At 61.3% G+C, this 56,763-nt stretch carries 54 protein-coding genes and 3 pseudogenes (2 of these 57 cut by a window edge); 19 read left to right on the top strand and 38 right to left on the bottom strand.

Annotated features, from left to right (window positions below; translation table 11 throughout):
- Positions 1–597, top strand: partial view of a glutathione S-transferase family protein gene (locus PC358_RS01805; RefSeq protein WP_033697098.1) — the 3' portion only. Its footprint begins 27 nt before the window's first position; the window shows 597 of its 624 coding nt (coding positions 28–624); the start codon falls outside the window, past its left edge; its stop codon occupies positions 595–597.
- A 55-nt stretch (positions 598–652) separates the two neighbouring features.
- Here PC358_RS01805 and PC358_RS01800 read toward each other — a convergent pair whose 3' ends face one another.
- Together PC358_RS01800 and PC358_RS01795 are read right to left on the bottom strand one after the other, a co-directional pair.
- Positions 653–1,417: a hypothetical protein gene (locus PC358_RS01800; protein WP_033697097.1), complete on the bottom strand. Its 765-nt coding sequence runs from the start codon at positions 1,415–1,417 to the stop codon at positions 653–655.
- Between the two features lie 187 nt (positions 1,418–1,604).
- The gene (locus PC358_RS01795) at positions 1,605–2,780 is read right to left on the bottom strand and encodes an MFS transporter (protein WP_033697095.1); all 1,176 of its coding nucleotides are present in this window, start codon (positions 2,778–2,780) and stop codon (positions 1,605–1,607) included.
- 94 nt (positions 2,781–2,874) lie between these two features.
- Here PC358_RS01795 and PC358_RS01790 point away from each other — a divergent pair, with 94 nt between their 5' ends.
- From PC358_RS01790 to PC358_RS01770, 5 genes are all read left to right on the top strand, one after another.
- On the top strand, positions 2,875–3,804 hold the full coding sequence (locus PC358_RS01790) for a LysR family transcriptional regulator (RefSeq protein ID WP_033699968.1): 930 nt from the start codon (positions 2,875–2,877) through the stop codon (positions 3,802–3,804).
- Positions 3,805–3,918: 114 nt separating this feature from the next.
- Positions 3,919–4,650: an AraC family transcriptional regulator gene (locus PC358_RS01785; protein WP_033697094.1), complete on the top strand. Its 732-nt coding sequence runs from the start codon at positions 3,919–3,921 to the stop codon at positions 4,648–4,650.
- Positions 4,651–4,896: 246 nt separating this feature from the next.
- A complete protein-coding gene (locus PC358_RS01780; protein ID WP_081874743.1) occupies positions 4,897–6,252 on the top strand; it encodes an efflux transporter outer membrane subunit in 1,356 nt (451 codons plus the stop codon).
- A complete protein-coding gene (locus PC358_RS01775) occupies positions 6,249–7,403 on the top strand; it encodes an HlyD family secretion protein (RefSeq protein ID WP_033697093.1) in 1,155 nt (384 codons plus the stop codon). The genes PC358_RS01780 and PC358_RS01775 overlap by 4 nt, the downstream gene beginning before the upstream one ends.
- Positions 7,393–8,907 carry a DHA2 family efflux MFS transporter permease subunit gene (locus PC358_RS01770; RefSeq protein ID WP_033697092.1) on the top strand — a complete coding sequence of 505 codons (1,515 nt, stop codon included), beginning with the start codon at positions 7,393–7,395 and terminating at the stop codon, positions 8,905–8,907. Before PC358_RS01775 ends, PC358_RS01770 begins: the two co-directional genes overlap by 11 nt.
- A 61-nt stretch (positions 8,908–8,968) precedes the next feature.
- Here PC358_RS01770 and adhP read toward each other — a convergent pair whose 3' ends face one another.
- From adhP to PC358_RS01730, 7 genes are all read right to left on the bottom strand, one after another.
- The gene (gene adhP / locus PC358_RS01765) at positions 8,969–9,979 is read right to left on the bottom strand and encodes an alcohol dehydrogenase AdhP (protein WP_033697090.1); all 1,011 of its coding nucleotides are present in this window, start codon (positions 9,977–9,979) and stop codon (positions 8,969–8,971) included.
- Positions 9,980–10,334: 355 nt separating this feature from the next.
- Complete coding sequence (locus PC358_RS28350) at positions 10,335–11,330, bottom strand: hypothetical protein (RefSeq protein WP_241380881.1); 996 nt, start codon at positions 11,328–11,330, stop codon at positions 10,335–10,337.
- A gap of 3 nt (positions 11,331–11,333) precedes the next feature.
- Positions 11,334–12,815: a GIY-YIG nuclease family protein gene (locus tag PC358_RS01750; protein WP_033697087.1), complete on the bottom strand. Its 1,482-nt coding sequence runs from the start codon at positions 12,813–12,815 to the stop codon at positions 11,334–11,336.
- Between the two features lie 131 nt (positions 12,816–12,946).
- Positions 12,947–13,276: a hypothetical protein gene (locus PC358_RS01745; RefSeq protein ID WP_033697085.1), complete on the bottom strand. Its 330-nt coding sequence runs from the start codon at positions 13,274–13,276 to the stop codon at positions 12,947–12,949.
- A gap of 85 nt (positions 13,277–13,361) precedes the next feature.
- Positions 13,362–15,032 carry a hypothetical protein gene (locus tag PC358_RS01740; protein ID WP_033697082.1) on the bottom strand — a complete coding sequence of 557 codons (1,671 nt, stop codon included), beginning with the start codon at positions 15,030–15,032 and terminating at the stop codon, positions 13,362–13,364.
- A 274-nt stretch (positions 15,033–15,306) separates the two neighbouring features.
- Complete coding sequence (locus PC358_RS01735; RefSeq protein WP_033697081.1) at positions 15,307–16,794, bottom strand: hypothetical protein; 1,488 nt, start codon at positions 16,792–16,794, stop codon at positions 15,307–15,309.
- A gap of 52 nt (positions 16,795–16,846) precedes the next feature.
- Positions 16,847–17,725, bottom strand: coding sequence for a helix-turn-helix transcriptional regulator (locus tag PC358_RS01730; protein WP_033697079.1), 879 nt, complete (start codon positions 17,723–17,725; stop codon positions 16,847–16,849).
- A gap of 361 nt (positions 17,726–18,086) precedes the next feature.
- Between PC358_RS01730 and PC358_RS01725 the strand changes: the two genes are divergently transcribed.
- A complete protein-coding gene (locus PC358_RS01725) occupies positions 18,087–18,332 on the top strand; it encodes a hypothetical protein (RefSeq protein ID WP_033697075.1) in 246 nt (81 codons plus the stop codon).
- 59 nt (positions 18,333–18,391) lie between these two features.
- Positions 18,392–19,399 (top strand): 5'-nucleotidase, encoded by a 1,008-nt coding sequence (locus tag PC358_RS01720; protein ID WP_033697074.1) that lies wholly within the window; start codon positions 18,392–18,394, stop codon positions 19,397–19,399.
- Here the strand turns inward: PC358_RS01720 and PC358_RS01715 are convergent.
- From PC358_RS01715 to PC358_RS01705, 3 genes are read right to left on the bottom strand one after another with little or no spacing between them, the layout of a single operon-like run.
- The gene (locus tag PC358_RS01715) at positions 19,386–20,429 is read right to left on the bottom strand and encodes a hypothetical protein (protein ID WP_033697072.1); all 1,044 of its coding nucleotides are present in this window, start codon (positions 20,427–20,429) and stop codon (positions 19,386–19,388) included. The two genes, PC358_RS01720 and PC358_RS01715, sit on opposite strands and share 14 nt — an antisense overlap.
- Before the next feature lie 22 nt (positions 20,430–20,451).
- Entirely contained in the window at positions 20,452–21,615 is a 1,164-nt protein-coding gene (locus PC358_RS01710; RefSeq protein WP_033697071.1) for a hypothetical protein, read from the bottom strand.
- 18 nt (positions 21,616–21,633) lie between these two features.
- Positions 21,634–25,149 carry a hypothetical protein gene (locus PC358_RS01705; protein ID WP_156056735.1) on the bottom strand — a complete coding sequence of 1,172 codons (3,516 nt, stop codon included), beginning with the start codon at positions 25,147–25,149 and terminating at the stop codon, positions 21,634–21,636.
- A 241-nt stretch (positions 25,150–25,390) separates the two neighbouring features.
- Here PC358_RS01705 and PC358_RS01700 point away from each other — a divergent pair, with 241 nt between their 5' ends.
- A complete protein-coding gene (locus tag PC358_RS01700) occupies positions 25,391–25,849 on the top strand; it encodes a GNAT family N-acetyltransferase (RefSeq protein ID WP_033697067.1) in 459 nt (152 codons plus the stop codon).
- A gap of 114 nt (positions 25,850–25,963) precedes the next feature.
- Here the strand turns inward: PC358_RS01700 and PC358_RS01695 are convergent, their stop codons facing one another.
- Both PC358_RS01695 and PC358_RS01690 read right to left on the bottom strand, forming a co-directional pair.
- Positions 25,964–26,602, bottom strand: a complete 639-nt coding sequence (locus PC358_RS01695) for a hypothetical protein (RefSeq protein ID WP_152604580.1) — start codon at positions 26,600–26,602, stop codon at positions 25,964–25,966.
- A 79-nt stretch (positions 26,603–26,681) separates the two neighbouring features.
- Positions 26,682–27,155, bottom strand: coding sequence for an anti-virulence regulator CigR family protein (locus PC358_RS01690; RefSeq protein ID WP_033697065.1), 474 nt, complete (start codon positions 27,153–27,155; stop codon positions 26,682–26,684).
- A gap of 110 nt (positions 27,156–27,265) precedes the next feature.
- Between PC358_RS01690 and PC358_RS01685 the strand changes: the two genes are divergently transcribed.
- Complete coding sequence (locus PC358_RS01685; RefSeq protein ID WP_033697062.1) at positions 27,266–27,829, top strand: DUF1003 domain-containing protein; 564 nt, start codon at positions 27,266–27,268, stop codon at positions 27,827–27,829.
- Positions 27,830–27,908: 79 nt separating this feature from the next.
- Here PC358_RS01685 and PC358_RS01680 read toward each other — a convergent pair whose 3' ends face one another.
- The 3 genes from PC358_RS01680 to PC358_RS01670 all read right to left on the bottom strand — a co-directional run bounded on the left by PC358_RS01680 (position 27,909) and on the right by PC358_RS01670 (position 30,721).
- Positions 27,909–28,982, bottom strand: coding sequence for an aldo/keto reductase (locus PC358_RS01680; RefSeq protein ID WP_033697061.1), 1,074 nt, complete (start codon positions 28,980–28,982; stop codon positions 27,909–27,911).
- Positions 28,983–29,311: 329 nt separating this feature from the next.
- Positions 29,312–29,641: a hypothetical protein gene (locus tag PC358_RS01675; protein WP_033697060.1), complete on the bottom strand. Its 330-nt coding sequence runs from the start codon at positions 29,639–29,641 to the stop codon at positions 29,312–29,314.
- A gap of 366 nt (positions 29,642–30,007) precedes the next feature.
- Positions 30,008–30,721, bottom strand: coding sequence for a hypothetical protein (locus PC358_RS01670; RefSeq protein WP_033697059.1), 714 nt, complete (start codon positions 30,719–30,721; stop codon positions 30,008–30,010).
- A gap of 158 nt (positions 30,722–30,879) precedes the next feature.
- Between PC358_RS01670 and PC358_RS27880 the strand changes: the two genes are divergently transcribed.
- The 3 genes and pseudogenes from PC358_RS27880 to PC358_RS01655 all read left to right on the top strand — a co-directional run bounded on the left by PC358_RS27880 (position 30,880) and on the right by PC358_RS01655 (position 33,512).
- Positions 30,880–31,056, top strand: coding sequence for a hypothetical protein (locus PC358_RS27880; protein ID WP_167334455.1), 177 nt, complete (start codon positions 30,880–30,882; stop codon positions 31,054–31,056).
- Positions 31,057–31,063: 7 nt separating this feature from the next.
- A pseudogene (locus PC358_RS28540) lies at positions 31,064–31,198 on the top strand (DUF3077 domain-containing protein); the annotation flags it as partial.
- 268 nt (positions 31,199–31,466) lie between these two features.
- Entirely contained in the window at positions 31,467–33,512 is a 2,046-nt protein-coding gene (locus PC358_RS01655; protein WP_033697054.1) for a TonB-dependent receptor domain-containing protein, read from the top strand.
- A 76-nt stretch (positions 33,513–33,588) separates the two neighbouring features.
- On the opposite strand, the gene PC358_RS28345 is transcribed toward PC358_RS01655, so the two are convergent.
- Positions 33,589–34,239, bottom strand: coding sequence for a methyl-accepting chemotaxis protein (locus tag PC358_RS28345; protein ID WP_371925411.1), 651 nt, complete (start codon positions 34,237–34,239; stop codon positions 33,589–33,591).
- A gap of 2,051 nt (positions 34,240–36,290) precedes the next feature.
- Here PC358_RS28345 and PC358_RS01645 point away from each other — a divergent pair.
- The 5 genes and pseudogenes from PC358_RS01645 to PC358_RS28045 form a co-directional block, all read left to right on the top strand.
- Positions 36,291–37,115: an AraC family transcriptional regulator gene (locus tag PC358_RS01645; protein ID WP_033697051.1), complete on the top strand. Its 825-nt coding sequence runs from the start codon at positions 36,291–36,293 to the stop codon at positions 37,113–37,115.
- 72 nt (positions 37,116–37,187) lie between these two features.
- Positions 37,188–37,572: pseudogene (locus PC358_RS01640) on the top strand (cupin domain-containing protein).
- Between the two features lie 138 nt (positions 37,573–37,710).
- Positions 37,711–37,947 (top strand): hypothetical protein, encoded by a 237-nt coding sequence (locus PC358_RS28050; RefSeq protein WP_033697049.1) that lies wholly within the window; start codon positions 37,711–37,713, stop codon positions 37,945–37,947.
- Positions 37,948–38,177: 230 nt separating this feature from the next.
- Complete coding sequence (locus tag PC358_RS01630) at positions 38,178–38,615, top strand: GNAT family N-acetyltransferase (RefSeq protein ID WP_033697046.1); 438 nt, start codon at positions 38,178–38,180, stop codon at positions 38,613–38,615.
- Between the two features lie 35 nt (positions 38,616–38,650).
- Positions 38,651–38,848, top strand: a pseudogene (locus tag PC358_RS28045) (tyrosine-type recombinase/integrase); the annotation flags it as partial.
- Between the two features lie 317 nt (positions 38,849–39,165).
- Here the strand turns inward: PC358_RS28045 and PC358_RS01625 are convergent.
- From PC358_RS01625 to PC358_RS01615, 3 genes are all read right to left on the bottom strand, one after another.
- Positions 39,166–39,441, bottom strand: coding sequence for a hypothetical protein (locus PC358_RS01625; protein WP_033697044.1), 276 nt, complete (start codon positions 39,439–39,441; stop codon positions 39,166–39,168).
- Positions 39,438–39,731, bottom strand: a complete 294-nt coding sequence (locus PC358_RS01620) for a hypothetical protein (RefSeq protein ID WP_033697042.1) — start codon at positions 39,729–39,731, stop codon at positions 39,438–39,440. Before PC358_RS01620 ends, PC358_RS01625 begins: the two co-directional genes overlap by 4 nt.
- A gap of 73 nt (positions 39,732–39,804) precedes the next feature.
- Positions 39,805–40,029 carry a hypothetical protein gene (locus PC358_RS01615; protein WP_033699963.1) on the bottom strand — a complete coding sequence of 75 codons (225 nt, stop codon included), beginning with the start codon at positions 40,027–40,029 and terminating at the stop codon, positions 39,805–39,807.
- Positions 40,030–40,363: 334 nt separating this feature from the next.
- On the opposite strand from PC358_RS01615, the gene PC358_RS01610 reads away from it, so the two are divergent.
- On the top strand, positions 40,364–41,146 hold the full coding sequence (locus PC358_RS01610) for a tetratricopeptide repeat protein (protein ID WP_033697037.1): 783 nt from the start codon (positions 40,364–40,366) through the stop codon (positions 41,144–41,146).
- A gap of 564 nt (positions 41,147–41,710) precedes the next feature.
- Here the strand turns inward: PC358_RS01610 and PC358_RS01605 are convergent.
- The 17 genes from PC358_RS01605 to PC358_RS01525 form a co-directional block, all read right to left on the bottom strand.
- Entirely contained in the window at positions 41,711–42,220 is a 510-nt protein-coding gene (locus tag PC358_RS01605; protein ID WP_277604243.1) for a DUF2514 family protein, read from the bottom strand.
- 14 nt (positions 42,221–42,234) lie between these two features.
- Positions 42,235–42,666 (bottom strand): lysozyme, encoded by a 432-nt coding sequence (locus PC358_RS01600; protein ID WP_033697035.1) that lies wholly within the window; start codon positions 42,664–42,666, stop codon positions 42,235–42,237.
- Between the two features lie 59 nt (positions 42,667–42,725).
- Positions 42,726–44,969, bottom strand: a complete 2,244-nt coding sequence (locus PC358_RS01595) for a hypothetical protein (RefSeq protein WP_033697034.1) — start codon at positions 44,967–44,969, stop codon at positions 42,726–42,728.
- A 41-nt stretch (positions 44,970–45,010) separates the two neighbouring features.
- Positions 45,011–48,064, bottom strand: coding sequence for a host specificity factor TipJ family phage tail protein (locus tag PC358_RS01590; protein ID WP_033697033.1), 3,054 nt, complete (start codon positions 48,062–48,064; stop codon positions 45,011–45,013).
- Positions 48,030–48,437 (bottom strand): hypothetical protein, encoded by a 408-nt coding sequence (locus tag PC358_RS01585; protein WP_033697031.1) that lies wholly within the window; start codon positions 48,435–48,437, stop codon positions 48,030–48,032. Before PC358_RS01585 ends, PC358_RS01590 begins: the two co-directional genes overlap by 35 nt.
- A gap of 2 nt (positions 48,438–48,439) precedes the next feature.
- Positions 48,440–48,919, bottom strand: a complete 480-nt coding sequence (locus PC358_RS01580) for a DUF1833 family protein (RefSeq protein WP_033697030.1) — start codon at positions 48,917–48,919, stop codon at positions 48,440–48,442.
- Positions 48,916–49,386: a hypothetical protein gene (locus tag PC358_RS01575; RefSeq protein ID WP_033697027.1), complete on the bottom strand. Its 471-nt coding sequence runs from the start codon at positions 49,384–49,386 to the stop codon at positions 48,916–48,918. The genes PC358_RS01580 and PC358_RS01575 overlap by 4 nt, the downstream gene beginning before the upstream one ends.
- A 12-nt stretch (positions 49,387–49,398) precedes the next feature.
- On the bottom strand, positions 49,399–52,305 hold the full coding sequence (locus PC358_RS01570; RefSeq protein ID WP_033697025.1) for a phage tail length tape measure family protein: 2,907 nt from the start codon (positions 52,303–52,305) through the stop codon (positions 49,399–49,401).
- A 56-nt stretch (positions 52,306–52,361) separates the two neighbouring features.
- Positions 52,362–52,697 carry a superinfection immunity protein gene (locus tag PC358_RS01565; RefSeq protein ID WP_033697024.1) on the bottom strand — a complete coding sequence of 112 codons (336 nt, stop codon included), beginning with the start codon at positions 52,695–52,697 and terminating at the stop codon, positions 52,362–52,364.
- Positions 52,698–52,752: 55 nt separating this feature from the next.
- Complete coding sequence (locus PC358_RS01560; protein ID WP_244884616.1) at positions 52,753–53,022, bottom strand: hypothetical protein; 270 nt, start codon at positions 53,020–53,022, stop codon at positions 52,753–52,755.
- A gap of 74 nt (positions 53,023–53,096) precedes the next feature.
- Entirely contained in the window at positions 53,097–53,582 is a 486-nt protein-coding gene (locus PC358_RS01555) for a hypothetical protein (RefSeq protein ID WP_033697022.1), read from the bottom strand.
- Positions 53,583–53,639: 57 nt separating this feature from the next.
- Positions 53,640–54,809: a phage tail tube protein gene (locus tag PC358_RS01550; RefSeq protein ID WP_033697021.1), complete on the bottom strand. Its 1,170-nt coding sequence runs from the start codon at positions 54,807–54,809 to the stop codon at positions 53,640–53,642.
- A 66-nt stretch (positions 54,810–54,875) separates the two neighbouring features.
- Positions 54,876–55,397, bottom strand: a complete 522-nt coding sequence (locus PC358_RS01545) for a KilA-N domain-containing protein (RefSeq protein ID WP_033697019.1) — start codon at positions 55,395–55,397, stop codon at positions 54,876–54,878.
- A gap of 126 nt (positions 55,398–55,523) precedes the next feature.
- Positions 55,524–55,931: a phage tail terminator-like protein gene (locus PC358_RS01540; protein WP_033697018.1), complete on the bottom strand. Its 408-nt coding sequence runs from the start codon at positions 55,929–55,931 to the stop codon at positions 55,524–55,526.
- Positions 55,928–56,314: an HK97 gp10 family phage protein gene (locus PC358_RS01535; protein WP_033697017.1), complete on the bottom strand. Its 387-nt coding sequence runs from the start codon at positions 56,312–56,314 to the stop codon at positions 55,928–55,930. The genes PC358_RS01540 and PC358_RS01535 overlap by 4 nt, the downstream gene beginning before the upstream one ends.
- Positions 56,315–56,316: 2 nt before the next feature.
- Positions 56,317–56,697: a hypothetical protein gene (locus PC358_RS01530; RefSeq protein WP_033697016.1), complete on the bottom strand. Its 381-nt coding sequence runs from the start codon at positions 56,695–56,697 to the stop codon at positions 56,317–56,319.
- A gap of 2 nt (positions 56,698–56,699) precedes the next feature.
- A protein-coding gene (locus tag PC358_RS01525; protein WP_033697014.1) for a hypothetical protein crosses the window boundary here: on the bottom strand, positions 56,700–56,763 show its 3' end. The gene runs 329 nt beyond the window's last position; 64 of the gene's 393 nt are visible here — the last part of the coding sequence; its start codon lies off the right edge, out of view; it ends in the stop codon at positions 56,700–56,702.

Raw genomic sequence — 56,763 nt, 5'->3', positions numbered from 1 at the left:
TCCATCAATGTGCGAAAAGTCCTTTGGGCCTGTGCCGAGTTCGATATCCCCTTCGAGCGGGAAGACTGGGGTTCGGGCTTCCAACCCACCAACACGCCCGAATTTCTGGCACTGAACCCCAACGCCATGATCCCGGTGATCCAGGACGGCGATTTCACCCTATGGGAATCCAACACCATCATCCGCTACCTGGCAACGCGCCATGACCAGGGCGCCATCTACCCCACCGAGGCACAAGCGCGGGCGCGCATCGATCAATGGATCGACTGGCAAGCATCGGACCTCAACCGGTCGTGGAGCTACGCGTTCATGTCGCTGGTCAGGCACTCCCCTGCCCACCAGGACCCTCAAGCACTGGCCGCCGGTTGCGCAGAATGGGGCCGCCACATGCAGATTCTGGAGCGCCAGCTCGCCGCCACCGGCGCTTATGTGGCCGGTAGCCGGTTCACGCTGGCCGACATCCCTATCGGCCTGTCGGTCAACCGCTGGTTCGAGACCCCGTTCGAGCACCCTCACCTGCCGGCAGTCAGGGCCTACTACGAGCGGCTGAGCCAGCGCCGCGCGTTTTGCCTGCATGGCAGAAACGGCACGCCTTAAACACAGGCCTTTAACGCTGGGGCGGCCGGAGGCACTGACTGAAGCCGCCCCCTGCTCAGCGTGCCTCCAGCACCTTCGCCAATACGAAGGTCACCACCACTGCCAGCAACACGCCAATGGCGATCGACATGACCGCGCCCCACTGCAACAGCGTGTGTTGCAAGGTCAGGTAAAAGCCGACCACGCCCACGGCGCCAATGCCGTTGCCGCGTATGATCGCAGCCAGCTCCTGGCGCCCGCCCTGGACGTGGGCGAACACCGCCAGCGGCCAGGCGATGACTGGGACCGGCGCCAGCATCCCGCTGACCACAGGGCCGAGCAAGGTCGCGCTGGCCGTGATCACCAGCAGCAGCAAGGTGGCGGTCATCATGCGCATCGGGATGACCCAGCGAGGCGTCGGCACGTAGCGTGCGGCACTGGCGTCTGCCGGTTTGGCGGTGGCCACGACGATGACGATGACCAGTAGCAGCGTGGCAATGACCGACAACGCCACCCCGCCCAGGTGGCTGGTTGCCAACGCCGCCAACACAAAGAACGCCAGCGCTGCGATGCAGCCGACCAAGGCGCCTACACGTTGGGTCACCCCGTAGTAGAACAAGCAGGTTGCCTGCACGGCAGCCACCCCGGCCAATGCCCCTGGTACGGCCAATGAGGCGAACGCCTCGCCTTGTTCAAGGCTGAGAAACAGCATGACCAGCGCCGAGGTAACGGGTAGCCCTGAAAGCAGCCCGCCAATTTGCGTGCCCCAGCGTTTGCCAGCCAGCGAAATGGCCAGCATCAGGGTGGGGGTCATGAAGAGTTTGAGGTAGAAGACAGTCATGCAGAGGTTCAGGTCTGAGGCGGGGGATAGCGCATGCTAGCTGAAGCGCGCTCCGGGGCACAGTGACGATGGCCGTTGCGGGCAAGCGCCATCCGCCTATCCAGGTTCAGACCAGGGTTTGGAACGCCTGAGCTGCGCCCCAAATGATGGGCGGGTGTCCAACATCTGGGGCGCAATTCAGGCTGTGTTATACCAAGGCGGCCTTCGACGCTGCCACGCCCCGCGCGCGCCAGGCAAACGCCAGCACCATCAGCAACCCCAAACCCGCCATCAACGCACCTGCCAGGGAAATCGCCGGGTAACCCAGCCCCGCATTGATCACCGCCCCACCCAGCGCAGCGCCTATTGCGTTGCCAAGGTTGAACGCGCCGATATTCACCGCAGACGCCAGGTTAGGCGCGTCCTTGGCCGCTTCCATCACGCGCATCTGCAGCGGCGGCACCAAGGCAAAACTGGCCGCCCCCCACACCAGCACCGCCAGTGCCGTGGGCAGCGACCAGGGCATCAGCAGCGGAAACACCAGCAGCACAGCGATCAACACCGCCAGCGAGACGATCAGCGTACGATCGACCGAGCGGTCCGCCGCCTTGCCGCCCCACACGTTGCCCAAGGTCAGGCCGATACCGAACAACACCAGCATGACCGTGATGAACGTGGTGGAGGCCTGGGCCTCGCTGTGCAGAATGGGCGCAATGTAGGTGAACACGGTAAACATCGCGCTGGAGCCGACCACGGTCAGCGCCAATGCCGCCAGTACCGGCCCACGGCCGAGCACGCGGATTTCGGCCATTACCCCATCACTTTTGGGCAGCGGCACATTGGGCAGCGCGTACCACAGCACCGACATGGCCACCAAGCCCAGGCCCGCGATCCCCCAGAACGAAGTGCGCCACCCCAACAACTCACCGAACCAGGTCGCCAACGGCACACCGCCGATGGTCGCCAGCGTCAACCCCATGAACATCGCGGCCACGGCGCCTGCGCGTTTTTCCGGCGGCACCACACTGGCTGCCACGATCGAGCCGATACCAAAGAACGCGCCATGGTTGAGCGAGGTCACCACGCGGGCCACGAGCAGGCTGACGTAATCGCTCGCCAGCGCCGACATCAGGTTACCGAGGGTGAAAATGGCCATCAGCCCAATCAACAGGTAACGCCGCGGCACCTTGCCGGTGGCCAGGGTCATCAACGGGGCACCGATCAGCACCCCCACCGCGTAGGCGCTGACCAGCAGCCCGGCAGCAGGTATCGAGACCCCGAGGTCTGTGGCAATACTGGGCAACATGCCCATGGGGGCGAACTCGGTGACACCGATGCCAAAGGCACCGATGGCGAGTGCGACGAGGGGTGGATTGATGCGCATAACGGGCTCCTTATCTGTGCCGCAAATGCTACGATCCACTCCGTTAATGCACTAGACCGCATTTTTGCCAATCACCTTTGCGCGCGAGGCACAAATGGACTTCAACGGCAGGTCCGGCGAGATGGAAATTTTTGCCAAGGTCGCGCACGCGGGCAGCTTGTCTGCGGCGGCGCGGGCGCTGGGGCTGACGCCATCGGCGGTCAGCCGGATCATCGCGCGCACCGAACAGCGCCTGGGCACCCGCCTGCTGTTGCGCACCACACGGGCCATTTCGCTTACCCCGGAGGGCGAAGCCTACTTGCGTGGCGCCCGGCGCATCCTCGCCGACATGGATGAAGTCGAGGATGCCATCACCGACCAGGGCGTACCGCGCGGGCGCCTGCGGGTGAGCGCCGCGCTGGGGCATGCCCGGCTTACGGTAGTGCCCTTGCTGGCGCAGTTCAGCGCCCTGTACCCGCAGATACTGGTCGACCTGACGCTAGGCGACGAACTGGTCGACATTGCCGGCGGCCAGGCCGATGTCGCGCTGCGTTTCGGCCACCTGCCGGACAGTTCCCTGAGTGCCCGTTACATTGGCGACACCGGCCAGGTGATCGTTGCCTCGCCCGATTACCTGCAACGCTGCGGCACCCCGAACGAACCTGAAGACCTGGCCCGCCATAACTGTTTGCGCTTCAACTTCCGACGTGCCGAGCCCGACTGGCCGTTTCGCCGTGACGGGCAGGCGTTTGCCCTTAAAGTCAGCGGCAACCTGGAGTGCAGCAGCGGCGAGGCGCTGGCGCAATTGGCCAGGCTGGGGGCCGGCATCGCGCGCATCGGTACGTTCACGGTGGGCGATGACCTTGCCAGCGGACAACTGGTGCCGCTGCTGGAGGCCTACAACCCCGGCGACCGGGAGCCGATTCATGCGGTGTTCGTCGGCGGCCCGGCGATGCCGGCACGGGTTCGGGTGTTCGTGGACTTTCTGGTCGAGCATCATCAGGGTTGGCCGCTGCGCCACGCACCGCCAACATCGCAACCCTGAGCGCAATTAAAATGCATAACTCGCCCTCGCCCCTGCGCACTTAGCAACCACAGCCGATTGCCTTGCGATATTATTGGATCCAATCGCGCGCCACACAGGGCTGGGGAGATCGGCATGCAAGCTTTGGGAATGGACTATCGGCACGGTGAGGTGGTTGCCAGCCACTGCCACGCCGAGGATCAGCTGATCTATGCCGCCAACGGTGTGATGCGGGTGTGCAGCGATGGCGGTAACTGGGTGATCCCCCGTGGGCAGGCACTGTGGATACCTGCTGGGGTCGGCCACGAAATCCGCATGCAAGGTGAAGTGTCGATGCGCACCTTGTTGCTGGGTTCGCACGTCACGCGCTGCCATGTCATCGCCGTGTCCGGTTTGCTGCGCGAGCTGATCCTGGCGGGGTCACGGATGTTGCAGCGCGACGAGCCGCTGGGCGAGCACGCCCGGGCGCTGATCCAGCGTGAGCTGGAAACGGCCGAGCGCATCGATGCCTACGTGCCGGTGCCGCAGCATGCACGGCTGCGCGCCTGGTGCGAGGGCTTTCTCGAAGACCCGGCCCAGGACCTGACGCTGGAGCAGTGCGGCGCGCAACTGAACATGAGCGCGCGCACCCTGGCGCGGCTGTTCCAGCGTGAGGTGGGCATGTCGTATGGCGAGTGGCGAGCACGCACGCGCATGGTCCTCAGCCAGCAGTGCCTGGCCGATGGCAAGCCAATCCTGAACGTGGCACTGGACCACGGCTACCAGAGCGCCAGCGCCTTTGCCGCGATGTTCAAGCGCATCCTTGGCTACAACCCCAGCGACTGGCAGGTCAACGTGCTGGGCACGGGCGCCGCGCCAACGCCCTGAGCGCCGAGGCTGAGGTTGTCCCAGTTGCGCGCAGGGTTGTCCCGCTTGCGGCAGCGGGGCTACCCCAGCCCTCGTTAATCTGGCCTCACGACCCCTAATACGGCTTGCGTGATGCCAATTCGATCCCTTTCCAGCACCGCCAGGCGGGCTGCCGCCATCGGCGTGTTCAGCGTGCTGTCGGCGTGCACTGGGCACCCCACAGGCGCCCTCCCCCCAAACCTCTTCCAGGCATTGCCCGGGCTGCGCCTGCCTGCCGACGTCAGCGACCAGGCGCTGCCCGCGCGCTGGTGGGCGTTGTATCACGACCCGCAGCTCAACGCCTGGGTGCAGCAGGCCCTGGAGCACAACCAGGACCTGGCGCAGGCCGAAGCCAATGTGCAGGCCATGCTGGCCGGCATTGGCGAGTTCGACGCCAAGCGCTGGCCCAGCACTTCCCTCGGGTTTGCCGCGAGCTATGGCAAGAGCGCCGATGACCAGACCCTGGCCGAGGCCACCGACAGCCATGCGCCATCGCAATGGGCGTTCAACCCGGCCATCGAGCTGGCCTACCAGGTAGACGTCTGGGGCCAGGTGCGCGCGGCCATCGAACGGGCACGGGTACAGGCCGAGGCCAGCCGCGAGGCCTTGGAGCTGGTGCACCTGCAGGTGGTCAGCCAGACCACCCGCGCCTACATCGACCAATGCGTCTACGGCGCCCGCATCGCGGCAGCCAGCCAGTCCCTGGACACGTTGCAGCGCAGTGTGCAGCTCAGCGAGCGCCAGCGTCAGGCTGGCGTCGCCACCGAACTCGATGCTGTGCGCCTGGTGGGTTTACGCGAACAGGTACAGGCGCAACTGCCGATGCTGGAGGCACGCCGGCGCATGGCCCTGTACGAACTAAGCATGCTCAGTGGCCAGGAACCGGCGGCGCTGATCGACAACGGCGCCCCCTGCCAGACCATCCCGACCCTCGCCGCGCCGTTGCCTGCTGGCGACGCCTGGCGCCTGCTCGAACGCCGGCCAGACGTGCGCAAGGCCGAACGCGAGCTGCAGGCTGCCGCTTTGGAAGTCGACATCGTCAAGGCTGACCTGTATCCGAAGGTCAGCTTCGGCGCCTCGTTGACCTCGTCGGATCACCACCTGGCCAACCTGGGCGACAGCCGTGCGCTGATGTTTGCCATCGGCCCGTTGATTCGCTGGGAGTTCCCCAATATCAAGGCCAACCGCGCACGGGTGAGCAAGGCCCAGGCCTTGCAACAGGCGCAAATCGCTCATTACCGCGGGGTGGCGTTGGCGGCACTCAAGGATGTACGCCAGGCCCTGGCCCGTTTTGACGGTGAACGGCAACGTACCCAGGCCCTGGCAGCAGCCCTGGTGCAGGGCCAACGCGGCTTTGCCCTGGCGCAAAGCAGCTACCGCGCCGGCACCCTCGACGCACTGGCGCTGCTGGACAGCGAGCGCGACCTGATCGCAGTCAGGGCCAGCCATGTCGAGGCCCAAGGCCGCCTGGCACGTGCCCAGATCAACCTGTTCCGCGCCCTGGGCGGGCGCTGGCAATCATCACCGGCACCGGCCCCAAGCCGGGTGCGTCGCTCCACTCCCGCTACTGGAAGCCAATCATGAATGTTGCCGTTACAAAGAACACGCTGGCGGGTGACCAGCCCCAGGCGGCTGTCACTGCCCGCAGGCCCCGTCGCCGCCTGGCACTGTACGCCGGTGGTGGCCTGACGCTGCTGGCAGCGCTGGCCTTCGGCGGGTACTGGTTCACTACCGGGCGCTACCTGGAGACCACCGATGATGCCTATGTACGCGCCGACTGGGTGGCCCTGAGCGCGCGCGTGGCCGGCTATGTGGCCAAGGTTGAAGTGGAGGACGACCAGCCCGTCAAGGCAGGCGATGTGCTGGTGCGCCTGCACAACCGCGACTACCGTGCACGCCTCGACCAGGCCACTGCCGGGGTGGCCGAAGCACAGGCCGCGCTGGCGGCGGCGCAGGCCAGCCAGCAAGTGGCTGGCGAGCGTATCAACCAGCAACAGCAGGCCATCTTCCAGGCCGAATCGGCCGTGCACAGTGCCAGCGCCGAGCGCCAGCGCAGCGAGCTGGACATGCAGCGCTACCGTGGCCTGGTGCGTGACAACGCAGCCACCGTGCAGCGCCTGGAAGCGGCCAATGCCAGTGCCGTACAAGCGGGTGCCGCGCTGCAGGGCGCGCAGGCACGCTTACGAGAACAGCGTTCGCAACTGACGATGGCCAAGGCCCTGGCGCTGGCGGCCGATGCCGACATCAAGCAACGCACGGCGGCCTTGAGCCGTGCCCAGGCCCGCCAGGCGCTGGCCGAACAGGATGAACAGGACACCGTCATCCGCGCGCCCATCGATGGCGTAGTCGGTCAGCGCCGCGTTCGCGCCGGGCAGTATGTGGTGCCAGGCCAGCCGTTGCTGGCGGTGGTGCCGTTGCAGCAGACTTACGTGGTCGCCAACTACAAGGAAACCCAGCTGGCCCACATGCGCCCGGGGCAACCGGTGCAGGTGCGTATCGACAGCTTCGCCAGCCAGCCTGTGCAAGGCCGCGTGGCGAGCTTCTCGCCGGCGTCCGGCAATGTTTTTGCGCTGCTGCCTTCGGACAACGCCACCGGCAACTTCACCAAGATCGTCCAGCGTTTTCCGGTGCGCATCGTGCTCGACCAACCCGTAGACGGCGTGCAGATACTGCCCGGCATGTCGGTGGTGACCACGGTCGACACGCGCCCCGTGGAGCCGGCCGATGAGCACTGAGCAAAGGGTACCGTTGCGGGCCTGGGTGGCGGTGTTCGGCGGCTTGCTTGGGTGCTTCATGGCCGGCATGAACGTGCACGTCACCAGCGCGGCGCTGCCTGAAATCCGCGGTTCGCTGGGTGCCAGCTTCGAAGAGGGCTCGTGGATTTCCACCGCGTACCTGGTGGCAGAGATTGTCATGATTCCGCTGACGGCCTGGCTGGTCGAGGTGTTTTCCATGCGCCGGGTGATGTGGACGGGGTCGTTCATCTTCCTACTGGCATCGATCGCCTGCTCGTGGGCGCCCAATCTGGAGGCAATGATCACCCTCAGGGTGATCCAGGGCGCAGCCGGCGCAGTGCTCATCCCCCTCTCCTTTCAGTTGATCATCACCGAACTGCCCGCCAGCAAGATGGCCATGGGCATGGCGCTGTTCAGCCTGGCCAACAGCGTGGCCCAGGCGGCGGGGCCTTCCATTGGCGGCTGGTTGACCGATGTCTATTCGTGGCGCTGGATTTTCTACCTGCAGCTGTTTCCCGGCGTCGCACTGCTGCTCGCCATCGCCTGGTCGATCGAAGCCAAACCCATGCAACTGGCCCTGTTGCGTCGGGGCGACTGGGTGGGCATAGCGGCCATGGTCCTGGGCTTGGGCGGCTTGCAGATCGTGCTGGAGGAAGGCGGCCGGCTGGACTGGTTCGGCTCGACGTACATCGTCGGCATGTCGATCATCGCAGGCTTGGCGTTGGCGGTATTCGTGTTCACCCAGTTGTACGGCCAGCGCGCATTCATCAACTTACGCTTGCTGGGGCGCTACAACTTCGGGGTCGCCAGCATCGCCATGTTCATCTTTGGCGCCGCCACCTTTGGCCTGGTGTTCCTGGTGCCCAACTACCTCTCCCAGCTGCAGGGCTACAGCGCCCGGGATGTGGGGGTCGCGTTGATCGCTTATGGCGTGGTGCAACTGCTGCTGGCGCCGTTGATGCCAAAATTGATGGCCTGGACCAGCGCCAAGTTCATGGTGGCCAGTGGTTTTCTGATCATGGCTGCAGGCTGCTGGCTGGGCGCGAGCCTGAACATCGACAGCGCCGATAACGTCATCATCCCGTCCACGGTGGTGCGCGGCATTGGCCAGCCGTTCATCATGGTCGCGCTGTCGGTACTGGCGGTGGCAGGGTTGGAAAAACGTGAAGCGGGCTCGGCCTCGGCGGTGTTTTCGATGCTGCGCAACCTGGGTGGCGCCATCGGCACCGCCACGCTGACGCAGATCGTGGCAACACGCGAGCGCTATCACAGTGAGCGCATTCACGAACATGTCACGGTGTTCGCACCCAGTGTGCAGGAGCGCATCAGCCAGACCGTGCAGAGCTGGCTGCCGGCCCAGCAACAGGCGCTGGAAGGGTTGGCCGCGACCATCAGGCGCGAGGCTTACTTGATGGCCTACAGTGATGCCTTCTACCTGGCGTGCCTGGCATTGATCGGCTGCGCAGTAGCGGCACTGTTACTGCGCTCCCGGCAACCGGCATGAGCATGTTTGTAACCCGCTGCGCACGTGTAAAAACGGCCCGCGAACGCGGGCCGGCTTTGGGCTAATCGGCGAAGTGGATCACCATGCGGCCTTTGATCTTGCCTTCCTGCATCTCTTCGAAAATGTCATTGATGTCTTCGATCGGGCGCAGCGTTACCTTCGGCACCACCTTGCCTTGCGCGGCAAATTCGAAGGCTTCTTGCAGGTCCTGACGGGTACCGACCAGCGAACCCACCACCTCGATACCGTCGAGCACAAGGCGTGGAATGTCCAGGCTCATGGCTTCAGGTGGCAGCCCAACCGCGACCAGCCGACCGCCAGCACGCAGCGCATCGACCGCCGAGTTGAAGGCGCTTTTGGCCACGGCCGTGACCACCGCCGCATGGGCGCCGCCGGTCTTGGCCTGGATGACTTTGGCTGCGTCCTCATCGCGCGGGTTGACCACCAGGTCGGCGCCCATTTCGCGGGCGAAGGCCAGTTGTTCATCATTGACGTCGATGGCGATGACCCGGGCATTGAAGACGTTCTTGGCGTACTGCAGGGCGAGGTTGCCCAGGCCACCGAGGCCGTAGATGGCAAGCCATTGCCCAGGGCGGATATTCGACGACTTCACCGCCTTGTAGGTGGTCACACCGGCGCAGGTGATGCTGCTGGCGGCCGCCGAGTCCAGCCCGTCCGGCACTTTTACCGCATAGTCCGCCACCACGATGCACGCCTCGGCCATGCCGCCATCGACCGTGTAACCGGAGTTCTTCACCGCGCGGCACAGTGTCTCGTTGCCGCTGTTGCAGTATTCGCAATGCCCGCAGCCCTGGAAGAACCAAGCAACGCTGGCCCGGTCACCTGGCTTGAGCGAGGTCACACCCGGCCCCACTTCCACGACCACGCCAATCCCTTCGTGGCCCAGGATCACACCGGTCTTGTCGCCGAAATCGCCATTCTTGACATGCAGGTCGGTATGGCAAACGCCACAACACTGCATCTTCAGCAACGCTTCCCCGTGCGCCAGCGGCCGCAGTGTTTTTTCCACCACGTCCACGCGACGCCCTTTGGCAACAACAGCAGCTTTCATAAATACCTCCGTGTCTGGCTGAGTGAGCTTGAGAGAGTGCCCGGGTCAGCATAGTGGCGGATTGATGAAGAGGCGTTGCTGCAGGTCAGGTTTTGAACAGTGGGTCAAGGAAGGCCGCGCGGTAGGTTACTTCACGGAATGTCAGGAAGTTGGGCTGCTATGTGCTAGTCGGGAGATAGGGTGATGGCGGCTAGGTGCCTGTCGTGGGATTGGAGGTGGGGCGGCGCTCGATCTGATAGGCGCTGTAAATGCCAAGCCAGGCACCTGGTGGCCCCAAATGCCGCAACGCGGCAGCAGAGCCTGAATTCGAGGCGTCTTTGACACTATTTGATATCGGATACAGGAGCGCTTCGCCTCACCCCCGCAGATTCAGCCCCAAGGCAAACACCGCCGCAGCCAGTGCAACCAGCGACACGGCATTGCGGCCTAGGTAGGCAACCCAACCCGGTGCGGCCAGTTGCGCCAGCTGGGCCTGGCATTGGCGCTGGTTGTCCAGCAGCGTGGCCAGCTGCGCCTCCATGCGGTCCACGCGTTGGGCCTGGGTGCTGGTGGCCAGGGCGAGTTTCTTCAATGCCGTGGTCACGGTGGTCGACAGGCTTTCCCGGGCCAGGTTGCTGGCGTTCAGGTTTTTCTTCAGCTCCTCAAGTTGCCCTTCCTGGGCGGCGATCTTGTGCTGATGGTGCTCCAGGTTCTTCCTGATCACGGCCTCTTTCTGCACCCGGGCCAGGGTGCTGGTCACCAGCTTCTGGTGTTGCGCATCGATCTTGGCATCCAGGGCCGTCAGTTCGGTCTCCTGCTTGCCTTGGGCCCAGGCCAGCCGCTCCACCTCCTGGGTGCAATAGGCGTAGCCATCGGCCATCGCCAGCAGGTCGTCGATCTGCTGCTTGAATTCGCACAGCACCACCAGGGCCCCTTCCTGGTTGCCCTCCAGCGTCACCGCGTCGGCCTGCAGGCGTTCGATCTCACGCACCAGGGCGTCATTGAAGCCGCGCAGTACCTTGTTGTTGGCCGTGTGCAACTGGGTCAACAACTGCACCACGCTCTGGGTCACGGCCAGGCTCTCACCCACCTGCCTGACCATGTCGGCCAGGTCTTTGTCGTTTTTGCCCGTCAGGCCGCCCCAGAACGAATCCCAGGTGCCTTGCTGCTTGAACGCCTCGAGCTGCTCGCGCGCCCCCTTGTTGTTGACGATGGCCTCGTGCAGCTTGCGCAGCCCGTGCTCGAAGTCCTTGAGCTGGTCGTGCTCCTCGCGGGGCGCCGGCAGCGACGCAGGGGCGGGTACGGGCAGCGACTCGGCCAGCCTGACTTGGCCAAAGAGCTTGGCGGCGAGGTCGGTTGTAGTGTTGAACACCTGTCAGGACTCCTGGGTAATACGGTTTTTGTTCGATTGCAGCAGTGCCGAGTAGTCGATCGCCCGCACTGCCCGATGCTGCGCCAGGCGCTCGCGGTGGGCGCCGGCCTCACGGGCCAGGGGGTCGACCGACTGGGCGTATTCCATCAGGCCCTCGGCCATCAGCCATTCGTTCTCTTGTACCTGGATCAGTTGCAACGCCGCCGCGCGCTTGGCCTCCAGCGCTTCGTGCCAGCCGCTCTTGAAGTCCACCAGGAAGGCCACGATGGGTGGCACGACCTTTTGCAGGTGGTAACTGCACAGCCCGAAACCGATGGCCGCGATCACGCAGGAAATGTACGGCGCAGCCACGCCAACCAAGGGCAGCAACTGCGCCTCGATGACCGGCTCGATGCCGTCCCAGAAAATCAGCGTGCCACTGACCACCACGGTTTCGACGATCTTCTGGATGAGCTCTTCCCTTGGCATGGACTGGGCCCCCTTGTAGAGCTGCCAGGCGCCATGGGCGAGGTCGAACAGGTTGCGGCTCAGGTTGTAGACCTGGCGGACCGCCTTGGACAGGGCGTTGACGATGAACTCGACCACGCCGTTGAGCAGCTTCAGGGGCGCGGCGACGATACGCTCGACCACGGCCCAGATCTTCTGCAGAAAGCGCTCGACTCGGGCCTTGAGGCGCGCAGTGCCGCCCATGAACAGGTCGACCAGTTCATCCTTGATGGCGATGATCGCGGCAGCGGTCAGTTGCTCGAATACCTGCCACCCCGAGTTTTTCAGCGCCTCCTTGCCAGCGCCCATGGCCACCTCGCCGGCACTGCCCATCGCGTCCTTCATTTTCTTGGCTTCGATGTTGCTGCGGATGCCCTGCTCTTCCTTCAGCTCTTGCTTGCGGTTGACCGGCGGCTTTTCGTTCTTGATCAGGAAGGCTTCCAGGGCGGCGGCGGTTTCGGCCGAATCCATGACCACGAACTTGACGGTGCACCCGCCCTCAAGCTGGTCCGCCAGCTTGTAGGGCTTGCGGGTTTCGCTGTTGGCCCGGCCGCGGTATTCGTTCATGTGCCCGTCCTGCCAGCGCTGACGCATGTTGGTGCTGTCACCGATGTAGGCCAGCTGGCCGCTGGCGTCGTACACCACGTACACGCCGGGCTTGTCGGGCAAGTCGTTGAGGCTGGAGGCGTCGTTGGCGCTTACCGAGAGCGCGCCGTCGAATTGCAGCGTGGCCAGCGAACCGATACCGGCCGACAGGCTTTTGAAGAGGATTTCTTTCCAGGCGACACCCCGGTTGGCAACCTGCATGGCGCTTTGCGCCGAGGTGGCAGCGAGGGTGTCCTTGCCGGCCTGTAGCGGGTCCGGTGACTTGGCGTTGGGCTGGGAATTCTTTTTGTTGCGAAAACCGGCCACGAGCTTGCGGTTGGTGTTCTCGATCGCACGGTCGACAATCAGGTTGGCGAGCGGCGACAGCGTCCTGTGTTGGTATGGCTGGTTCATCATCCCTATCCGGATAGCTCGATCATGGGCGGAAAGCTATCAAAATGACATCATCGGATCCACTGCCGGGATGCTTGAAATGTGGAAAACTGGCGTTTTGGAGCTGCATGGCAGCCCCAAGACGCGGGCGATCAATCCACCCGCACGAACACCTGCTTGGCCATGTTGTTGCCGCCAATCGACTCCAGCCGCTTGCCGCCGTCCAGCACGCGCACGTTGATCAGCGCAACGCCGTTGGCATCACGGGCCACGACCACATCGTCCTTGCGCTCCCACTCGTCGACCTTGATCTTGTTGCCCGCAGAGACGATGTAGTCACTGGAGAACTCGACAGTCTGCTTGCCAGCGCTGAAGCCCATCACGGTGGTCTCGGCCTCGTAGGTGCCATCCAGCGCATCGTTGCCGCAGCCAGCCAGTACACAGAATGGCAATGCTGCCAGCACGTATTTGAAGCGACGCATAGGTATTCCTTGTCAGTCATTCATCTAAAGAGGCGGCGGCACGCCTCGCGCCCTAGGCGAAAGCCGGGTGCCGCCAGAACGGCAATCAACCCTTGGCGGTACCCACCAGGGAGTCGATCAACATCGCCGAGGCGGTATCGCCGTTTTCCAGCACCAGCTGGCGAATGGACTTGCCGAACCCTGCCAGCGGCGTGTCGAAGGTGAAGTCGGACTTGCCCTGGTAGCTGGCAGCGAAGCGAATCACGTTGTCCGACCAGCTCACGCGGTGCCCGCCTGCAGCCAGGTTGTAACCGTCGAAGAAGGCTGCGGCCACGGGCGTGGTGCCATCGACATCCGCCGCATTCAAGTTCGCGCCAGCCGCGATCAACGCCTCGGCGTAGCTATGGTCGCGCTGGGCCATGCAGGCGTGCAGGGCCGTCTCGCCACCGTAGGCCTTGGCGTTCACGTCACTGCCCTTGAGCAGTGCCTGGAACAGCGCTTCAGGTTGCTGACCCGCGCCACGGCGACGTTGCAGCTCGCCGGCTTTTTTGCAGAAGGTCGACAGCGCGGTGTCGCCATAGACGTTGTGGGCCTTGAGGTCTTCCTTGCCGGCCAGGGTGATCATGTGGGCGAAGCTGCAGCTGTTGTAGTCGCTACCTGCCAGGCAGTCGATCAGGCGAGTGTTGCCGTTGACATCCCGGCCCATCGGGTCGGCGCCAATCGATACCAGGTAGTCATAGGCGTTGTCGGCGGCGCCGACGATCAGCGGCTTGTTCTCATGATGGATACGTTGGTTGACGTTGATGCCGGAGCTTTTGAGCAGGTAGGCAAAGGCGTCCAGGTCCTTGATCTCTTTCGCCCAGTCCGAATTGCGCGCCTGGCCTTGTGCGGCATCCCATACGCGCATGGCCATGGGCGAGGTGTCTGGCGGGCTGTCGATATCACGCACCTGGGCATACCCAGGCTGATAACTGACCCACACGCCCACTTGCTTGTCGTCCTTGTAGCTGCCCTTCTCCGCCACCGTGCCGGCCGGCCAGCCGCGGACAAAGTACATCTCGGACAGGCCGTTCCTGTTGCCTGCGCTGTAGGTGACCTTGCTGGCCGGTACCGACGTGCCATCGGTGAACGCCGTCCAGGTCTCACGCACGCCTTCGAGCTCGCCGGCCTTGTAGGTGGCGCGGTCTTTCAGGTTGCCCTTGTAGTCATAGTGCTCCACCGGGCCATCGAGTTTGCCGGTACCGTCACTGGCAAAGGTTTCCAGCAGGGTGAGCTTCTGCTCGCCGTCGATGACCCGCCACTCGCGCTGGGTGCCCACACGGATGGAGGGCTTGCGGAAATCAACGGTCGGAAGCACCGTGCTGTCAGCGACCTGCAGGCCGGTGGCGCAGTCGTAGCTTTGCTCGCTGCGGCGGCCGCCTTCGAGGGTCAGAACGTTTTCCAGATGGTCGGCGAATTCACCCTTGCACCAGGTTTTCTTGGGGCCGACGAAGGCACCGTCCTGCAACTGGCCTTCGACCAGCAGCTTGCCATCCTGGTCGAACTCCTTCCATTCCCCGACCGCCTTGCCGTCTTCCACCTTGAACGACTGCAGTACCCGGTCACCTACCTTGTGCACCACGGTGCCATTGAGCCGCTCGCCGGACTTGCGCTCCAGGTACAGCGCATGTGGCGAACCGACAGTGCCGGTGTAGCTGGTGACTTCGTCGAAGTTGTATTCGGAGTTGCAGCCTGCCAAGGCGGACGCCAGGGCACAGAGAACGAAACGCTTTTTCATGAATATCCTTGTAGAAATGCGTGCGGGCTGGTGCTGGGCATGGCTTCGCCAACGCTCAGTACTGGCCTGGGTGTAACGGGGTTATGCAGTGGCGGGCAGTGCGGCTGGAGGGGCCTCTATTAGAAGCGCATCAAGAAGCTGACCATCCATGTAAAAACGCTCTGGGATGCGGGTTTTGGCGGGATTATACATAGCGGCCTAATAATGGCAAAGCTAATGGTCTGTTTGCTGCTGGCTTTGAAACCTGTGGGGCCACTTCGCGGCCCCAGCTGGCTCAGACAGCCATCAACTGATTGTCCAGATCCGTCAAGGCTTCGCCAAAAAAGGCCTTGAACAAGTCCGTCGGCCGCTGGTTTTCCAGTAACCCAAAATGCTCTCCCAGTGCACGGCCCGTGCGCAGAATCAGCTTCGCGGTTTCAGGCTTCGCAGTATCAGGGTTGCCTGCTAACCCTGAGCGCACCAGCAACTCGGCAGGCGATACCGAATGCTCAAGCGCCAGCTCGGCAACCTTGCCACTCAGGTACACGTTGGTCAGATAGACCTGCTCGTACTCGTCACCTGCAATGAACTGCGCAACGCCGCCACTGAGCACTTCCAACCCTGGCGCGCCCCCCTGCGCGATGCACGCGAGTTGCTCGAGGTTGAAACTGACCAGGTCGAACTCGCGTGGCTGCAAAGGTGCACAGTACGCTTGTGCAGTGTTGGCCGTGCGGCCCTTGACCTCGACCTGCCACTGCCGGAAGTCCTTCAGGCTTACGCTGTGCCCGGCAGCCTGGCTGCAGTGCAGATAGTCGATGAACACCTGCGGGAAGGTTACGCTGGTCGGCACCCAGGTCGAGCGGGTGCTGCCGCCCCCGGCGCCTTCACTGGACGCGGGCGCATAGGCAGCCTCTGGAAGCAGGCAGCGCAGGTCATAACCCAGCATGAACAACGCCGCTTCGAAGCTGTGGCTACGCGCCTGCAGCGAACCTTCGAACAGCTGCCCAGCGCCCGTCAGCGTAGCCTGGATGATCCACCCCAGCTCGACCTGGCTGCGCGCCCACGCATACCCCGGCACCGCCTTGGTGAAGAACTGCGGTGCTTTTGCAAAGCCTAGCGCCCCCGGGTCACGCACTTGGTCACCGCGTGCCCCGCCAGACGGGAAACGCAATTGCGCAGGGGTGGTTTTGCCTTGGCGGTACAGCGCATAGAGCATGGCAATGGCGGCGCCGACCCGGCTGTCGTAGATGGGCGAGCCGGTGGTGTCGATCAGCGAGTGGATCTTGGTCAGCCCCGCATCGAAGCGCTGGATGCTGCCGGCATTCAGCGCAGAGAGCGTTTGGCCTGCGCCCAGGTCGAACAACGGTATGCACGCCTTGAGGTAACTCACCAGTTGCTGTTGCTGGCGTAGCGCCCCCAGGAACGGGATGGCCCCGCGTACACCGCCCCACTTCAGTACGGCGCAGCAGGCGTTGTAGGCCGCATCATCGCAGCCTGACGCCAACGCTGCCGCCAACCGGCTGCGCAAAAGCTGCAACGAAGCGGTGGTGCTGGCCCAGTCCATGGACGTGACCCACTGCCCGGTTTGTGCATCCTGCCAGGCACTGCCCCAGCGATACAGCGCGAGCACCTGTTCGATACCCACCACCCGCTGATTCAGGCCACCCTTGACCTGATGGCTGGGCTTGAAGCGCAGGTGCACATCCAGTGTCGGCAAGTTGACCTGAAGCCATTCGATGAAGCCACGCACATCCGGCTGCGCAAGAAACGTGTTTCGATCCATCTGTTCACTACACCCTACAAGAAGATTTTCTGCTGTCTGCGGCACTGTGCATTCAGTCCAGGTTCAACCACGGCTTGAGCTCCGCCCTGTTCGCCAGCACCAACTGCTGCGCCTCGGGCCTTGCATCATGCACGTTGGGGTTCACCTGGAAGCGCTTGACCACATACTTCACCAGAGCCTGCGAGCTGCGCACCAGCAACTGGCCGTCGGCCATGCCAAAGTCCACCTCGATGATGGCCCGCTGCGCCTGTGTCAGGCGCTCGTCCGGCTTGAAGATCACATCGACCGGGGTGTTCCACTCAAGGTCATGCTCGATGCCGTTTTCCGTTTCAGCGTCGTGCAGCTCTGGTACACCGCGCAAACGGCTGAGGACGAAGTCGCGGTACATGCGGTTTTTTTCGCAATAGGCCCGCACATGCCAGCGCATCCCGGTGTACACCAGGGTATGCGGCGCGATGGTACGGCCTTCGGGCTCCGGGCTTTTGAACGACACGTACTCGATATCCAGGCGCCGCTTCTCGCGGCAGGCCTTGAGCAGCGGCCGCAGCACCTCGGGCTTGACCGAGCGGTCCGGAACCTTGAGCACCTCGGTGTGGGCGTAGGCCAACGCCAGGCCTTCGATGTGTGGTGCGCGCTCGTTGTTCTGGTTGAGCAGGTCGAGGTAGGCGCTGGCACTGTCGTCGATGAACAAAGGTTTGAACTGCCGCGTCGGCACGTAGCCTTTGATCTGCTTGTCGTACACCAGGTTCTTCGACGCGTAGTCGTTGATGTAGGTGTTGATGTCCTTCGAGGCCTGCTGACGACTGATGCCGAAGCTCTGCATCAGATGATTGGTGGTCAGGCGGCCTTCCCACCAGACCACCGTTTCAATCAGACGGTAGCGCAGGGCCAGGTCCCAACGGGTTTGCTCCATGCGTTGCGTGCGTTTCATACGGGTTCCTGCGTGAGGAGCAGCAGTGCATGCTCAGCCAATTGACGTGTCGCTTAATATTACGTGTCCACCCAGTTTTAATGCAAGGCTGGCTGGATATGTAAACTAACCAGGCATATGCAGCCCTGGCCCCCCCTGGCGACTCGCACACCCCCTGGTACCGCGCCCACGCCCCGCAAGCTGCGCCCATGCGCGCAGAACACGCTGCCATGTCGCCTGTCATCCCCCCTTCAACTGCCGTGAATAAACCAGCAAAACCTGCACCATTCCTTTACCTGTACAAGTCTCCAATATAGACATGTAGCCAAACTAGACATATCTTTCCGCTACAGGCAAACCGCCACTACTCAAGGAAGCAACCATGGACGCCCTCGAAATCACCCTGCTTGGCACAACCGGCATCACCCTGCTGATTGCCTGCCTGACACATGCCCGCCAGGGTGAAATGTGGAACCTGCTGCAGGGCGATCGCGAACTGGAGCGAACCGCGCGCATTCACAAGCAGGAGAACAACGAGTTGCGGTCTGCCCTGCGCGCGGAGCGCGAGCATGTGAGCCAGTTGCGCCGCCAGGTGCAACTGCTGCTGGGGCTGGTGCCGGAAGGTTGAGGCCTGCCCCGCCTGCATGCCCGTATACTCGTTACCAGCACCCTTCACGGAGCACGTTCATGCCCTACCCCATCGAACACAAACTGGTCATCGGCGTGGCCTCCAGCGCACTCTTCGACCTCACCGTGTCTGACGACATCTACAAGACCGAAGGCGTCGAGGCTTACCGCCAGCACCAGGAGCAGAACCTGGATGAACCGTTCCCGAAAGGGGTCGCCTTCCCTTTCATCCGCCGCTTCCTCAGCATCAACCAGGCATTCCCCGATCAACTGCCGGTGGAAGTGGTGCTGCTCTCGCGCAATTCGCCAGAGACCGGCTTGCGGGTGTTTCGCTCCATCAGCCACTACGCACTGGACATCACCCGCGCCGCGTTCATGTCCGGCCGCTCGCCCCACGAGTACATCCCGGCGTTCAACGCCTCATTGTTTCTCAGCGCCAACGAGGACGATGTGCAGCGCGCCATCGACGCCAGCTACCCGGCCGGCCTGGTGCTGCCGACGCGAATCTATGACGACGAGATCGATACCGAACTGCGCGTGGCGTTCGACTTTGACGGGGTAATTGCCGATGACGAGGCAGAGAGCGTGTACAAGCAGAATGACAACCTGGACGACTTCCAGGCCCATGAGCGAGCACGCAAAGCCATCCCCCACCAGCCCGGGCCGTTGGCCGACCTTTACCGCAAGCTTTCACACATTCGCACGCTCGAAGACCAGAAGCTGGCACAAGACCCTGACTACACACGCATCCTGCGCATTGCCATCGTCACCGCACGCAACGCACCGTCGCACGAGCGGGTGGTAACCACACTGAAAGATTGGGGGGTGTCGCCGGACGAATGCTTCTTCCTTGGCGGGATGGAAAAACCCCGGGTGCTGTCGATTCTCAAACCCCATGTGTTTTTTGATGACCAGCGCAGCCACCTGCAATCGCCGGCGGGGGATTTGCCGATGGTCCACGTGCCTTTTGGGGTGGCGAACAGGGCGCCTGGCAAGACCAGTGGTGTCCGCTTGGTGGAAACACGGGCACCACTGGCTGAACGCTTAACGACACCTAAACAAAGGTGAACGTCAGTTGGCTCACAATCGCCATGGCCTTGGGCTGGATCGACGCACTGACCTTGTCATCCAGCGCACCGTGAAGGTGAAGGTTGACCAGGTTGTCGGCAATCGCCCGCTCCAGTTCCGCACCTGGGTTGATCGGGTAGCCAAAGGTCACCGACAAGCTCGCGCCCGGCTCGACCTTCTGCTTGTCCGGGTTCCAGAACTGCACGGCCAGGTTGGCCGAATAGCCGGCTGGCAGAATGAACACCGCACCGGTTTGCGTGCCATCGCTGCCAAGCGTCAGTGGCCCCAGCAGCACTGGGGTCTGTAGCGCAGTCACGGTGTCACACAACACGCTAACCCGGGTACCGGCCAGCCCCCTTGCGGACAGGGTGATGGTAATTGGCGCGGTGGTGAAGTTCGCCGGCACGTTCAGTTGCTGACGGCGTACCCACGGGTCGTCACTGACCAGCGCCTGGGAGCGAATGCCGAAGGTCGGGGTCTGGCCAATGAACTTGGCCAGGTCGAGCCAGTCCCGCACCTGCGGGAGCGGGTCAGGATGAGCACCCGCGCTCACCTGGGCAATCAGGTTGAAGTAGCTGTCAGCCGGCAAGGCCGGCGGCTTCCAGAGGAAGGCCTGCTCACCTACACCGATATGCCCTGGTGGTGCACTGGCCTGCGTGCAGTCCAGGCCATCGACCGTGGTCAGCGCGTTGCCCCTGAACGTTGCCGGTAGCAACAACACCTGGGCCGGCGCGAAGTACAGGGAAAGCGCATTGCTCTCAGTCTCGCTGCCGCCGTTCATGCCACGCAGGTAGTAGTAGTTGCGCGCGGCGGCGACCGGCTGCACGTTGTAGGTCTGCTCCCAACTGCTGACCGTGCTGAACACGCTTTGCGCGTTGTCCACCGGCTGGTCGCTCTGGATGATGTCCGGGCACAGGCCCAGCGGCCCCTTGAACGGCACACTGCCGGTGGAAGCCAGGTTGTTGCGCAGGTAGAGCGTCTGGCTGGCGGGCTGGCTGCTGCTGAACAAATTGACGACTGTTTCGCTCATGACGTTTAACTCCCTGTAATCATCAAATGACGTGCAAGCCGTCAGCACCCAGCGGCACCACCGGGCGTGGACGAATATCGGCGACCTCGGTGCCGGCATAGGCCCGGTGCAGGGCATGCGACATGGCGAAGTCCACCAGGCCCCGGTCCAGTGCCTCTTGCAGCTCCTGCGGCGAGCCGTCGGAGAAGTACGTCGGGGTGATGTCGATCGAGGCGCCCGGCTGCGAGTCGGGCCCGTTGTTCTTGTACAGGTTGAGGGTGAGCAGCGCGCTGAAGCCCGGCACTAGTGTGCAGCGCACGCCAACGAACTGCCCCAGGGCAGGCATGGCGACGTTGTCGATGGCAATCTTGTTGCCCTTCGAGTCCAGCTGGCTGCAACTCATCGACAGGGTCCAGCCCGTGGTCGGGAAGCCCATGTTGGTGACCTGCAACGAGTACTCGCGGCTGCCTGCGGTCACGTCGCTGGGGATGATCAGCTGCGATGCCATTTGCCGGGTGGGCGAACGCCCGGACTGCATCGACACGTTGCGCCAGCCGAACTGAAGGTTGTTGGTGATCAGCGCAGCCATGTCCAGTTGCGAGAACACATCCGGGAACGGGTTACCGGCGTTGTTCATCCAGGTGATGAAGCAATAGTGGTCACTGCCCCCGGTTGGCGGTTGCGGGTTGCTCCAGACAAAGGTGTCGGCCGTCACCCCGATACTCGACGATGCCAGGTTGACGATCGATGAGTCGTAATGCGGGTTCGTGCCGTCCGGGTGGTCGCGGTCCGTAGGGATGCCGTATTTGGCCCACTCGCTGGGCCACTGAATGGAGGCGCAGGGTACGCCGTACAGCAGCACCTTGGTCGAGCTGCTGACGGCAGCGCCATTGCGCCCGCGTACATAGATGTAATTGGGTGTGCCTTGGGTAATGGTGCCAGGCGACTGTTGCGCATAGCTGTTAGGCGTGGCCAACGCGGTCTGGAAGTTGGCCACTGGCTGGGTGCCCGCGATCCAGATATCGGGCGATGCCGACAAGGGCGAACTGGCCGGCACCGTGCCCTCGCTGCTCAGGTTGGGGCGCAGGTAGATGCCTCTGTCGTAGGCACCTTGCAAGGCGGCTATCCGGCTGGGTGCCTGCACGGACGGCCCGCGCAGCACCTGGCCATGGCCGACCACGGGTGGGTTCTTGGTTACGATCAACATTGCCAAACTCCTTTTTGACTACATCGAACGAGTACCGGTGCGCAGCGCACTGGCATCGACGAGGGTGGGTTGGGTTGCAGCAGACACCGACACCACATTGAGCACCGTGGTCGAGGTGTAACAGATCACATCGAGGGCCGCCTGGCCCACCAGCGAAAGGCCTTCGGTAGCCAGTACCACCCGTTTCAGACGCAAGGGTTTGCACACTTCCGGCAGGCAAGGGACGATGTTCAGCGCCACGACCGAGGCGCTTTGCCCAAGCGATGCGGGGATGGCTGCACCGAGGTGGCCCAGGCCATACAGGAAGGTCGCAACCACGCCCATGTCGTCGCGGTTTTCGGGCATCTTGTTGGCGCCCAGCACAAATATCCCATCCAGCAGCACGCCTACGCAGGTGTAAATCCACAGCGTGCGGCTGGCACCGTCGGCGGTGACGCAGCCAGGCACGCCGCTGGAGAAGATCCACGGGCAACTGCACAATTGCGCAGCAGTCTCCAGGGTGAGCGCGACGTAGGCGACGATCGCTGGCGGCCCTGCCTCCGGTGGCATGATGTCGCCCAGGGCAGTGAGGCTGCCGTAAAAGAAGTAGGCCACCGAGCCCAACACCCCGGTCAGCAGCGCGAGGTCGCGCGGCAGGCAACCGCTCCAGCCATCCTCGGCCTGCGCCAGCACCTGTCGGCCAGCCGGCTTGAGCCCGGTGGCGGTGAGCAGCGTGTCGGCATTGAACGCGGCCTTGAAGCGCAGCACGCTCGCCTGGTCCGGGAACGGCGCCTTGTTTTGCAGGATCTTGAACAGCACCGTGCCCGGCACCGCCAGCACCAACGACATCAAGTCCAGGGTGGTGAGGTCCGAGCCGTTGGTGATCAGCCGGTAAAGGTCACTGACAAACGGAATGTTCCACTTGGCATTCATCAGCGTTTTGAGGCCCGCGATCAGCGTCGCGACCGTTTTCAGCATCGCATCGATCACCGCCTGCACGCCCGACAGCACCGCCTGCAGCACCCCTTCGACCACGCTCATCAGCGCTGCCAGCAGCTTGCGGAAGATCTCGTCCGGCGCCGTGCCCAGGTCTTGCAGGTACACCAGCGCCTGGGCGAACGCCTGGGACGACTCGGTAAAGTCGACCAAGTTCGCCAGCGCCTCCATGAACTGGGTGAACGGGCCGTCGGCCTCCTGGATCAGCGCCGCGGCAGCCATGTTCGACTGTGCGGCCGGCGCGTTGTTGATCAGGCCGTTGTAGACGATGTTGTTGGCCACCGCCTTGGACGTGGCCGGGTCATCCGGCGTATTGGCCTGCTCGTACCCACCCAGGCTGTAGCTGCCGGCCAAGGTGTTGCGGGCCTCGGCGAACCACTGCTGCAACTGGCTTTGCAAGGTGTTGATGCTGCCATCGACGATACGCTGGATACCCCCGGTGGCGCCGACCAGGAAGTCGAAGCCGGTGTTGACGATGTGGGCAATGGCGTCATGGGTGCGCAGAATGTCGCCCCAGTTGAACAGAAATGCCAGCCATTCGTAGAGCTGCTGGAAGAACACCTTCACCGCCGAGAACACCGCCTCGGCCAGGTCGAACGCTTTCTCGACCGTGTCCACCAGGGTTTCGAACAGGTAGGTGACGCCGTCGACCACAAAGTGAAACGCCGCCTGTATCCCGGCACTGACCGTGGTCACTACGAAATCGACCACCTTGATGATGCCCTGGGCGACCCCGGCAATAAAATCACCGATGTCGGTCAACCAGCTGAACCACCCGCCCGACAGCGAACTACTGCGCAAGGCCATCAGCAGCCCCGACGCCGCATCGGCGGACAAATCGGTAAAGCGCACCTCGCCATCCTGAACACTCAAATGCCAGTGCTGCTCCGGCACCAGCGCCAGGTCGAGCAAGCGCGCGCCTGCAAGCGCATCGCTACGCAACGAAACCCCAGCGCGAGGCCGGCGCGGGTCTACATACGGCGTTGCCGCCGAAGCCTTGCGGTACAGCGGGCTTGCCAACTGCATGCTGCGGCTGACCGCCTCGGCCACCGCGTTGGCGGTTTCCTGCTTGTGGTACTGATCGCGCAGCAACGGCGCACCACCGGCCAGCTTGGCGTTCATCAACTCCTCGCCCGTGGTGACGCTGAGCCTGTCCTGCACCTCGGCATCCTGACGGATCTCGATGCGCTCGCCGGGCGACATCAACGACGGCACCGCCACCAAAATCGCCGGAGCCGCCAACGCACTGACCTGCTGCGCAATCGACAGCACCCCGGCGCTGTTGGTCAACAACCGCACCGGCCGGCGCGGCGTGGCGTAGTAGACCCCACCATTGATGGCCAGCCGCGACGGCTCCTCGGTCCATACTTCGACCGGCGTATCGGCCAGTGGCGTGCCCACTTCACTGAACAACGTGACATCCGTGCTGTACGAAGCGAAGTCCTCGATCTTGCCGCCCGCCTGCACCTGCAGCGCCGCAATATTCCAGTTACCGCTGAGGGTTTCGCGGGTGAGTTGAGTGACGGTGTTTTGCTGCGCCTGAATCGCGAACACCGCCAGCCCGCCGTCTTCCACCGTCGCCTGAAACGACTGCACGCCGTTGTATATCGGCGTCGGCTGCGACCAGCCGGTGGCTGAAGGGGCGCTTTGGCTGGCGTGGTACAGCGTATTGTCCACGCCCAGCAAAAGCGCATTCAGCGCCGGGCGCGAAGGCAGCACAGCCACCTGCTTGAACGACGACGCCACCGTCAACTGCGCCCAGCTGTACGGCTGCTTGCCACCCCCGACCAGGCAATAGGCATTGCCATCGGAAAGAACGGCCAGCACCTGGGTATTGCCCACCTCATCGGTCGCCGCCGCCACATCCAGGCTGCGGAAGTTGGCGGCAATCGCCGGCCGATCGAGCTGCCCGGTGCTGAGGGTGTATTCGAGGATGACCGTATCGAACACCGAGAACGCCACATTGGCGTCGCTGTTGCCCGTCCACACCGCGTTGAGGGTCTGCAACTGCAAGGTGGTGCCATTGAGCGAGGCCGGTGCACGCCCAGCCCACACGCCCCAGCTGAAGTTGTACAGTGTGCCAACCAGGCCCTTGGCTTCGATCAGCACCCCGATGTACAGCTTGTTGTTGATGCGCGTGGTGGTGATACGCGCAATGCGGATGGCATTGGAAGGCAACGGCACATCGATCATTTTCACCGCCGACCAGCGCGAAGCCGATGTGGGCTGCTCGACGCAGTACAGCAGGTTGGTGCCTTGGGCGGCGAACAGCACGATGTCGCCGCTCGGGGTCAGGCCGGTGGCGATCACCTCACCGGTCAGCCCGGTGGCTGTCGCGCTGTTGGCCGTGGTGCTTTGCGGGTCGGGGTAGATGTTCCAGACCTCGGTATTGCTGCCGCTGGTGAACAGCTCCACATCGCCACGGCCATTGACGATGGCCGATGCCGAGCTGCCACCGTGCACCGCACTGGCCACGCGGTAGTTCTGCATGAAGCGCGATTCTGGGACGACGGTGACGGGGGTACGGGCGTGCGGGGGCGACGACGCTAATCTTTCCATGATTTGCTCCGGTGGGCAGGTTGGTCCATCGACGGAGAGAGTAGGAGCGTTTTGACAGGGGGCTTCGTTTATTTTGGAATACAGAGGGTAGCGATTTGCTATCAGCTTCTTCTATGGCGCTTCCACACTGCCTGTAGGAGCGGGTTTACCCCGCGAACACCGGCAACGCCGGTGCCATACCCCGCCAGTGCAAAAAATATGTTCTGATCTGCAAAGCAGGCACTACACAAGGAACCGAGTGATGAACTGCCATATCCGCTTGGCGAAACCAGAAGATGCCGAGGACATAAGCCGCGTCGTGATAGCTGCATTACGCCGGTCGAACGCAGCTGACTACGATGCCGGCACGATATTGCGCGTGGAAGCATCGTTTAGCGCAAACGCCATTCTTGAACTGCTCACTCGACGCCTGGTATTCGTGGCATTGAATGAGGGCCAAGTGATTGCCACCGCCAGCCTTGACGCAGATGTGGTCAGGAGTGTGTTCGTTGACCCTGAATTTCAGGGGCATGGGGTCGGCAAGCAGATGATGGAGGTGATCGAAAATGAAGCGATTGCCCGAGGGCTGGAAGGGTTGCGAGTGCCCTCTTCCGTTACTGCTGAAGGGTTCTATGCAGGCCTGGGGTTCTGCAAGGTGCGGGATGTATTTTGTGGCGAGGAACGTACGATTGTGATGCAGAAGCGGTTGATAAGGGCGTAATTGAAGTGCCTGTTCTGAATGGCAAAATTGCCACCATTTAGATCAGCAGCCGTGGCTCTTCCGAGCCACTGCCAAAGCACTTGGCCTTTTGAGCCAAATGCGCTCCCCTGCAGATTAAGCCCGGTGCCGAGCGACCGCCTTGCCCACATTTTCGAGTTGAATAAGCGGTGTATGCAGGCGCTGCTCTTTCACGAGTTCTTCCGCACAGCCAATCCTCACATAATTAACCAATGAATTGACTGCCAACGTACCAAATATGGGCACGGTGACTATCAGAAGCATCAGATATTCAAGGTCATAGCGGAGAACGCCAACCACCAAGAATGGGGCAAGCGCAATGGCGGCGAGCACAACATACTTCAGGCACTCCCAACATTTACGCCACCGCCTGGAGAACGCGGTCCTGTAAGGTTGCTTGAACGCTATCTTATGATTCGACGCGTCCATATCAACATAGGCACGTGAAAAAACGTAATCCGTTAACCGTCGCTGAGGCTTATCCAGCGATATCAAGTAAGCAATATCGGTAGCGTTGATGCCTCGCGTGCCAGCTATGGCATGGTAGCCGCGTTCCACCGCCAAGGGGTGCAGCCGTTCAGCATCAAGGTCACTGAAAAACTCCTTCGCAAAGCGATAGTCGTCTTTGAGACGGGCCTTGGTACCCACCGAAAAGTCAATAATAACCTTGGCCGCAGCCATCATTGTCGTCATTGCACTCACAATACTAAATAAAACCTTCAAGTCCATTTTCAAGCATTCTCATCTAAATTTGGCACCGCGGCGGGGATGCCAATCAAGCCAGATTCCTCTGTGGCCGCTTAACTTCGGCGGCTCAATCGAACGCCCCGTTCACAACCTCGTAAATAATCCCGGTCGCGACCGCCACGAGCAGCAAGTCCCCCCCCGCCTGCATCCACTCGTAGCCCTCATAATGAGGCAGTTGTCCAAGCAACCGGCCATCCAGCTTCTTGGCGATACCCGGCGGCAGCGGTTTGCCGCGCGCCAGGTTCTTTTGAATGCCAGGCGGCAATGCAGGGCCTGGGCTCCAATAGCTGCGATGGCCACTCAAGATGCCCAGCACATCGCCTCGGTCGATTGATGGCCCGCCGTGCCAGTCACCGCCACCCGAGCTCGACTTTTTACCGCCAGGATTGCCCTGCCCTTGGGAATGCTGGCCCTGCCCCTTACCTTGCCCGTGCCCTTTGTTATTGCCGTTACCGTTTCCCGGGTCGGCGTACGAAGCGCCAGGGGCCGCTAACAGCGCCATTGAGGTTACTGCGGCAATCAACACGTGCAACTTGGCCATTACGACACCCTTTTTCAGTGAAGCGGTTTACTGAACTTTAGGCCATGCGGCCATTGCGTAGCTGCGGGCTAAGCTAGTTTGGACATGCCCCAGCCATCCGGAGCCCGCCGATGGACCCTTCCAAACCTGCACAGCCCTCTGTCTCCGAGCCTTCCGAACACGTCGACCATCTCAGGTTTCACCGCGCCCATGCGCACATGCAACCGGTGTTTGGCAACGACGCGTTCGCCCGCAAGGCAGAAGCCTTCGCCCGCTTCTTTGGCACGCCCTTGTTTCTAGGGTCACAGTCACTCGTGGTATTGATCTGGGTGGGCATCAGCCTGTCAGGGCTGTCCGATTTCGACCCCTACCCCTTCATTCTGCTCAACCTGGCGTTCAGCCTACAGGCAGCCTATGCGGCGCCCCTGATTCTGCTCGCTCAAACCCGCCAGGCCGATCGTGACAAGGCCTCTTCCGAGGCAGATGCCCGCCACCGCGAGGCCATTGCCATGGCCAACCAACGCCGCCAGCGCGATGCTGAGACGCACAGTAAACAATTGCAGCAGCTATTGGAGGTGAATACCCATTTGACCGAAGCCACCAAGCAGATGAGCGAGAGGATTGAAATGCTGACCTCGCAATTGCACGCGCACTTATTGAGCGCAGGAGGGCGAGTAGCCGAGCACAACGACTAACCGTCAGGGAGCCCCACGGGCGTCGTGACCTGAAAGAGGTGGCACCTCTACGCCAGGCACCGCCTCATGGCGCAAGCTATTACTGTTTCTGCTGCTTCATGGTCTGCCGATGCAACTCAATGAACGGCGCCTCGGCCGGGTCGATTCGATCCATGCCCGCCGCAATCCGGTGCCAGTACGGATACTGCGGCGCAATCCGCGTCACCCGTTCGAGCAATTGCTGGTCTTCGGCGGTCAGCAGCAGCTCCACCGCCTGCAAGTTATCGTGCAACTGCTCGGCCGTGCGCGCCGCCGTGATCACGCTGGTGATACCGGGCCGGTCCTTGAGCCAGGCCAGGCACACCCGCGCCGGCGAGCAGCCATGGCGCTGCCCCACCTCGATGAGTGCCTCGATGATGTCGTACGCGCGCTCTTGGTCGTGCACGTAGGGCTCTGGCCAGTCATTGCCCTGGCGCGTGCCGCTCGGGGTCTTGTGCCCGCGCCGTACCTTGCCGGTCAACAACCCCTCCCCCAGCGGCCCCCACACCAGTGTGGCGATACCCTGGTCGAGCGCCATCGGCAGCAGCTCATACTCGGCTTCGCGCGCCTCGGGGGTGTAGTAGATCTGCTGGGTAACCGGCTGCTGCCAGCCCTTGAGCTGGGCGGTGCCGAGGGTTTTCATCATCTGCCACGCGGTGTAGTTGGAGGTGCCGAAATATCGCACCTTGCCGCTTTGCACCAATTGCTCCAGCGCCGACAGCGTCTCTTCAACTGGCGTGATGCCATCCCAATTGTGAATCTGGTAGAGGTCGATATGGTCGGTGCCCAGGCGCTTGAGGCTCGCCTCGCAGGCGCGGATCAGGTGATAGCGCGAAGCCCCGCTGTCGTTGGGGTTTTCGCCCATCGGGCTGCGCGCTTTGGTGGCCAGTATGATCGACTGGCGCCGCTGCCCCAGCGCCTGGCCGACGATTTCTTCGGCCAGGCCGTGGGAGTAAAGGTCCGCTGTGTCGACCAGGTTGACCCCAACGTCGAAGGCCATGTCGAACATGCGCCTGGCCAGCGCTACGTCCACGCTGCCGGTTTTTTCGAATGCGCCCCGGCCGCCGAACGGGACTGTGCCGATGACCAGCTCCGAAACCAGCAGGCCGGTATTGCCAAGTGCGCGGTATTTCATGGTGAGTACCTCCAAATGCAAAGGACTTGGAAGTACCGACGATACTGCGTGCTGAAACGTTCAATCCGATCGTTTACGAGGGGCTTGATACTCATAGGGCTGTTCAACGCTCTGCCGTTCCTCGTCCGTCGCGCCATCACGCGCTGGCCAATCTGCGTCCTCTTGCTCATTCATTAGCGGGTCGTCATCAGGGTTCGGGACTGTAGGGTTGTCCGGGTTCACGGCAGGGTCGGGCGAAGTGGGCAGGTCACGGTTGCTGCCGCCTTGCGCGGTGTGGTCACTGTTCATCGCTGTACGCCTCGGATGAAACGCTGGGTCACCCAGCGAGCTTACGGATGCTCGCTGGACACTGAATTGTTGGCGTCGACATCCCTCATCTCTTCCTCAATCGGCGACTCATCGTCCGCCGGCAATGGTACTTCGCCTTCATCAGGGCCAGCCTTTTGCGCCGCGTCATCCTGGGCGTCCTGACCCGAGCCTGGGTCGCCGGGTGGAGGGTTCCAGTCTTCCGGTCGTTTCTCGGACCATTTTTCGCCCGCGCCCTGTTTGGGTTCAGACTCAGTCTGCTCCAGCCCTGACCCATGGACCGCGCCGGTTTCAGGTGCCAGTTCTTCTGGGCCTGGATAGGGCGCATCGGGGCCGTTGTGATCGATTGCCATGATAGTTCTCCAGTTTGCGTGCCAACGCCTCAATAGAGAGAGCGTGCCCCGGCAGCGCCTATTGGCGCTTGAAACCGGGGTGCACGACTACACCGAACGCCCCGGCCTTATTCAGCGCCCGGGGGGATACCGTCCTTGTTCTTGTCCTTGAGCTTGGCCTTTTCCTCTTCCGTGGAATGCGCCGGTACCTGGCTTTGTTGCGTATCGTCTTTGCGCTCAGTCATCGTGCTGCCCTCAGGTTGATGAACGTTAGGCACCCCTGCAGTTGGGCAGTTCAAGCGAATGTGCGACGCTGGCCGCTCACGCCTGCGCGGTGAAGACCGGCTCGCCGCACACAGGCTTTGCATTGTCGGTCAATGCATTACTTCAAGGCCGCATCAAAGGCTCGATACCGATCCACTTCTTCACGGGGTGGTAGCAGAGCTCGATGGGTGGGATCGGCAGTTTTCGGCCTTGGGCCTCTAATGCGCCCAGGTGGATGATCCACTTGGCATCGGCGTTGAACTTGTCCGTCTGGAAAATCACATAGGCGGAGCCGTAGCGTTTGTTGTTGGTGATTTTGGGGATGTGGCGCTGCACTTCGTCGCTGTTGATGTTGTAGGGCGATGGGCGCGCTGAGGGTGGGTACACCAGCGGAAAGTCGTAGGTTTTGTCGATGCCCAGGTAGACCTCTGGCCGCGCACTCAGGCGCGAGCCGTCTTCGAAGGTGATGTAGGCCTGGCGGCTGTCGTACAGGATCGGGATCGGCGGCTCTCCACGGTTGCCAGACGATGGGCGTTGGCGGTTTTTGTTGTAGGCGATGAGCTGTACGTAGAACTCCGGCCGCGAGTACTTCTCGCCGGGATAGTCGACGTACAAGCCCTGCGAAAATGGCCGGTCGCTCCACTGGGCGGCGTGGTCGTAGAGGTACATTTCCAGGTAGAGGGTGGTCTCGCCTTGCGGGCCTGGGACTTTGAACTGGAATTCGGATTGGCAGAGGTCCGCGTAGGCAGCGCGTTCGCGCTTCCAGGGGACGCAGGCGGCCAGGGTGGTCATGGCCAGCAACAACAGGAGGCAGCTTGCGGGTTTTAAGTTAGTCATGACCTTCCTTGGTTTGAATGCCTGTCACGGGTTAGTTTCGAAGCCCGAGCGTTGCGAGTTGTTGCGGCGAACGGCCTAAAAATCAGATTTAAACCCTATCTTGTAGTCCATTTCCCAAAGATACTCGCTGCGCCTGTTTTTCGTTGCGGTCGTTTTTGATGCTGAAGATAGTCCCTGCCGAAGCCGTTGCCCAGCAGGCGATGTTCATGCAACCCAAGTCGCCCTCCTCCTTATTGATCATGACCTCGATGCACGAGCTTGAAACCTTGCGCAGACTGCTTGAGGTGGCATTGGCGCAGGTGCAAATGCCGACTGAGCCGGGAACGCGGCACTAAGGGCATCTACGCCCGCGACCTGTCCATCGACGGCCTGATGGAAGACAAACCCCACTTGCTTTGGGCCTCGCACTACCTCTGCGCCCTGGCCAAGGCCCTGCTTGACGATGCCGAGCTGGGCATGCTGAAAACTCAAAAGTAACCACTTGTGGGAGCGGGCTTGCCCCGCGAAGGGCCGCAAAAGCGGCCCAGCAACTCAATTACCACCACGGACTCATACAGCGCCCAGGAATGCAGGTACCCGCCTGGCCATCCCCTGACTGCACCCCCCCTCCCCACAGTCAATTTTTGTAAATTCTAGGTAAATTATTTTTCACATTTTCTTTTAAATGATTCTCGTTTGCGTTAATGTCCCGCCCCGATTGCATTCTGCCCCTGGAATCCAACCGCTCGACAAGGACAGTTACACGATGCCATTCCCACCTTTTTCCCGTCCCCTGCTCACCGTCGCACTGCTCGCCGCGACTGCGGTGCAGGCCGAGGAAATTCACGAGCTTGAACCGCTCCCCGCCACAGAACTGCAAGCCTCGTTCGTCACCGCCACGGGCGGCGGCACGGATGTGCGAGATGCGCCGGCCAGCGTCAGCGTCATCACCCGGGAGGAGATCGAGCGCCAGCCGGTCTACGACCTGAACACCCTGCTACGCCGCATCCCCGGCGTTACCGGGGGTTACGGCCCCGTGGGCGAGCAGTCGAAGATCAAGCTGCGCGGCCTTGACGACAAATACACCTTGATCCTGGTGGACGGTAAACGCATCGGCAGCTCCGCCGACACTAACTACCGCCGTGATCTGGGTCGCCAGGACATCAACTGGATCTCGCCGAACATGATTGAGCGGATCGAGATCGTGCGCGGGCCGATGTCGTCGTTGTATGGCTCGGACGCCATGGGTGGTGTGATCAACATCATCACCCGCAAGGTATCCCGTGAGTGGAGCGGCTCGCTCAACGTCAATACCACGATCCCAGAAGACTCCGACCGCGGTCAGACCAACCAGACCAGCGTTAACCTCTCTGGCCCTGTCACCGACTCCCTGGGGCTGCGCCTGGGCGCCAACCTTACTCGGCGCGCTGCCGACGAAGCCGAGCCGCGCCTCGATGCACTAGGTGACTTCGTTTACAACGACGGCGCCGGCGGTTCCAAAGACCACAGCGTCAATGCCTTGCTTAATTGGCAGATCAACGACAACCATGAGTTGTCCTTCGAGGCTATCCAAGGCGTGGAGCGTTCGTGGTCGTCGAAGAAAACCTTCGGTGACTGGGGTGACACGGTCGGTGAGGGCTTCGGTGCCGGGCGCCTGACCCGTGATAGCTTCGTGGTCTCTCACCACGGCGATTGGGGCTTTGGTACCTCGCGTATCGACGCTTACCTGAACAAGTTCGACAACGAACTCAGCGAGGGCAAGGCCAACTCCGAAGAAAAAATCGTCGAGGGTAGCCTTAACATCCCGTTTGAACTGCTGGTAAACCAGCGCCTCACCGTTGGCGGCCAATGGAAACGCGAGCAACTGACCAACACCGACACGCTGGGCACCGTACCGGTTGATTACCAAGGGGCAACGGTGGGCGGCGCGGAGCTTGAGGGCGACTATTCCGCGCTGTTTATCGAAGACGAGCTGTTTCTGCTCGACAACCTATCGCTGACGTTGGGGAACCGCTTCGACCATAGCGACGAGTACGGCAACCACAACAGCCCACGTGCTTACGTGGTCTATCACCCTCACCCTGACTGGACCGTACGCGGTGGCGTGTCACGCGGCTTCCGTGCCCCCAGCCTGAAAGAAGGCAGTGCTGGCGCGGCGACCAACTCTGGCGGTCGCGGTTGTACATCATTGCGCCCGCTGGGTTATGTGACCGGCAGTTGCTGGATGGCAGGCAACCCGAACCTGCGTCCGGAAATCAGCACCAACAAAGAGATTGGCGTCTCCTTCGACCGCGACGGTTGGGAGGCCAGCCTCACTTACTTCCACACCGACTTCAAAGACAAAATCGAGTATGCGCCGCTGGGGTATTTCCAGGGCCGCTGGTGGACCATGCTGGAAAATGCTGACAAAGCCCGCACCCGCGGCTGGGAAGGCAGCACCAAAGTGCCGTTGTGGGAAAACGCCAGCTGGCGCACCAATGCCACCTACATGCTCGAAAGCCGCAACCTGTCGACCGGTGAAGACCTGATCAGCTCGCCGAAGCTGTCGTTGTACAGCGCCATCGACTGGCAGATCACCGAACGGTTCGGTACCGAATTGTCAGCTCAGCACGTGGGTAAGCAACGCGGCCTGGGTACCGACTTCGTCAAGCCGTACACCACGTACGATCTGACCGCCAACTGGGCAGCCACCCACTGGCTCACCCTGAATGTCGGCGTGCAGAACCTGCTGGATGAAGACCCGCGTGATGACTCGACCAGCTATTACGTGCCTGGCCGGGCGTATTTTGCTGGGGTAACTACCTACTTTTAATTGGCAGCGGACAACCCAGAATTCGCGCTTTTTTTTACGCGAATTCTGGGTTACTTGTGTGAGGCGCCGTCGGCGCTCAAGCAGCAGCGACCCGTTCGCCATCACCGCTGACCTCGAATTGCCCCACCAGCTTCTGCAGCTTGCCGGCATCCACCTTTACCTTCTGCGCGCTGTTTTGCAGCACCACTGCGGTCTGGCGCATCTCGCTGGAGGAGTGGTTAACCTGTTCGATGGTCTTGCCATACTCGATGCTGCGGCGGTTGAGCTGCTGGATGATGGCGAACATGCCCTCCACCGCCTGGTGAAGTTGCACGTTCTCCGACGACGCATCCTCGGCCAGGCGCAAACTATCATCGACATTCTGCACGCCCTCCTCCATAAAACTCACCGCTTGCTGCGTTTCGTTCTGCAGGCCTTCGACCATGTGCCGGATATCGTCGGCCGCCCGCGCGGTGCGGGCCGCCAGACTGCGCACCTCATCGGCCACCACCGCGAACCCACGGCCATGCTCGCCCGCCCGTGCCGCCTCAATGGCGGCATTTAACGCCAGTAGGTTGGTCTGGTTGGTAATGTCGCTGATCAGCCCGGTGATATTGCCAATCTGCGCCATGCGGCTGTCGAGCAGTTGCACACTAGAGGCCGAGCGGGCCACCACATCGCGAATCGATTGGGTGCCCGCCTGCACAGCCAGGTACTGCTCGCGGGCGCGGCTGACCACCTCGTCCATGGCCTGCTTCATGTGTTCGGCGCTGACCGAAGCCTGCTGCAGCTCACCGAGCTGTTCCTCCATGATGATCATCATCTGGTGCACCGCATCGGCCACCTCGACAGAGCTCACGCTCGCTTCCTGGCTGCGCCCGAGCATCATCTGGTTGGTGCTGCCAACCGTGCGGCTGGCCTTGACCACCTGCCCCACCACGGCGTCCAGGCGGTCGATGAAACTGTTGATCCAGCGCGCCATGTCGCCACTCTCGTCATTGGCCAGGGCGCCAGTGTCCAGGCGCTGGCGCAGGTTGCCCTCACCCTCGGCGATGGTACGCAGCACACCGCTCATGCCGTTCAACCTGGCCGCCAGGCGCCTTGGCCCGAGCACGCCGAACAGCAGCGTAGCACCGACCATGCTGAGGGCCTGGATGGCGTCGTTCACCCCCTGTGGCAATCCGGCGTAATGCTGCACCAGGTAATTACAGCCGAACAGCCCAACCATGGTCGCCACGTAGGGTTTCATCAACCGGTAGCTCAGCGAACGGCGGCGATAGACCTCCTCCAAGTCGGCCTCGCACATCATCCCCCAACGGTCGGGCGACCCTGGTAACTGGAAGGTCACGCCCTTGCCGACCACCGGCACATGGCGGTAGTCCGAATAACCCGGGTAAGTCACGAACAGGTTGGTACCACGCCGGATGGTTTCCCGCACGCCGGGGTGCAGCTCACGCGTCGCGGGGTCGGTGAAGCGCAGCTCCAGCTCGGTATGGCGCTGCACCTGCACAGTGCTCCAGGGCGTACGCACGCCGCTCTTGAGGTTTTCGCCATGGGTAAACGTCCCGTCCTCAAAGCGCGAACGGGACAAAGCGGTGCCTGGTTGCACGGTCGGGTCGAAACGCGATTGCACCATAAACAGATAGTTGTCGCCCGACTCGGCATAAATATGCCCGGCCTCGCGCTGGATCAGGTCGCCCAGCACATCATTGGGGACCCGGCCACACAGGCAGCCCAGGACGTTGCCCGCGTGCCTGATCGGCTGGTAGAACATCAGCGTCACCTCATCGTGAAAACGCGACGAAGATGGGCCGATCTGCAAGGTCATCGGGTCGCTGTAGGGCCCGTGAAGAAATGGCGCTTTCAGGCCTTTGGCCAACGCCGCGAGCTGCTCGCTCTGCGTACTGCCACGCTTTGGCCAGGTGGATACCCTGACGTTGCCCGTGCAGTCAATCACACTCAGTTCCGAAAAATCTTCGGCCTGTGCCAGCTTGTCGAGTAATGCCGAGGGCTGAATATGAGCGAAGTCTGCTGCCAGGCATTCCGCCAACTCTGCCAGGTGATCCCATTGTTCGCGCGCCCAGTTGTGCAGCAATTGCACCCGCGTCTGGGCAATGGCTTCGAACGTCTGCTCGATTTCTACATAGTTCGAACGATTGAGGCGGCACGCCCACCTCATGCTGAACTTGCCGGCTTTGCCGAACCAGGGCAGCCAACCCCGCTCGCTCGATGACAACTGCATGGAACTACTTGAAAGCGACATTAAGTTCACCATAAGCGACGCAGATATCAAAATGCCAGCAACTTCCACGCCAACTGTAATCCAAGCGGAATGCCGGGTAGTGGCTACCACTAGACGCTCACTGCTGGTGCATGAAGGCTGTTATTCCAGGCCACTTCGCACCCTGAAGGGGCGCGGAGAGAATGAAGCGATCGTTGGCATGGTCTGCTGCTGTTCACATAAGAATGCCGAGGCCGCTCCACCGACCGCGTTATGCCGCTATTTACAGGGCATGCGCGAACATTGTGGGAGCGGCCTTGTGCCGCGATGGGCCGCAAAGCGGCCCCACTCCAAGCGATGGAAAACTCACGTGAACAGCATTACGCTCTAGGCGGCTCTAACGCTATTGAGGTGTACGTTAGGAAGGCTGGAAACTGTCTGCGACACCTCACTTCAGACAGCGCCTGGGACCGCCGATCTGCTTTAGAGGTTCAGGGCCTCTGGCTGAGAGCGGCCTTACAGAAAGCGACCGTTTTCATGTGACCATCACGCGAGGTAACTCGCAGGAAAGCCCCTTCATGGTACGAAAAGCAAGCCCCGCTGCCACCTCGGACTGGGTCATACGTAGCGCTCAACCCGGCAGCGTGGAGCGGATCGAAGCATGGTTCGGCAGCCATGGCTACGACCCGCATCGTCACGACACCTACTCGATCGGCCGCACCCTCGCCGGCGTGCAGAGCTTTCACTACAAGGGGGCGCTGTGCCACGGCGTACCGGGTAATACGCTCGTCCTCCACCCTGACGAAGCCCATGATGGTATGGCGGGTACGGATGCGGGCTTTCGCTACCGGATGGCCTACATCGACCCGGCGCTGATTCAAAACGTGCTCAGCGGTGAGCCATTGCCCTTCATTGCCGGCGGGCTGACCAGCGACCCGCGCCTGTACCGCGCCAGTGAAGCCTTCGTGCAGGCACTGGATCACCCACTCGAAACGCTGGAGGAGCAGGACGCCGTCTATGACCTGGCCATGGCGCTGCGTGCGGTCGGCGGCAAGCCCCGCGGCCGCAAACGCCTGGACTACCGCTCGGCCGAGCGCGCCCGGGCATTCATCATGGAACACCTTCAACAGGGCATCACCCTGGAGATGCTCGAACAGGCCAGCGGCCGCGAGCAATGGAGCTTGTCACGCGACTTCCGCGCCCTTTATGGCACCAGCCCCTACCGCTTTGTCACGCTGCGGCGCCTGGACACTGCTCGGCGGCTGATGCTGGATGGCTTCACGCTGGTCGATGCAGCACTGGCTGCGGGCTTTCACGATCAGAGCCACATGACACGGCACTTCACCCGCAGCTATGGCGTGTCGCCATTGCGCTGGCTGGAACGCTTGCGGCCTGCCCGCTGACTTGCAGGATCGTACAAGAGCGGCGTGCGTTGGGTTGGGTAGGCTGATCACCTCAACTACAGAGGATCCGTCATGTCCGACGCCAACACGCAACGCGCATCATGCCCTGTGAACCTGACCCAGAAGGCTTCACTGATTGAACAGCAGTGGAGCCCCAGGGTGGTCGCGGAAATGAACGACTACCAGTTCAAGGTTGTGCGAATCGAAGGTGAATTCATCTGGCATTCGCACCCGGAGACCGATGAAGCGTTTCTTGTGCTTGAAGGCACCTTGCGCATCGATCTGCCAGAGGGCTGCGTTTATGTGAACCCCGGCGAATTGTATGTCGTGCCACGTGGGGTGGAACACAGGACAGCGGCGCAGGGGGAAGCGAAACTGATGATGATCGAGCCACGCGGCGTGGTGAACCGGCCATGAAGGCGGTGAGCGGACGGCTTTGAACGACGTCTGGATCTGAGTTGATCGTCTCAATAGACGATACCGGGATGCGCGTAGAACCGCGAGCACACTATGCGTATATGGAACTAAGATCCTCAATGCTGTAGAACTTCGTGAATCCGGCGCTTTAATAGCTATCGCTTCAGAGGACCGCTATATGGGCATCCGCAGCTTAGCGAAAAACCTGCCTCCAGACCCCGCCAAAGAAGGCTGGGTGCTTGGGTGGGGCGTCCTTCGGGACAGGCATCCATGGCATTTTGTCGACGTCTATGCAGACCAGAAGACAGCCAAGGCGGAGGCGGAGCGCCTTGGTGATGGCTACGTCGTTGAGTACGGGTCACACCGCCTTGGCTCGAAGGAATTCGTATGCGGTAGCACCCTACCTGAAGGCTAACGGCAGCGCATCTGTCCGGCTGGCCACTCATCCAGCCTTCGTAACCACACTCTGCCGCAGCGCGAAGAATGCGGGACCCTGACGCACAGGAAAGCAGACCTGCTGACACGGCCGCCGATGCAGTGGGCGAGTAAGATTACGGAGTTACTGCCGTACAAAGGGGGCCACCGTTCATTGCGCCAGCTGTGAAAGGATACTTTCATTCGAGAGGGGCTATAAAGGAGGACATCATGGAAAAAACAATCAGACTCGCCAACCTCGCGGATATCGATGCCATTTTTGATATTCGAACCAGCGTTCACGAAAATCACTTATCCCTTGATCAGCTCGCGGAAATCGGGATTACTCCTAGAACGATACGACAGGCAATTATAGAGGCCCCATGCGCTTGGGTCGCCGAGATCAATGGTGCCCCTGTAGGCTTTTCCATGGCCAATGTCGAGGACGGATGTGTGTTTGCCGCTTTCGTTCTACCCGAATTCGAAGGAAACGGATTAGGGCGCAGACTGATGGATAAAGCAGAGACTTTCCTATTTCAACACCACCAGACGATCTGGTTAGAAACGGCTGAGGCTAGCCGCGCGAGTGGCTTCTATCGAAACCTCGGCTGGCAGCCCGTGAAGACCTTACCAGAAGGTGATATTCGCTTTGAAAAGCATCAGAAATAGTAATCAACAAATGTACTGGTGATTTGAGTTTGGTCAAAGACGACCTGAAGCACACCTTCGGTAGGCCCCTGAAAGCAGCAGGTGCAACAGAGGAAGATCGGAAATCGTTTCTGAGACACAAGACCGCCACTACTCTGGTGCAGAGCTGGCAGCTGATAGAAGCGGCAAACAAAGCCTCAGCGACGGACTCGCGTGGGCCGGTGCTGACAAATAAGAAGAGGAGGCAGGCGTAAAAACCTGAGAAGTCACGCAAAAGTCACGCACATGAAAAAGGCCACTCCTTGCGGAAATGGCCTAAGTCATTGGGATTATTGGTCGGGACGGAGTGATTCGAACACTCGACCCCTTGCACCCCATGCGTGCGGGATGTACGAAACGCCTTTAAATCCAAGGCATTGAGCGGGCGCTCGCTGCAAACGGTGCCGCACTGTGCAGAACCAATTTTCACCATCCCCCGAAAAACTCCCCACGGGCTCCGGCCCGCATCCGGCGTTCTGCCGACCGACTCACTTCCTTTATATAGATACCCACAGACAGGCGGCTCCTTGCCCTACCCCTTGATCACCTCGATACCCCATTCCGGCAGAGGCTCGTGGTAGCCGAACAGGCCGCAGGCGTACATGTCCTCGTGCTCGTTCAGGCCGTAGAGCCGAGCCGCCTCGGCAAACTCCAGCATCTCGCACAGGTGGTCGGCGCCCACCTCCCCGCGACGGTGGGCGGCCATGGCCATCTCGACCAGGACGGCGGCCCGGCCATCTGGGTCGGTAGCCAGGGCGCATTGGTCGTTCAGCTCATCAAGCCAAGCGCGAGGTATCCCGGCCATCATTCCGCCCTGCACCACCACGACTGCGCGTACATCACGCCGTCGATCTCTTCGATGCCGTTAATGTTCATGCCGAGCTGGGCCATGCCGTTGACCCTGGCGTCGTGCAGCCGGGGTATCACGTCAGGCCCGGGGGTCGGGTTGAACATCCAGGCCTGGGTCGCGACTCGGCCCAGCGGTTCACTGTGGTGGTCGCCGATGTGGATGTCTGCCCGGATCGGAGTGATCTTCCCGAGCTGACTGGTGGGGATGGCCACGCCATTCACGCGGCGGCGAACGAGGAGGAAATACATAGAGCACCAACACTGTACAAAAACACAGTATCTTATAGGCGTATCCCGGTGCGGGAAATTGCCGATCAGCGGGTCAGTGCAGTGGGGGCAGATCCTTTCCCCGAGCCTTGGCTATGACCCGGAACTGGTAGTCGGAGACCGCCTGGAACAGAGACTCGGCGAGCAGGCGAAGGCGCTCAACCTCTTCTGGCGGGGCGCCACAATCCTGTGCCTCGTGGAAGGAGCGGAATGCATCCACAGCCTGCTGGATCAGCGGCTCGCCTGCCTCGACCATCCCGATGAACGTCCGCTTGTCCACAGCCCTGCCCCGATGAATTTTTATCCAGCGCATTATAGGGTGTTCGACACGACAACGTTTGCCACTCCACGCACGGCCGGAAAGCGCCTTAAGGTAGATGCGTGAGGCCATCGGGCATGGCTAAACAAGCCTACGACTTATGTGCAGATCTCAGGCTCCATGACGAACGGTGACACGGCTACGTTTAGGGTATCGCGCGGATTCGACGGAAGGTCTCATCGTGTCGTATAGTACGCCTCTTAAGGTCATGAAGCTTGTCTCCCGATCTTCATCGTAATTTTAGTCATGTGATTTCGTGCCAAGGTTAGTGTCATAAAGGGATTTGGAGTCGATTATGGCTGTGGCAAAAACAATCAGCGACACTTTAGTAGAAGAACTGAACATACTTGCCAACTCTGGGTCCATTTTAGACCCATTTACTTCCGCACGCCTTCGTCGAGACATTAAAAAACTAGAATCCGCGCACTTTATCGCCGCACGAATTTGCCTCGGAATCTTGTACACCATCGAAAACAACGCCGAAAAATCACTTTCCACCTTTGAAGAAACATTATCACTCGACCCCAGCGATCGCAACATTCATACAAACTATGCTCACGCGCTTAGCAAATTCAGAAAGCCAGAAGCCGCCTGCCGACACTACAAAATAGCCGCAGACCTATCACCTGACCACCATGCTCTGATCGACCTTGCCGAAGCTGCTCAAATAATATTCAAGCCTCGAATTTTTTCCGAAACAATCAAGAGCAATCTTGACAAAATAGACATTGACGCACTCGAAAAAAACATCAACGCGAGAGCCACCCTGCAACTTGCAACGCTATTTGAACAAAACAACATCTCCGACGACGAAGCAAATAAGATTTACAAAATCGCAGAAAGCATTATGAGCGAGAGAAACATAGGTTTCAAAAAAGGTAACTTCAGAAGAACCGATAATTACGGTGGCTCAACAGTGACTTTTTATGCCGCAATCGAAGGCAGCGCCGACCTTATACACGAACTCAATGAAACTCTATGCGATCGCATCGTTGACTTTGACGCATGCCACATCCTAAAAGATATCATGTACGTTTTTATCCCATACCACCAGGAGCCGACTGTAAATAGCCTTTAAACAAAATTGATCAATGGATCTGATAAATGCCTATTACCTCAAAAAGCTTCCTGACTTGGTCACAAGAATTGCTGTTATGCAACGACTTGAGCGAGACCGATCATCGAAACATTGTAAGCAGGTCATACTACAGCGCTTACCATGAGACTCTACACCTAGCAGACAAAAATCTTAGCCTAGGAGTGAGCAACATGAAAGGTGGATCTCACATAAAACTGTCGGACACGCTTTGCAGTTTCATATGTAATGATAAAGAAAGGCAAGCCAAAATAAGAAGACTTGGAACACGCATACACGCAATGCACGCGCTAAGAGTTAGGGCAGATTATTTTTTGGATGAGTGCATTACGAATACCGAAGCCATGTCCCAAGTAAAGAATGTAACAAGCATATTCAGCATAATAGAAAGCGAGATCAGTTAATCGAACACACCCGCGACACCAACTGAGCCTGAGAACCATTATAAAATAGTAGAGCCGCGATACACCTATACAAAAATTAGTAGTGAGAGAAATTTAAACCTGTGGCTTTACCAGGCCGGGGATTTACTCACCCTACAGTTATCTATTTGAGCCCATCCGCAATAGCCTCGCAGGCCCTTCCTGCTACTCGACTTCGCTCAAGCGCTTCCGCGAAAATTCCCGCCATTCGGTCAGCTTCTTCAAGCAATCCCCCGAGCACCAGGACGGCAGAGGCTCCTGCCTTGCGCTGCTGGGTAGCGATGGCGTCGCAGGTGGCTCGGTGGCCGTCCCGCAATCGGGCGACTTCGCCGCGCAGCCCGCCAGCAGCAGACTCAGCAGCAGCGGCGCGGCCTTGGGCCAGTTCCAGCTTTTGTCGTGCACTTTCACCCTCCTCGTCCGCCACGGCTTGGCGGCGCTGCTCTTCGGTTCTGGACTGAGCAGCCGCGCGCCGGTCGCGCTCGGATACATCCAGGCGGTAGTCGGCCAGTTCGGTGCGTGCCGCTTCTGTTTCTCCGCGCGCAGCTGCTGTCTCTCCATTTGCAAGCACAACCCGGTACTGCTGGCTGCCGGCAACCAGCGCCAGGGCGATCAGCCACCAGCACCAAGCCGGCATCGCGCTAAGAAAGTTCACGGCGCCGCCAGGAACAGCTCACGCTCGGCGGCGCGGCGCCTGACCAGGCCGGGCAGCACCTTACCTCCCGCCTTGTTCCAGCGCGGGAACTGCTCGGCCGCTCCGGCGTAATCTCCAGCATTTAGCAGTCTTCGCAACGTGGACGACTCAAGATTCGCCCCGCCCAGGTTATAGGTGAAGCTGATCAGCGCGTCCCACTGGTTCTGGTTCAGCGGCGACGTGATCAGGCGCTCAACTTCTGGCTCGAACCGCTGCACGTCATTCAGCAGCATGCGCTCGGCCTGCTCCTTGCTGATCTTCATGCCGGCTTTCACACCTCGAGTGGCGCCGTAGCCGATGGTCCAGACCCCGACTGAATCCTGATAGGCCTGCAGGCGCAGGCCCTCGAACGATTTGATGAGGCTCAAGCCGCGTTGCGATATACGCATTTGGTTTTCTCCAGGCACAAAAAAGCCCGCGCTGGGCGGGCATCGATTTGAGGTAGGGCCTACGGCTTTAGGATCTTGCTTGCCGAAACAGCGAACGCCCGGCGGATCCGCCACTCGTCCATGTAGCGCAGGGTGGCAACCATGCCATCCGGTAGGCTGACCGGCCCCCACGAGTAGCCGCCGCGCCACTGGTAGCTCTTGCCTGCCTGCAGCCGCATGGCGTTGGCCGGATTGCGAACACGCTCCTTGTTGATCGCCGTCGTGTACTGCTTGGTCGAGGTCCCGCCGCCACCGATGATCTTCCCGTAGTTCTCGAAGATCTGCGATTCGGCGGCCACGCCATACTTCCGGTCGATCCAGGCAGCCAGCTGGCCGTTCGCGCTGGTGGTGAGCACCGCCCAGGCGTCGGGGTAATCTGCCGGGGAGCCCGAGTTGACGGTGCTGTCGAACGGGATCGGCTGCGGGAACTGGCCGCCCAGGTAGAACAGAGTGTCGTTTACACCCGTGGTCACGATCTGGCAGGCGTAGTCGGTGTAAATATCCACGTCCTCCAGCGCCATGATATCGGCATGGACCCCGGAGACACCCGGCATGAAGTCGACCTGGAAGGACTGCAGTAGCGGGTACCGACCCAGGCTCACGGTGTTACCCGCCATGAGCTTGTTGACGATGCGGCAGGTGATCCGGTCAGCCGTACCACTGGTAGGGCCTGTCAGCGGCACGCCGTCAGCTTCGATCACATAGGCGACAGAAGCGGCGGTCAGCTTGTTGTCTACCCGGTGGTTGCCACCCGTGAATTCGAGAGTCGGCCACCCGTCACCGTTGTTGACCGCGTCGAAGATCATGGGAGGCAGCCAGTCGGTTCCGAACGCGCTGATCGCACCGCCGTTGCGGATTACCTGGGCGAAGTTGGCCAGGCTGTTCTCGCCATTCGGCCCGAAGACGAAGCCCCGCGTGCCGATACCATCCGGCCAGCTCAGGGTCAGCCTACCCGCTGCGTCGAGGGTGTAGGAGACGCGCGGACCGGTCCCGTTGCCTGCGACAGGGAACTCATAGCAGGCCGGGTCGATTACCTGCGAATAGCCGTTCTGCGGGACGAAGTTCATCCCGTACTGGTTGCCATATGCCTGCAGCTTGGAGGCGTCCAGCACCAGTTCTATTCGAACATCTGTCTTGGTGTTGATCAGTACGGTCTGGATACCCAGCGTTCGGTCGATCGTCGGCTGCGGGTCGACCAGGGCCGAGATGGTGGTGCCATTGGTAATGACCGAGGCGTCATAGCCGACGATGTCGACTTCCTCCACGATCCAGCCATCGGCAGCCGGCACCACTGCGTCGTTGCCGTTCTGAAAGTAGCGCAGACCGTAGTATTTGCCCGGCTTAGCATTGATCACCCGGGCATTCAGAATGACCAAGGTCTGCAGTGTATTCGGCGTAGACACGCCACCACCACGACTCACCGACCTGAATGGGGCTATCTGCCCCGCGTTGATGGTGATTGAGTTGGTGATGTCGCTCTTTGCCGGAATGTAGCGACTCGGGTCAATGATGTAGCTGTAGCCGCTCTGCCCGCTGCTGTTGGCGGCGATTGCTGTGCCGAGCGTAGGCAGTGCTGCCGTGTCCAGGGTGATCAGGATGCGCAGGTCGGGGACAACGGTGCTCGACAATACGACTGTCTGGATCCCGTCACGGGTGATCGCCGGTGTCCCGGCATCCGTGTAGTTGATGACAGTGGTTACAGGATTAGCAGCAGTGGCGTAGTTCGCCTGATCGATCTCTTCGACGATCCATCCATCGGGCTTGGCCGTCGGCCCCAGCGCGCTGGATCCGTTCACGTAGTAGGCCAGGCGGTAATATTTACCGGCTCGGGCACCGATGATGCAAATGTTCAGGATCGCCTTGCTGAAGGCGATGGGCTCTGCACTGGTGATGCTGTTCCTGGTCATCCTGCGCAGCGGATAGACCTTGCCGCGGTTGATGGTCAGCGAGTTCGAATTCCAGGACAACAGAGATGAAATCTCAACAGCCACGCCCGCATCGTTTCGGTAGCGGGTCTCGAAAACGTCGCCCGCCCCAGGCACCGAGAAGAAACGATTGTCAGTACCGGTGCCGTTGGTCTTCGTCAGGCCTTCGGCAACTGTTGGGTAGGTACTGATGCTGGCCAGAAACTCGGCATAGACCTTTTTGAGGGTGGGCTTTGTCACGCCATTGATCGTGACGAAGTCCTCATCGGACAGAAACAGCGTGTTGCCAAGGGCGACAAGCTGGTTGAACAGCTGCAGAGATTCTGCGCCGGTGGCCATAGTTCTTCCTCTTCAAATCCCTGAACAGGGACTGGTCTTAATCAGGCGGGCGATTGGTCGTCGTAGGTGTAAACACGGGCGTCGTAGGGCATGCCCTTCATGGAGACGTTGCCGTTTGCTGGGTCGGAGCTGGTGATCAGGGTCGGGTAGGCCCAGCGCGCTGCCGGGCCGAACAGGATGTGCGGCTGCTCCAGCGGTCCACCGATCACGGGCGTGAAGTCGAGGGCATCCACCCTGGCGGTGTACTGGTCGACCTGCGTGGCGGTGAACGGACCAGACAGCGTGCCGTCCAGCTTGCGCACGCCGACTCGGTGCTCACCACCAGCGCTGAAGTCCAGCGGCTCCGAAGAGTGCAGCAGCGTGCCGGAGCCGGTGACTTCGAACGCCAGCAGGATCGCGCTCTGGCACCGCTTGGGAGCGTCATCGGCAACGGCTGCAAAGCTCAGGTAGCCGCTGTTGCTGCCGTCCATCTCGGTTTCCCAGGTGTAAACGTCGGTGCGGAACTTCTGATGCCCGCGCCGGCGCATGCCGAACCGCCAGGCCCTGGTCTTGTCGCTGAATCCAGGCATTTTGATCTTCTCGACCTTGGTGCCCAGGTCTCCGGGCCAGCGGCACTCGACCGTTTCCCACGCCCAGGTGCTGCGCGAGAAGTACTCGACATCCACGCCGTCGAAGTCGTTTATCGACGGCATGGCGCCGCTGATCTTGAGCATCTTGGTCATGTTCTGCGGCGAGTAGGTCTGCGTCTTAGGGCCGTAGGAGACGTCGAATGCAGCCCGCGCACCATCACGAACCGGGCGCAACAGGCCCCGGAAGGTCACCAGTTCGCCGAACCCGCACGCCAGCGCGTTGTTGATCATGTCCTTGACGGTGATCGTCGAATCCAGCGTCTCGTCGTAGGTGTCGCCGCGCGCAACGCAGATGTTGTGGAAGGCCTGCCACTCCGGCAGATCCAGGTCATCGTCCGTGTACCCGCGCTGCTTCAGTTTGTAGATGCACCACGGCACAATGTCGCGGCTTGGCCCGGTACCGCCTTCCATCAGGGGAAGGATGTGGGTTGCCTCAACACTGACCTGGCTCTCCGACTGGGCAGAAAGACGGTCACCGCCACGGATATTGCAGGTCATGACCGTCAGGCCTGGATAGCTGGTTGGCGAGTTCTGCATACGCCCGCGCAGGTCAGTCCAGGTGGCGTCGTCGCGGGCCTCATCGTTGATCCGGCCCGGCCGGTCTACGAACTGCTTGCGAATCCTGGCCTCGGCCCGCATCGGGTAAGGCAGGATCACGCTTGCGGTGAAGCCCTGGGCGTCCAACGATCCGCCGTAGTTGACCTTCTCGATGACCGTCCAGGCACCCGCCGCGTCCATATCCCGGTACTCGAACACGTAGTACGTCGGGATCTCGTAAATCTGCCCTTCCCGGCCAATACCGCAAAGGCCGTTGGCGTAGGTGACTGACCACTCCAGCGCCGTAACCTTCTCGCCCTCGGGGCAGCAGGCGAACGGCCCGCGATAGCCGCCCTGGAGATTGGAGGCGTCCAGCGTGATCAGCCCGTTGACGGTCTGCATGTTGTTGAAGCCAGGCCAGCCAGAATCGACCGCCCCGGCAGACGTCAGTCGCTCCACCTCAAGCAGATTTGTGCTGTAGGCCGTGATCCGGTACCGCAGACCGCGCGGGCCGATGGTGGCCAGGCCCTGCCCCAGCGCCAGGCCCACGACAGGCGAACCACCGTCGTAGTCCAGCGTCATCTCGGCTGGCTGCTCCGGCGTGCCGCTGGTGGTGGCGGTTCCGGTGACGCCAACTGGAGATGAGCCCAGGATGGTGGATGCGCCGGTGGCTGTGATGGCCTGACCAGCGAATGGCGTCAGTTCCACGAAGCGAACACGACCGCTGCTCTGCTGCGCCTGGATCGGCGTTCCGCCCAGCAGCGTGTTGAGCGCCGACACCAGGCCGGCTAGGTCTGTGGTCGCCGCATTCAGCGTCAAGGGGTAGGTCGAGGTGCCCCGGACCAGGTTGAAGCTGAGCGGCGTGACGTTGAAGTCGTACCGGCTGGGTGCCGCCGAACCAGTGAGCGTAGAGGCCGTGCCGGGGTTGGCTGGCACTGCTGGGCTGTATGGCGTGTAGGTGTGCACGACGTACAGGCCGGCGTTCGCCCCGGCGACCTCAATCAGCATTCCCGGCACGGGATTGAGCATCTCAAGCGGGCCACGGATGATGTCACGCCCCGCGCCGCCGTCGATCACCGTGTAGGTGTACGGGGCGAGCACGCGGATGATGATCCCGTTCGACCAGTCGGCCGGAAACTGGCCGGAGCCGGCCGGAACACTGATCGTGTCGTTCACGAACTGGTACGCCGAGGCGGTAGCCGACCGGGTCAGGTCGGTGGCCACCGTCAGCTCAAGCCCGGCAGATCCGCTGGAACTGGCCCCAACCTCTGGGACGTTGAACCAGTTGATGTGCGCTGGGTCTCCGGACAAGTCAGCGCCTGGCGGGTAAATAGTGAAGGTGGCGTCCGATCCCAGGGAAATCAGCGGGGTTTCGCCCACTTTGACCTTGGACAGCGGGATGTCGTACTCACCTTCGGCCACATACAGCAGCATCTCGACCCGCTGGTCGCGCGGCGCAACATAGGCGCGCCGAGGCTGGGCCAGGTACGACGGGTAGGTGCGCTGGTGGCCAGCGATCTGGCGCACCGGGTCGCCCAGCTTCACCTTGTTGCCCTTGGCGCTCGCCTCCATCAGCGGGTCGCCCTGCTGCATCCCGCCATTGGACGGCATGCCGGGCATCTTAGGCATGATGGCCTTGAGCACGGCCTTGGCGCCCTTGAACAGCGCGAAGGTGATGGAGAACGGGTCGGTGCCCTTCGGCTCGCGGTAGATCTGCAGCAGGTCGGCTGGCTTGAAGGAGACCTTGTGCCAGTCGGCCTGATCGATTACCTCATCGTTCAGAACGGCGCTGATCGGCGGGCTTTCCCGGCGCTCGTAGGAAGGGGCCTGGCTCTTCAGCCATTCCTCAATCGTCTGGCGGCGATCGGTCTTCCAGGTGCCAAGGGGCGCTGTGTCACTGAGCTTGTTGGGGAAGAATTCGACGGTCACGATAGTAAACCACCCTTGGGTGCGCGGCTTCGAAGTCGCCTGTTGTCCAGAGGCTTGCGCCGCCAGGGTTCGTGTCGATCACCTTGAGGCGACCTTCGCTCATGAGAACGGTACCGACATGCAGCAGGGCCTCCCCGCGCAGCACCGCGGCGATCGCTCCTGGCTCCGGGGCGCACTCCTCCATCGCGGCTCGAAGCGCCCGGTAGGCCTTGGTGTTCTCGCGGATCTTGTCCTTGCCGACTGAGCCCAGGCTGGGCAACCACGGCAGGCCGAACAGTTCATGGCGGATGTCCCGGCACAGCCCCCAGCAATCGAAGGCAATAGGACCCCTTGCACCCTCGCGATACGGGGCGCGCATGTATTTCTCGATCATGGTTAGGTGTACTTCAGGCCAGGAGCCAAGGTGGTGGTCAGAATGGTGCGCAGACCATTTGTGTTGAGCAGGTCGTAGAAGCCGGCGGTGAGCTTGGCCACGTCGTCTTCATACTCCCGGCTGAGCAGCGTCATGCGATACCGCTCGCTCGGGAATGACAGGTCTTCGGCCAGGTAGCGGCGGAAGGTGATGATGAAGCGCTTGTCGGCGGACTTGGCCGCCTCCACCACTTCCTGCACCTCCCCCGTCACGTTGTCGAGGCCAAGCACCAAGCTCTGGAAGGCGCTGTTGTCGTTCTTGGGTAGGGCGTAGTCCATGGCCATCGCGATGAAGGTGAGCGTTCGGCCGTCTTCGGTCGTGCAAACCCTGTCCTCCCACCCGGAGCAGTAGAGGTGGGAGACGGTGCCGCCCTCCTCCCTCGCCTCGATGGTGTCGACCAACTCCCCTCTGCCCGAGGCGTAACACTCCTCGATCAGGCTCATAGGAAGTACCTCGTGTACCACTTGTCCAGGCTGCCAGAGAGCTGGCTGTTGAACTGATCGAGTGGCATGCCTACCGAAACACCGATGTACTGGTCTTCTGTCAGGACAGGCCGCTCTTTCAGCTGCATCACCGCCGAATACCGCCAGCGGCTGACCTGGGTTAGGTCCGGCCCCTGGTAGATACCCTTGAAGTGCGCGATGTAGGTCTTGAACCCGACCGGCGTCTGCAAGGGCATCTCGAACCAGTCAAGGCCGTTGTTGATGGCCCAGACGTACCAGCCTTCGAACTGCGCCGCCTCGGCCTCGCTGAAGTTGAAGTTGACCTTCACCTCGGTTGGAACGTACCGGTGCCTGACTCGATAACGGGTGCGCCCAGTGACCATCGGGGTGGCCCGCATCGGGTCAACCGTGCTCAGGCCATAGCCCTCTTGGAGGGGCAGTGGCAATTCTGCCGGGTACTGATTCATTGCCACTCCTCGTTAGGTGCCTTGGCGGTTGAGGCCGTATGCGGATTCAATGGCTTGCGCCCGCTCGCCACCGCCCCAGATGTCAGCCACGAAGGCGTCGATCTCAAGCTGGCCGTTGTCGCCAGTGCGCTGGTCGACTGTGCCGGCGCGGGACCGGTCCTCAATGAGGTTCACCGTGACATTCTGCTGGGGTGCCGCCGCTACTGCCTGACTGCTGCCGGACTGCGTGGAAACGCCGGCGCTCGATCCGCCAGCCACCGATACCCGCTCGTTCGAGTTGATCGCCTCCAGCAGCGCTCGGTTGCGCTTGGTCGCAGCGGCATTCACCACGAACTCGCCGTCACTCAACCGGGCCATGATGCTGTCGGAGGTGCCGGTACCGGCGCCGGACACGTAGCCACCGGTGGCGAAGCCGGGGATCACAGCCAGGCTTGTTGCCAAGGCCGTGGTCGAGGTCAGAGCGGCGGCAGCCGGCACGGAGTTGGCGCCCAGGGTTGCGAGGGATGCCATTGCCGCAGCAGGTGCCCAGGCCGTGGCCGTGGTCCCGGCCAGGATCATGCTCTGGCCTGCCGCTGCGGTACCCAGGGTGGCGTTCAGCGCGGCATTCAGCGCCATCTGTACGCCCATCCTCACGAAGCCCGTGATGATCTCGCGCACCACGTTGCTGGCGATGTCGCCCAGGCTACTGAAGGACAGCTGACCGTTCATGATCGCGTCGGTGATGTCGGTGGAGATGTTGTTGAACGCGCTGGAGAAGATCGACTCCGTCTGCCCGGCGATGTCGCGCGCCTGGTTGCCGAAGTTCTGCACCGCAGCCGTCCACCCGTTGATAGGGTTGAGCATGGCTTGGTCCATCATCGCCCAGCCCTTCTGCAAGGCTTGGAGCCTGGCCGGGTTGGTCTCTTCGAGGATCTTTATCTGCTCTTGGATGGCGGCACGCTGCGAGGCGTTCTCGGCAAGCCTCAGGTTGTCCTGCAGAGCGATGATCTCATCGTTCATCTGTCGCTCTAACTCAACGCGCTGGCGGTACCGGTCCGCCTGAAGATCTCCCATGCCAACAGAGTTGGCTTCAACCCTGTAGCCCTCCTCTTCAATGGCCAGCCGGCGGTTCACCTGTGCTCGATATTGCTCCGCAGCCGTGAGCCCTTGGGCACCCTTTAACGCCGCGGCATAATTGATTGAAGCCTGGGCCAGCGCCTTGCTGTACTCCTCCTGCGTGATCTTGCCCTTGCTCAATGCCAGATCGAGCTGGGTTTGCTCTTTGGTCAGCGCTCGGGCGGCCTGGGCGGCAGGGTCGTACTGCCCATACAGACGAGCGAAGGTGTTTTCTGCCTCGGCAACGCCTCGGTTGACGTTCTTCGGGGCGCTCTTCTTCGCCTCGCGGGCCTTGATGTCCGCGATTTCCTGCTCGATGTTCTTGCGGGCCTTGGCGTAGTCGGCCTCTTCCTTCGCGCCAAACCCACCGTTTTTAAGGGACTCAGCCTTTGTCTTGTCCAGGTCCTTCAGATCGTCATGCAGCTTCTGCGTCTGCGTCCTTGCAGATTTCGCCAAGTCGGCAAGCTGCTTGGACGTTTCGATCCGGCGCTGCTCTCGCGTGGTGATCTCCGCCTCAGCCTTGGCGGCAGCGGCGGCTGCTCCGCGCCGCTCGGTGATCAGCTTGATCTGATCCCGTAGCGCCTGGTTGGTGTTGTCACCGACGCTGAACAGGTTGGATAGCGCGCCAACGAAGCCTCCTTCCTTGCGTGTGTCCAGAATTCGCTGAGCAATCTCCATCTGCTTGGCGTCATCAGGGAAGAGCTCACCCTTCACTTGGCTGTAGGCGTTGCTGATAGCTGTTCCGATGTCCTGCCAGTCGCGCTCAATCTCCGACAGGGATTCCCGATAGCGCCGGAGCCGTTCCTGGGCATTCTTGTTCAGCGACTCGCTCAGGGTATCCAGCGCTTGTTGGCTCTTCCCTTGCTCGTCAAGTCCACGGATCACCTCATATTGCGCTGCGGTTAGCAGGCCATATTCCGAACTGATCTTCTGAGCAGCCTTGGTGGCATTGTCGCCAAGGTCGCCGAAGGCCTTGCCTACGTCAGCCGCACTTTGCCCGGTGAACCTACTCACTGCAGTTGCAGCCTGGGCAAGGTTCCTGAACTGGATTTCGCTCGTGCGCCCAGCTGCGGCCAGCGCGGTGACTGCATCTTTGGCGCTCGACAGGCTGCCCGTTAAGCTGGCAGCAGACTTCGCAATCTCAGCTAGTGACTCAACTGTCTGACCGGAGTTTGCTCCACCTTGGAACAAGGAAGCGTTGAATGCGCTGATCTGTTTCTCGACGTCGTAGAAGACCACCCCAAGCGTTGCAGCAGCTGCGGCAGCTACCGTGAGCGGATTGATCAGATCAAGGATGTAACCACCCATTGCCTTTGCGGCCGGCCCAACCCCCCCGAACATATCCTTGAGCTGACCGCCCTGCTGCAGGAATACAGTAAGCGGCGCCTGTCCGGCCTGGAGGCTTACTGCGATATCAGTGAACTGCGCAGGTAGGCCGCGTAGGGCCGCCTGGTAGGCCTTAGCAGACATGCCAGCCCTGTTCATGCCGTCCGATGTGTCGCCCAAAGCCTCGCGCATCGTGTTGATGCGATTGGTGTACTCCACGAAGGTGTCGCTCTCGACAACGCCGGATTTCTTGAACTTGGCCAGCTTCTCCTGCATGTCATCCAGGCGCCCAAGAGCCGCCACGGTCGGATTGATCTGACCGAGCAGCTGGGACAGTTCCTTTCTCTGCTCGTCGAGGCTGGATGACAGCCCTTCGGTCGTTGAAGTTGCACCATCGCCGGCGCGCTCCATTTTCTCCAGCGAAGCCGTCAGATCGTCAGCGTTCCTCTTGGCGCTACGGGAATCGATCGTTATCGCAAGCCTTGATTCCTGCGCCATGTCTTTCTCCGGGCATAAAAAAACCCGCACTAGGCGGGTTCTTGGATGATTCGTTATCAGCTGTTGAGCAGCTTGGCTTTCTCTCGCTCGTACTCTTCTGGCGTGATATGCCCTTTGTCTTTCAGGGCAGCGAGACGCTCAAGTTTTCCGTATGCATCGGTTTTGGCTGGCTCAGTTGGAGCTGATTCTGATTCATTACGGATTGCAGATGCAGACCAGATCAGAGCTGCCAGCCAGCCAATTCCGGTCCACCCCAAGAACAAATCCAACAGGAAGATCGAGGTGCCATTGGGGTGGCCTCGCTTCGCAGCAATAAAGGTTGGAAGGAAGTAAATCGCGAAGGAAGCCGCGAGCAGAAATAGCCCCGCAAGCGGGCTTGAGCCATCGTTCATATCAAATCTCCCTGATTTGTGCTGAATTTATCACAATCCAGTGAAGACATGGCCTTCAACGCTTGGCGCTCTTCTGCCGCTCCTGCTCCTGCTGTTCATCCCACCGCTTCCGGAACTCGTCGTCTAGGGCGAAGATGGCGGCGTCGAACTCTTCGCGACATATCACTGATGGGTAGCGGTCGAGGTATTCGGCAATTGCTGCCGGCGCAATCGGGGCCGGAGCGCCCATCATTCCGACGTATTGACGGGACCGGCCAATGTGCCCGTAGGCCTCCAGGACCTCCGCGACCACATCGTCGATCTCCGGCGGCTCCTGGGCCTTCAACCCGAGGCGCTCATGCTTCCAGCGCTTCTTTTCGTTCTCGGGCCCAGCCCAGTCCCTACCCCAGCGATATGCCGCTACTGCTTTTCCGCAGTGGCTTGGGCCTGCTCCTCAATGCGCTTGGCGATGTCCAGGGCAGTGCGCAGCGCCAGGAAGTAGACGCTGGGCAGCTGCTCGATCAGCGCCTTGCACAGCTGCGGGGTGTACTTGGCTGGCTCGCCAGGACGCTCTTCTACATCGATGCCCTGCCAGTCCTTGATCAGATGCTTGGCGGCCAGGTCGATGAACAGGTCATCATCGGTTTCGAGTTCGACGTCGGGGATGGAGTCGATGGTGAAGCCGGCAGTGCCCACCCCGGCCTGCTGGTTCAGCGCGGCGAGGTGCCGACGGATCACCGCCTGGTGAGACTTGTAGATCGGATTGGCGATGGATGCCACCAGAATCGCCGCCGTGTCCGGCCCCTTCTCGCACTTCACAGCCAGGCCGCCAAGGCCGACCTTGAAGTGCACCCAGCGCTCGCCGTTGATATCCAGCTCAGGCTTCTTTGCAATGGTGATGCCCATGGTATTCCTCTGCGGTAAAAGGCCCGACGCACACCGCAGGGCGCGCCAGGCAAAGGGTTAAGCGGTGACGGTGACAGCGCAGGTGTCGGTCTTGGTGCCGTCTGCCTTGCTGGTAGCCGTGATGGTGGCGGACCCAACTGCGATGCCTTTGACGAGGCCCGTTGCGCTCACGCTCGCCTTGGTTGCATCGGAGCTGGACCAGGTGACGAGCTGGCTTGCGCCTACAGGGGTCACCGCTGCTTCGAGGTCGATGGTCGCGCCAACAGCAACGCTGGCTGTGGCCGGAGTCACATCAACGGCTGCAATGACAATCGGTGCCGGCAGGCGGGTAATGGTCGGCGGCACGCGGCGAGCGGTATAGGCCAATTCCACTTGGATGATGTCGGTGGCACCGCCGTCCGGCCAGTCGCCGCTGACTTCCATCTCTGGAATGAGGAAGGTGTAGCCGCCGTCGGCGTTGTTCAGGGTGAACTCGAAACTCAGCGCGCCACCAGTCTGCTGAGCCTTCCAGTACTGGTAGGCGGTCTTCGACCAGCTCAGGGTGATGCTTCCCGATGGCGTGAAGATGGTTGGAATGATGTTGCCCGGGAACGGGTTGCCGTTACCGATGCAGCGCTGTGTCTGGACGTTGTTGTCGAACTGCAGGTTGAAGCTGTCGACGCAGGCGTTGTCTTCGCCCAGCTGCACGCCGTTGATCTTCAGGCCGGTGACGTCCTTGAAGCCATAACGGCGCTGCGCTGCGCCTGTCTGTGGGCTGACGATGAACGACGTGTTGTCGGCCTTATCATCCCAGGCGATGGCCGCGAAGGTGGTGGTAACCGTGACCTCGTTGTCGTTCGGGATCTCGATGTTCATCGATGCGACCTGGGCGCCGCGGGCGATGGCTGCGATGCCGACGTCAGCATCATAGGCGCCGATGGAGAACGAGATTCGCTCGTTGCCCATGGTCAGGCTATTGCCGACCCAGTTCGCGCCGAAGCAGGAGGACAGGAACTCGTCCAAGGCGCCGTAGCGGAACTTGGTTTCGATATCGCCGCCAACATCCACTGTCGTCTGGGCAGTGCCCTGCGACATGCGAGTTTCGCCGATCTCGTTATTCTCTTCGGTGTTGTATGTGGGCACCAGACCGAAGCTGACACGGGTCAGGACGTTCCAGTTGCCCGGCGGGGTGATACCCGGCGTCACTTCGCGAATATACGCGGTCGAGCGCTTTGCACCACTGGACATGGGGTGTTTCTCCTATCGATAGGCGTAAAAAAACCGCCATGTGGCGGTGCATTGGTCTGGTTATGATCAGGCTGCGTCGAGCCCAAGCGTCATTTGCAACTGGTCGCGCCAGTATTCGACCTGCTGCTCAAGCCCTGGCTTCTTGTTGCGCCAGCGGGCCAGCTCACGACCGCTCAGGCTTGCAACGGCCTTCGCGTCGTCAAGGACGCGGCACGCGCGGTCGAATTGCTGCTTTTCGTTCAGCTCGCCGCGCAGCAGGGCGTCAATGTGCAGGTCGGCCCATACGGCGAAGTCATCGTCGAGCCAGCGAGCGAAAGCTACTGCGAGTTTTGGGTGAAGCCAGGTTCCCTGACCCTTGCCACCCTTCACTGCCTCGACAAGACCGAAGTGAGATTTTCCCACTTCGGTGTCCAGGCCCAGCGCTCTCGCCAGTGCTTTGAGGTAGCTCATACTTGCGGGCAGGCGCAGCCAATCGACCGGGCGCTTGCCGAAGCGCTTGGCTACGTCAGTGGCGTTGATCCATCCGTCGCTGTTAAAGCGCACGGCTTTGCCTTGGTAGTGAAACGGAATGACGTTGCTCTCGATCATCTGTGACACCTCGTTCATCAGGCGAATAGAAACGCAGCCGGGGCGGACGGATGAACGAACATCCACCGTTCGGCTGTACGGGCCTAGGCTGCGTGTTTGGTTGCCTTACGGCAGAAATTGGCGGGCTCAGTAGGCCCTGTATGGCACCCGGACGTTGACCTGGTACCAGTTTCGGCCGTCGTCGCCGACGACCTGCGGGGAAGCCTCGAAGAAGTCGAACGGCCCTTCCGGCGCGCTGTAGTGCTGGAACTGTGTGACCAGCGTGTCGACTGCCCTGGTGATTGCCAGGGTTCCGCTGTAGCTCGGCACGAACAGCTGGATGACGACGATACCGGTCTGGCGCACGCACGGGCCGATTCCGACCTCTGGCGTGCTGCTCAAGCCCGGGATGTCCGCTAGCCTGGCCCAGATAGCCCTTCCAGCAGGATTGAATGGCGTATCGCCGTTTGGCTCTAGGTCAACATCTTCCGCCGGAATGCCGGCCCACTGCTGCATACGGCCGATGATGATGGCGCGGATCTGTTCGAAGGTCATGAATAGGCCTGCGTGACGCCATGGAAGCTGGCTTCGTAGATACCCTTCGGAGGCGCTTGCTTGGAATGGCCATCTTCGAGGGCCTGGGCATATGGGAGGTTGTTCTGGATGAACACCTGTGTGTACGGCTCAAGCCCGCTCATGGCGGACAGGCCGCGCTGGATCGTCTCGCCGCCGACCTTGTCCAGGTTCTCGGTGGTCGTGTAGACCGGCGCGCCAACACTCACGATGTTGTTGCCTCGGAACCGCCCGGTATCTACCGGCGACCGCAGGACGATCTCGTTGAGCATGGCCATGGCGATGACGCGGACGCGCTGACTCAGTGCCTCTTCGACCACGCCGGCGAACAGGCTTGGCGGCGTACTCCATCCTCGCTTGGCCATGGCTACTTCCTCAGCTGAATCTCGTAATGGGCCTTGGCCGGGTCAATGCCAGGGCTGACGATGCGGTATTTCACAGGCTCGCCTGTGATCAGATCGTCTGCTGTGATCTGGTGCCCAACTGCAGGCTTGTCGGTTACTTCGTTGGCTAGGCAGATCAGCAGAACGTCGCCAACCAGGATGTTCACGCCGTCGATGCGTCGGCTGTCGTAGCTGTCGAGCACGCCGCGACCGGTGTAGGTGACCGGCTGGGAAGTCGTCGTTTCGCTGATCGGATCCCGCACACCAGGCCCCATATAGGTCCCGGTGAATGGAACAACAGCATCAGCCAAGTCATCATCGAAAGCCGCAACCAGGTCGATCTGGATATCGTCACGAAGACCCATGCCTACCCCCTTTTCACAGCAAAGGCGAAGGGGTTGCTGCGCCAGGGCGTTAGCAGCGCCAGTGCC

It is taken from the genome of Pseudomonas capeferrum (assembly GCF_000731675.1).
GTDB lineage: Bacteria > Pseudomonadota > Gammaproteobacteria > Pseudomonadales > Pseudomonadaceae > Aquipseudomonas > Aquipseudomonas capeferrum.
The sequence above is the reverse complement of the archived record's forward strand: the minus strand, read 5'-3'. Positions and strand labels throughout refer to the sequence as shown.

Excerpts from the sequence above, each read along its gene's own strand:
- PC358_RS01800 (WP_033697097.1), bottom strand. The coding sequence starts at position 1,417 with ATGACTGTCTTCTACCTCAAACTCTTCATGACCCCCACCCTGATGCTG.
- PC358_RS01795 (WP_033697095.1), bottom strand. The coding sequence starts at position 2,780 with ATGCGCATCAATCCACCCCTCGTCGCACTCGCCATCGGTGCCTTTGGC.
- PC358_RS01790 (WP_033699968.1), top strand. The coding sequence starts at position 2,875 with ATGGACTTCAACGGCAGGTCCGGCGAGATGGAAATTTTTGCCAAGGTC.
- PC358_RS01785 (WP_033697094.1), top strand. The coding sequence starts at position 3,919 with ATGCAAGCTTTGGGAATGGACTATCGGCACGGTGAGGTGGTTGCCAGC.
- PC358_RS01775 (WP_033697093.1), top strand. The coding sequence starts at position 6,249 with ATGAATGTTGCCGTTACAAAGAACACGCTGGCGGGTGACCAGCCCCAG.
- PC358_RS01770 (WP_033697092.1), top strand. The coding sequence starts at position 7,393 with ATGAGCACTGAGCAAAGGGTACCGTTGCGGGCCTGGGTGGCGGTGTTC.
- adhP (WP_033697090.1), bottom strand. The coding sequence starts at position 9,979 with ATGAAAGCTGCTGTTGTTGCCAAAGGGCGTCGCGTGGACGTGGTGGAA.
- PC358_RS01750 (WP_033697087.1), bottom strand. The coding sequence starts at position 12,815 with ATGAACCAGCCATACCAACACAGGACGCTGTCGCCGCTCGCCAACCTG.
- PC358_RS01745 (WP_033697085.1), bottom strand. The coding sequence starts at position 13,276 with ATGCGTCGCTTCAAATACGTGCTGGCAGCATTGCCATTCTGTGTACTG.
- PC358_RS01740 (WP_033697082.1), bottom strand. The coding sequence starts at position 15,032 with ATGAAAAAGCGTTTCGTTCTCTGTGCCCTGGCGTCCGCCTTGGCAGGC.
- PC358_RS01735 (WP_033697081.1), bottom strand. The coding sequence starts at position 16,794 with ATGGATCGAAACACGTTTCTTGCGCAGCCGGATGTGCGTGGCTTCATC.
- PC358_RS01730 (WP_033697079.1), bottom strand. The coding sequence starts at position 17,725 with ATGAAACGCACGCAACGCATGGAGCAAACCCGTTGGGACCTGGCCCTG.
- PC358_RS01725 (WP_033697075.1), top strand. The coding sequence starts at position 18,087 with ATGGACGCCCTCGAAATCACCCTGCTTGGCACAACCGGCATCACCCTG.
- PC358_RS01720 (WP_033697074.1), top strand. The coding sequence starts at position 18,392 with ATGCCCTACCCCATCGAACACAAACTGGTCATCGGCGTGGCCTCCAGC.
- PC358_RS01715 (WP_033697072.1), bottom strand. The coding sequence starts at position 20,429 with ATGAGCGAAACAGTCGTCAATTTGTTCAGCAGCAGCCAGCCCGCCAGC.
- PC358_RS01710 (WP_033697071.1), bottom strand. The coding sequence starts at position 21,615 with ATGTTGATCGTAACCAAGAACCCACCCGTGGTCGGCCATGGCCAGGTG.
- PC358_RS01705 (WP_156056735.1), bottom strand. The coding sequence starts at position 25,149 with ATGGAAAGATTAGCGTCGTCGCCCCCGCACGCCCGTACCCCCGTCACC.
- PC358_RS01700 (WP_033697067.1), top strand. The coding sequence starts at position 25,391 with ATGAACTGCCATATCCGCTTGGCGAAACCAGAAGATGCCGAGGACATA.
- PC358_RS01690 (WP_033697065.1), bottom strand. The coding sequence starts at position 27,155 with ATGGCCAAGTTGCACGTGTTGATTGCCGCAGTAACCTCAATGGCGCTG.
- PC358_RS01685 (WP_033697062.1), top strand. The coding sequence starts at position 27,266 with ATGGACCCTTCCAAACCTGCACAGCCCTCTGTCTCCGAGCCTTCCGAA.
- PC358_RS01680 (WP_033697061.1), bottom strand. The coding sequence starts at position 28,982 with ATGAAATACCGCGCACTTGGCAATACCGGCCTGCTGGTTTCGGAGCTG.
- PC358_RS01675 (WP_033697060.1), bottom strand. The coding sequence starts at position 29,641 with ATGGCAATCGATCACAACGGCCCCGATGCGCCCTATCCAGGCCCAGAA.
- PC358_RS01670 (WP_033697059.1), bottom strand. The coding sequence starts at position 30,721 with ATGACTAACTTAAAACCCGCAAGCTGCCTCCTGTTGTTGCTGGCCATG.
- PC358_RS27880 (WP_167334455.1), top strand. The coding sequence starts at position 30,880 with ATGCTGAAGATAGTCCCTGCCGAAGCCGTTGCCCAGCAGGCGATGTTC.
- PC358_RS01655 (WP_033697054.1), top strand. The coding sequence starts at position 31,467 with ATGCCATTCCCACCTTTTTCCCGTCCCCTGCTCACCGTCGCACTGCTC.
- PC358_RS28345 (WP_371925411.1), bottom strand. The coding sequence starts at position 34,239 with ATGGACGAGGTGGTCAGCCGCGCCCGCGAGCAGTACCTGGCTGTGCAG.
- PC358_RS01645 (WP_033697051.1), top strand. The coding sequence starts at position 36,291 with ATGGTACGAAAAGCAAGCCCCGCTGCCACCTCGGACTGGGTCATACGT.
- PC358_RS28050 (WP_033697049.1), top strand. The coding sequence starts at position 37,711 with ATGGGCATCCGCAGCTTAGCGAAAAACCTGCCTCCAGACCCCGCCAAA.
- PC358_RS01630 (WP_033697046.1), top strand. The coding sequence starts at position 38,178 with ATGGAAAAAACAATCAGACTCGCCAACCTCGCGGATATCGATGCCATT.
- PC358_RS01625 (WP_033697044.1), bottom strand. The coding sequence starts at position 39,441 with ATGATGGCCGGGATACCTCGCGCTTGGCTTGATGAGCTGAACGACCAA.
- PC358_RS01620 (WP_033697042.1), bottom strand. The coding sequence starts at position 39,731 with ATGTATTTCCTCCTCGTTCGCCGCCGCGTGAATGGCGTGGCCATCCCC.
- PC358_RS01610 (WP_033697037.1), top strand. The coding sequence starts at position 40,364 with ATGGCTGTGGCAAAAACAATCAGCGACACTTTAGTAGAAGAACTGAAC.
- PC358_RS01605 (WP_277604243.1), bottom strand. The coding sequence starts at position 42,220 with ATGCCGGCTTGGTGCTGGTGGCTGATCGCCCTGGCGCTGGTTGCCGGC.
- PC358_RS01600 (WP_033697035.1), bottom strand. The coding sequence starts at position 42,666 with ATGCGTATATCGCAACGCGGCTTGAGCCTCATCAAATCGTTCGAGGGC.
- PC358_RS01595 (WP_033697034.1), bottom strand. The coding sequence starts at position 44,969 with ATGGCCACCGGCGCAGAATCTCTGCAGCTGTTCAACCAGCTTGTCGCC.
- PC358_RS01585 (WP_033697031.1), bottom strand. The coding sequence starts at position 48,437 with ATGATCGAGAAATACATGCGCGCCCCGTATCGCGAGGGTGCAAGGGGT.
- PC358_RS01580 (WP_033697030.1), bottom strand. The coding sequence starts at position 48,919 with ATGAGCCTGATCGAGGAGTGTTACGCCTCGGGCAGAGGGGAGTTGGTC.
- PC358_RS01575 (WP_033697027.1), bottom strand. The coding sequence starts at position 49,386 with ATGAATCAGTACCCGGCAGAATTGCCACTGCCCCTCCAAGAGGGCTAT.
- PC358_RS01570 (WP_033697025.1), bottom strand. The coding sequence starts at position 52,305 with ATGGCGCAGGAATCAAGGCTTGCGATAACGATCGATTCCCGTAGCGCC.
- PC358_RS01565 (WP_033697024.1), bottom strand. The coding sequence starts at position 52,697 with ATGAACGATGGCTCAAGCCCGCTTGCGGGGCTATTTCTGCTCGCGGCT.
- PC358_RS01555 (WP_033697022.1), bottom strand. The coding sequence starts at position 53,582 with ATGGGCATCACCATTGCAAAGAAGCCTGAGCTGGATATCAACGGCGAG.
- PC358_RS01550 (WP_033697021.1), bottom strand. The coding sequence starts at position 54,809 with ATGTCCAGTGGTGCAAAGCGCTCGACCGCGTATATTCGCGAAGTGACG.
- PC358_RS01545 (WP_033697019.1), bottom strand. The coding sequence starts at position 55,397 with ATGATCGAGAGCAACGTCATTCCGTTTCACTACCAAGGCAAAGCCGTG.
- PC358_RS01540 (WP_033697018.1), bottom strand. The coding sequence starts at position 55,931 with ATGACCTTCGAACAGATCCGCGCCATCATCATCGGCCGTATGCAGCAG.
- PC358_RS01535 (WP_033697017.1), bottom strand. The coding sequence starts at position 56,314 with ATGGCCAAGCGAGGATGGAGTACGCCGCCAAGCCTGTTCGCCGGCGTG.
- PC358_RS01530 (WP_033697016.1), bottom strand. The coding sequence starts at position 56,697 with ATGGGTCTTCGTGACGATATCCAGATCGACCTGGTTGCGGCTTTCGAT.